The sequence below is a fragment of the Enterobacter sp. 725m/11 genome (genome assembly GCF_011683705.1).
In the GTDB taxonomy this organism is placed as follows: domain Bacteria; phylum Pseudomonadota; class Gammaproteobacteria; order Enterobacterales; family Enterobacteriaceae; genus Enterobacter; species Enterobacter bugandensis.
The window spans coordinates 56,093-110,638 of sequence record NZ_JAAQOK010000008.1 but is presented as its reverse complement, the minus strand read 5'-3'; the positions used below and the strand labels follow the sequence as shown (position 1 = coordinate 110,638).

The 54,546-nt window shown below is 59.0% G+C and carries 49 protein-coding genes (1 of these 49 running past the window's edge); 21 read left to right on the top strand and 28 right to left on the bottom strand.

Annotation, left to right across the window (positions count from 1 at the left end):
- Positions 1 to 193 precede the first annotated feature (193 nt).
- Genes arnB through arnF form a run of 7 tightly spaced genes read left to right on the top strand, consistent with a single transcriptional unit; the run spans position 194 to position 7,560 of the window.
- Positions 194 to 1,333: a UDP-4-amino-4-deoxy-L-arabinose aminotransferase gene (gene arnB, locus HBA26_RS05395; RefSeq protein WP_126345970.1), complete on the top strand. Its 1,140-nt coding sequence runs from the start codon at positions 194 to 196 to the stop codon at positions 1,331 to 1,333.
- Position 1,334: 1 nt separating this feature from the next.
- Entirely contained in the window at positions 1,335 to 2,318 is a 984-nt protein-coding gene (gene arnC, locus HBA26_RS05390) for an undecaprenyl-phosphate 4-deoxy-4-formamido-L-arabinose transferase (RefSeq protein WP_041911876.1), read from the top strand.
- Positions 2,315 to 4,297, top strand: a complete 1,983-nt coding sequence (gene arnA / locus HBA26_RS05385) for a bifunctional UDP-4-amino-4-deoxy-L-arabinose formyltransferase/UDP-glucuronic acid oxidase ArnA (protein WP_126345953.1) — start codon at positions 2,315 to 2,317, stop codon at positions 4,295 to 4,297. Before arnC ends, arnA begins: the two co-directional genes overlap by 4 nt.
- Entirely contained in the window at positions 4,294 to 5,196 is a 903-nt protein-coding gene (gene arnD, locus HBA26_RS05380) for a 4-deoxy-4-formamido-L-arabinose-phosphoundecaprenol deformylase (RefSeq protein WP_045259391.1), read from the top strand. The genes arnA and arnD overlap by 4 nt, the downstream gene beginning before the upstream one ends.
- A complete protein-coding gene (gene arnT / locus HBA26_RS05375; RefSeq protein ID WP_045631454.1) occupies positions 5,193 to 6,848 on the top strand; it encodes a lipid IV(A) 4-amino-4-deoxy-L-arabinosyltransferase in 1,656 nt (551 codons plus the stop codon). Before arnD ends, arnT begins: the two co-directional genes overlap by 4 nt.
- Entirely contained in the window at positions 6,848 to 7,183 is a 336-nt protein-coding gene (arnE, locus tag HBA26_RS05370; RefSeq protein WP_045259389.1) for a 4-amino-4-deoxy-L-arabinose-phosphoundecaprenol flippase subunit ArnE, read from the top strand. Before arnT ends, arnE begins: the two co-directional genes overlap by 1 nt.
- Positions 7,180 to 7,560 (top strand): 4-amino-4-deoxy-L-arabinose-phosphoundecaprenol flippase subunit ArnF, encoded by a 381-nt coding sequence (gene arnF / locus HBA26_RS05365; protein WP_126345952.1) that lies wholly within the window; start codon positions 7,180 to 7,182, stop codon positions 7,558 to 7,560. The genes arnE and arnF overlap by 4 nt, the downstream gene beginning before the upstream one ends.
- On the opposite strand, the gene acpT is transcribed toward arnF, so the two are convergent.
- The 20 genes from acpT to HBA26_RS05265 form a co-directional block, all read right to left on the bottom strand.
- Positions 7,517 to 8,125, bottom strand: coding sequence for a 4'-phosphopantetheinyl transferase AcpT (gene acpT / locus HBA26_RS05360; protein WP_028014714.1), 609 nt, complete (start codon positions 8,123 to 8,125; stop codon positions 7,517 to 7,519). The genes arnF and acpT overlap by 44 nt on opposite strands.
- A gap of 2 nt (positions 8,126 to 8,127) precedes the next feature.
- A complete protein-coding gene (locus tag HBA26_RS05355) occupies positions 8,128 to 9,357 on the bottom strand; it encodes a beta-ketoacyl-ACP synthase (RefSeq protein WP_166720817.1) in 1,230 nt (409 codons plus the stop codon).
- The gene (locus tag HBA26_RS05350) at positions 9,354 to 10,085 is read right to left on the bottom strand and encodes a 3-ketoacyl-ACP reductase FabG2 (RefSeq protein ID WP_100171198.1); all 732 of its coding nucleotides are present in this window, start codon (positions 10,083 to 10,085) and stop codon (positions 9,354 to 9,356) included. The genes HBA26_RS05355 and HBA26_RS05350 overlap by 4 nt, the downstream gene beginning before the upstream one ends.
- Positions 10,082 to 10,555, bottom strand: a complete 474-nt coding sequence (locus tag HBA26_RS05345; RefSeq protein ID WP_045259387.1) for a 3-hydroxy-fatty acyl-ACP dehydratase — start codon at positions 10,553 to 10,555, stop codon at positions 10,082 to 10,084. The genes HBA26_RS05350 and HBA26_RS05345 overlap by 4 nt, the downstream gene beginning before the upstream one ends.
- Positions 10,552 to 11,721 carry a beta-ketoacyl-[acyl-carrier-protein] synthase family protein gene (locus tag HBA26_RS05340; RefSeq protein WP_126345951.1) on the bottom strand — a complete coding sequence of 390 codons (1,170 nt, stop codon included), beginning with the start codon at positions 11,719 to 11,721 and terminating at the stop codon, positions 10,552 to 10,554. The genes HBA26_RS05345 and HBA26_RS05340 overlap by 4 nt, the downstream gene beginning before the upstream one ends.
- Position 11,722: 1 nt before the next feature.
- Positions 11,723 to 12,301: a DUF3261 domain-containing protein gene (locus tag HBA26_RS05335; RefSeq protein WP_028014709.1), complete on the bottom strand. Its 579-nt coding sequence runs from the start codon at positions 12,299 to 12,301 to the stop codon at positions 11,723 to 11,725.
- Positions 12,298 to 14,622, bottom strand: coding sequence for an MMPL family transporter (locus HBA26_RS05330; RefSeq protein WP_126345950.1), 2,325 nt, complete (start codon positions 14,620 to 14,622; stop codon positions 12,298 to 12,300). The genes HBA26_RS05335 and HBA26_RS05330 overlap by 4 nt, the downstream gene beginning before the upstream one ends.
- Positions 14,591 to 15,196, bottom strand: a complete 606-nt coding sequence (locus HBA26_RS05325; RefSeq protein ID WP_126345949.1) for an outer membrane lipoprotein carrier protein LolA — start codon at positions 15,194 to 15,196, stop codon at positions 14,591 to 14,593. The genes HBA26_RS05330 and HBA26_RS05325 overlap by 32 nt, the downstream gene beginning before the upstream one ends.
- Positions 15,193 to 15,615: a thioesterase family protein gene (locus tag HBA26_RS05320; protein WP_028014706.1), complete on the bottom strand. Its 423-nt coding sequence runs from the start codon at positions 15,613 to 15,615 to the stop codon at positions 15,193 to 15,195. The genes HBA26_RS05325 and HBA26_RS05320 overlap by 4 nt, the downstream gene beginning before the upstream one ends.
- Before the next feature lie 3 nt (positions 15,616 to 15,618).
- A complete protein-coding gene (locus HBA26_RS05315) occupies positions 15,619 to 17,310 on the bottom strand; it encodes a glycosyltransferase family 2 protein (RefSeq protein WP_126345948.1) in 1,692 nt (563 codons plus the stop codon).
- On the bottom strand, positions 17,301 to 17,654 hold the full coding sequence (locus tag HBA26_RS05310) for a hydroxymyristoyl-ACP dehydratase (protein WP_028014704.1): 354 nt from the start codon (positions 17,652 to 17,654) through the stop codon (positions 17,301 to 17,303). The genes HBA26_RS05315 and HBA26_RS05310 overlap by 10 nt, the downstream gene beginning before the upstream one ends.
- Positions 17,641 to 19,002, bottom strand: coding sequence for an acyl-CoA synthetase (locus HBA26_RS05305; RefSeq protein WP_059355347.1), 1,362 nt, complete (start codon positions 19,000 to 19,002; stop codon positions 17,641 to 17,643). The genes HBA26_RS05310 and HBA26_RS05305 overlap by 14 nt, the downstream gene beginning before the upstream one ends.
- Entirely contained in the window at positions 18,995 to 19,582 is a 588-nt protein-coding gene (locus tag HBA26_RS05300) for a hypothetical protein (protein ID WP_045259379.1), read from the bottom strand. Before HBA26_RS05300 ends, HBA26_RS05305 begins: the two co-directional genes overlap by 8 nt.
- Before the next feature lie 6 nt (positions 19,583 to 19,588).
- Positions 19,589 to 19,840 carry an acyl carrier protein gene (locus tag HBA26_RS05295; RefSeq protein ID WP_024908875.1) on the bottom strand — a complete coding sequence of 84 codons (252 nt, stop codon included), beginning with the start codon at positions 19,838 to 19,840 and terminating at the stop codon, positions 19,589 to 19,591.
- A 10-nt stretch (positions 19,841 to 19,850) separates the two neighbouring features.
- A complete protein-coding gene (locus tag HBA26_RS05290; RefSeq protein WP_028014701.1) occupies positions 19,851 to 20,108 on the bottom strand; it encodes a phosphopantetheine-binding protein in 258 nt (85 codons plus the stop codon).
- Positions 20,089 to 20,904 carry a lysophospholipid acyltransferase family protein gene (locus HBA26_RS05285; RefSeq protein ID WP_126345947.1) on the bottom strand — a complete coding sequence of 272 codons (816 nt, stop codon included), beginning with the start codon at positions 20,902 to 20,904 and terminating at the stop codon, positions 20,089 to 20,091. Before HBA26_RS05285 ends, HBA26_RS05290 begins: the two co-directional genes overlap by 20 nt.
- The gene (locus HBA26_RS05280) at positions 20,901 to 21,623 is read right to left on the bottom strand and encodes a beta-ketoacyl synthase chain length factor (protein WP_041911891.1); all 723 of its coding nucleotides are present in this window, start codon (positions 21,621 to 21,623) and stop codon (positions 20,901 to 20,903) included. The genes HBA26_RS05285 and HBA26_RS05280 overlap by 4 nt, the downstream gene beginning before the upstream one ends.
- Positions 21,624 to 21,670: 47 nt before the next feature.
- Positions 21,671 to 22,735, bottom strand: a complete 1,065-nt coding sequence (locus HBA26_RS05275) for a class I SAM-dependent methyltransferase (RefSeq protein ID WP_126345946.1) — start codon at positions 22,733 to 22,735, stop codon at positions 21,671 to 21,673.
- Positions 22,736 to 22,803: 68 nt separating this feature from the next.
- The gene (locus tag HBA26_RS05270; protein ID WP_028014697.1) at positions 22,804 to 23,193 is read right to left on the bottom strand and encodes a hypothetical protein; all 390 of its coding nucleotides are present in this window, start codon (positions 23,191 to 23,193) and stop codon (positions 22,804 to 22,806) included.
- Positions 23,194 to 23,514: 321 nt separating this feature from the next.
- Entirely contained in the window at positions 23,515 to 24,564 is a 1,050-nt protein-coding gene (locus tag HBA26_RS05265; protein WP_126345945.1) for an AI-2E family transporter, read from the bottom strand.
- A 145-nt stretch (positions 24,565 to 24,709) separates the two neighbouring features.
- Between HBA26_RS05265 and HBA26_RS05260 the strand changes: the two genes are divergently transcribed.
- Complete coding sequence (locus HBA26_RS05260) at positions 24,710 to 25,927, top strand: MFS transporter (RefSeq protein ID WP_126345944.1); 1,218 nt, start codon at positions 24,710 to 24,712, stop codon at positions 25,925 to 25,927.
- Positions 25,928 to 25,931: 4 nt separating this feature from the next.
- Here the strand turns inward: HBA26_RS05260 and HBA26_RS05255 are convergent, their stop codons facing one another.
- Positions 25,932 to 26,489 carry a DcrB family lipoprotein gene (locus HBA26_RS05255; protein ID WP_028014694.1) on the bottom strand — a complete coding sequence of 186 codons (558 nt, stop codon included), beginning with the start codon at positions 26,487 to 26,489 and terminating at the stop codon, positions 25,932 to 25,934.
- A 72-nt stretch (positions 26,490 to 26,561) separates the two neighbouring features.
- A complete protein-coding gene (locus HBA26_RS05250) occupies positions 26,562 to 27,227 on the bottom strand; it encodes a 7-cyano-7-deazaguanine/7-aminomethyl-7-deazaguanine transporter (RefSeq protein ID WP_028014693.1) in 666 nt (221 codons plus the stop codon).
- A 167-nt stretch (positions 27,228 to 27,394) separates the two neighbouring features.
- On the opposite strand from HBA26_RS05250, the gene tusA reads away from it, so the two are divergent.
- A complete protein-coding gene (gene tusA, locus HBA26_RS05245; RefSeq protein WP_008503071.1) occupies positions 27,395 to 27,637 on the top strand; it encodes a sulfurtransferase TusA in 243 nt (80 codons plus the stop codon).
- Positions 27,638 to 27,701: 64 nt separating this feature from the next.
- Here tusA and yhgN read toward each other — a convergent pair whose 3' ends face one another.
- A complete protein-coding gene (yhgN, locus tag HBA26_RS05240) occupies positions 27,702 to 28,295 on the bottom strand; it encodes an NAAT family transporter YhgN (protein WP_003861574.1) in 594 nt (197 codons plus the stop codon).
- A 177-nt stretch (positions 28,296 to 28,472) separates the two neighbouring features.
- Here yhgN and asd point away from each other — a divergent pair, with 177 nt between their 5' ends.
- The 6 genes from asd to glgP all read left to right on the top strand — a co-directional run bounded on the left by asd (position 28,473) and on the right by glgP (position 39,184).
- The gene (gene asd, locus HBA26_RS05235; protein WP_022649649.1) at positions 28,473 to 29,576 is read left to right on the top strand and encodes an aspartate-semialdehyde dehydrogenase; all 1,104 of its coding nucleotides are present in this window, start codon (positions 28,473 to 28,475) and stop codon (positions 29,574 to 29,576) included.
- A 239-nt stretch (positions 29,577 to 29,815) separates the two neighbouring features.
- Positions 29,816 to 32,002: a 1,4-alpha-glucan branching enzyme gene (glgB, locus tag HBA26_RS05230; RefSeq protein ID WP_045259374.1), complete on the top strand. Its 2,187-nt coding sequence runs from the start codon at positions 29,816 to 29,818 to the stop codon at positions 32,000 to 32,002.
- On the top strand, positions 31,999 to 33,972 hold the full coding sequence (glgX, locus tag HBA26_RS05225; RefSeq protein ID WP_126345943.1) for a glycogen debranching protein GlgX: 1,974 nt from the start codon (positions 31,999 to 32,001) through the stop codon (positions 33,970 to 33,972). The genes glgB and glgX overlap by 4 nt, the downstream gene beginning before the upstream one ends.
- Positions 33,973 to 33,989: 17 nt before the next feature.
- A complete protein-coding gene (gene glgC / locus HBA26_RS05220) occupies positions 33,990 to 35,285 on the top strand; it encodes a glucose-1-phosphate adenylyltransferase (RefSeq protein ID WP_028014690.1) in 1,296 nt (431 codons plus the stop codon).
- Entirely contained in the window at positions 35,285 to 36,718 is a 1,434-nt protein-coding gene (gene glgA, locus HBA26_RS05215) for a glycogen synthase GlgA (protein WP_041911898.1), read from the top strand. The genes glgC and glgA overlap by 1 nt, the downstream gene beginning before the upstream one ends.
- Positions 36,719 to 36,736: 18 nt before the next feature.
- Complete coding sequence (gene glgP / locus HBA26_RS05210) at positions 36,737 to 39,184, top strand: glycogen phosphorylase (protein ID WP_041911899.1); 2,448 nt, start codon at positions 36,737 to 36,739, stop codon at positions 39,182 to 39,184.
- 36 nt (positions 39,185 to 39,220) lie between these two features.
- Here glgP and glpD read toward each other — a convergent pair whose 3' ends face one another.
- Positions 39,221 to 40,729: a glycerol-3-phosphate dehydrogenase gene (gene glpD / locus HBA26_RS05205; RefSeq protein WP_041911900.1), complete on the bottom strand. Its 1,509-nt coding sequence runs from the start codon at positions 40,727 to 40,729 to the stop codon at positions 39,221 to 39,223.
- 188 nt (positions 40,730 to 40,917) lie between these two features.
- On the opposite strand from glpD, the gene glpE reads away from it, so the two are divergent.
- The 3 genes from glpE to HBA26_RS05190 are packed head-to-tail and all read left to right on the top strand — an operon-like array spanning position 40,918 to position 42,903.
- Positions 40,918 to 41,250 (top strand): thiosulfate sulfurtransferase GlpE, encoded by a 333-nt coding sequence (glpE, locus tag HBA26_RS05200; protein WP_028014686.1) that lies wholly within the window; start codon positions 40,918 to 40,920, stop codon positions 41,248 to 41,250.
- Between the two features lie 47 nt (positions 41,251 to 41,297).
- Complete coding sequence (glpG, locus tag HBA26_RS05195) at positions 41,298 to 42,128, top strand: rhomboid family intramembrane serine protease GlpG (protein ID WP_126345942.1); 831 nt, start codon at positions 41,298 to 41,300, stop codon at positions 42,126 to 42,128.
- A gap of 16 nt (positions 42,129 to 42,144) precedes the next feature.
- A complete protein-coding gene (locus tag HBA26_RS05190; protein WP_028014684.1) occupies positions 42,145 to 42,903 on the top strand; it encodes a DeoR/GlpR family transcriptional regulator in 759 nt (252 codons plus the stop codon).
- 61 nt (positions 42,904 to 42,964) lie between these two features.
- Here HBA26_RS05190 and malT read toward each other — a convergent pair whose 3' ends face one another.
- Complete coding sequence (gene malT / locus HBA26_RS05185; RefSeq protein WP_047367202.1) at positions 42,965 to 45,670, bottom strand: HTH-type transcriptional regulator MalT; 2,706 nt, start codon at positions 45,668 to 45,670, stop codon at positions 42,965 to 42,967.
- 585 nt (positions 45,671 to 46,255) lie between these two features.
- On the opposite strand from malT, the gene malP reads away from it, so the two are divergent.
- Complete coding sequence (gene malP, locus HBA26_RS05180) at positions 46,256 to 48,649, top strand: maltodextrin phosphorylase (RefSeq protein WP_028014682.1); 2,394 nt, start codon at positions 46,256 to 46,258, stop codon at positions 48,647 to 48,649.
- Positions 48,650 to 48,658: 9 nt separating this feature from the next.
- The gene (gene malQ, locus HBA26_RS05175) at positions 48,659 to 50,740 is read left to right on the top strand and encodes a 4-alpha-glucanotransferase (RefSeq protein WP_126345941.1); all 2,082 of its coding nucleotides are present in this window, start codon (positions 48,659 to 48,661) and stop codon (positions 50,738 to 50,740) included.
- Positions 50,741 to 50,799: 59 nt separating this feature from the next.
- Here malQ and gntT read toward each other — a convergent pair whose 3' ends face one another.
- From gntT to gntX, 3 genes are all read right to left on the bottom strand, one after another.
- On the bottom strand, positions 50,800 to 52,116 hold the full coding sequence (gene gntT, locus HBA26_RS05170; RefSeq protein WP_028014680.1) for a gluconate transporter: 1,317 nt from the start codon (positions 52,114 to 52,116) through the stop codon (positions 50,800 to 50,802).
- Positions 52,117 to 52,422: 306 nt separating this feature from the next.
- Positions 52,423 to 52,998: a Fe-S biogenesis protein NfuA gene (gene nfuA / locus HBA26_RS05165; protein ID WP_003861601.1), complete on the bottom strand. Its 576-nt coding sequence runs from the start codon at positions 52,996 to 52,998 to the stop codon at positions 52,423 to 52,425.
- A gap of 61 nt (positions 52,999 to 53,059) precedes the next feature.
- Complete coding sequence (gene gntX / locus HBA26_RS05160; RefSeq protein ID WP_069733637.1) at positions 53,060 to 53,743, bottom strand: DNA utilization protein GntX; 684 nt, start codon at positions 53,741 to 53,743, stop codon at positions 53,060 to 53,062.
- A 36-nt stretch (positions 53,744 to 53,779) separates the two neighbouring features.
- Here gntX and bioH point away from each other — a divergent pair, with 36 nt between their 5' ends.
- Positions 53,780 to 54,546, top strand: the 5' portion of a protein-coding gene (gene bioH, locus HBA26_RS05155) for a pimeloyl-ACP methyl ester esterase BioH (protein WP_126345940.1). Its footprint extends 7 nt past the window's final position; only the first 767 of its 774 coding nucleotides appear in the window; it begins with the start codon at positions 53,780 to 53,782; the stop codon falls past the right edge of the window.

Genomic DNA, 54,546 nt, shown 5'->3' with positions numbered 1-54,546 from the left:
TCCGTCGTCGGCAGCGTCAGATGTGTATAAGAGACAGAATTAATATTGATTTAGTCACATCTTAATTACGCATCTTAATTTTTCCCTAAGAAATGAACGATACCTTGATATGAGTTTATGGTTCGTTGAAATAAACGAAAAAGTAATTGGTTAATATCAAGCGCGTGCCATTCTTATTGCAAGGAAATTAATGATGAGTGATTTTTTGCCTTTTTCCCGCCCGTCGATGGGTAGTGAGGAATTAGCGGCGTTGCAGGAGGTTTTAACCTCCGGCTGGATCACCACCGGGCCTAAAAATCAGGAACTTGAAGCGGCATTTTGTCAGCTGACGGGGAACCAGCACGCGATTGCCGTCAGCTCGGCGACGGCGGGCATGCACGTCACGCTGATGGCGCTGGATATTGGTCCGGGCGATGAGGTCATTACCCCCTCCCAAACCTGGGTCTCCACGCTGAATATGATCGTGCTGCTGGGCGCCACGCCGGTCATGATCGATGTGGACAAAGAGACATTGATGGTGACGCCGGAAGCGGTTGAAGCCGCCATTACCCCGCGTACCAAAGCGATTATTCCCGTGCATTACGCCGGCGCGCCGTGTGATATCGACGCCATTCATGCGGTCGGTGAGCGTCACGGTATTCCGGTGATTGAAGACGCGGCCCATGCCGCCGGAACGTACTACAAGAACCGTCACGTGGGCTGGAAAGGCACGGCGATTTTTTCCTTCCACGCCATCAAAAACATGACCTGCGCGGAAGGTGGTTTAGTCGTCACGGATAACGCCCGGCTTGCCGCGCGGATCCGCAGCCTTAAATTCCACGGCCTGGGCGTGGATGCCTATGACCGCCAGACGCACGGCCGCGCGCCGCAGGCCGAAGTGATCTCCCCGGGCTTTAAGTACAACCTCGCAGATATCAACGCCGCGCTGGCGCTGGTACAGCTGGGTAAGCTGAAAGAGGCCAACCTACGCCGCGAGGCAATCGCGCAACGCTACCTGCGCGAGCTTGCCGATACGCCGTTCCAGCCGCTGAGCATTCCGTCATGGCCACACGTTCACGCCTGGCACCTGTTTATTATTCGCGTTGATGAAGCGCGCTGCGGGATCTCACGCGACAACCTGATGGCGGCGCTGAAGGAGCAAGGCATCGGCACCGGCCTTCATTTCCGCGCGGCACACACTCAAAAATACTACCGCGAGCGTTTTCCTGATGTATCGCTTCCGAATTCGGAATGGAACAGCGCGCGTATTTGTTCTCTCCCTCTTTTCCCGGACATGACTCATGACGACACAACCCGCGTCATTACCGCGCTCCATCAGCTTGCAGGACATTGATATGTTCAGCGCACCGCCTGTACAAAAAGTTTCTGTGGTCATCCCAGTTTATAACGAGCAGGAGAGCCTGCCCGAGCTGATCCGCCGCACCACGGCCGCCTGCGATACGCTGGGTAAAGCCTATGAAATTCTGCTGGTGGACGACGGCAGCAGTGATGATTCCGCGCTGATGCTGACCGAAGCCGCCCAGGCCGAAGGCAGCCATATTGTCGCCGTGCTGCTCAACCGTAACTATGGCCAGCACTCCGCCATTATGGCCGGGTTCAGCCACGTTACGGGCGATCTGATTATCACCCTGGACGCGGATCTGCAAAACCCGCCGGAGGAGATCCCGCGCCTGGTGGCGAAAGCCGATGAAGGCTATGACGTGGTCGGCACGGTGCGTCAGAACCGCCAGGACAGCCTGTTCCGCAAGCTGGCGTCACGCACCATCAACCGCCTTATTCAGCGCACAACCGGTAAAGCAATGGGCGATTACGGCTGCATGCTGCGCGCCTACCGCCGCCATATTGTCGACGCCATGCTGCACTGCCATGAGCGCAGCACCTTTATTCCGATCCTCGCCAACACCTTTGCCCGCAAGGCAACGGAAATTCCGGTCCTGCACGCCGAGCGCGAGCACGGGGAATCGAAGTACAGCTTTATGCGTCTCATCAACCTGATGTACGACCTCGTCACCTGCCTGACCACCACGCCGCTGCGCCTGCTGAGCGTGTTCGGCAGCATCATCGCCCTGGCCGGCTTTACGCTGTCCGTCCTGCTGGTGGTGCTGAGGCTGGTCTTTGGCCCGCAGTGGGCGGCGGAAGGGGTCTTCATGCTTTTTGCCGTGCTGTTTATGTTCATCGGCGCCCAGTTCGTCGGAATGGGCCTGCTCGGTGAATACATAGGCCGTATCTATAACGATGTTCGCGCACGTCCGCGCTACTTTATTCAACGTGTTGTCCGTCAGGAACACAAAGCATCTCAAGAGGAAAACCACCCATGAAAGCCGTTGTATTTGCCTATCAAGATATGGGGTGCGCGGGCACGCTGGCCCTGCTGGAAGCGGGCTATGACATTGCTGCAATCTTTACCCATCCGGACGCGGCGGGAGAGAATCACTTCTTCGGCTCCGTGGCGCGTATCGCCGCCGAGCGCGGTATTCCGGTGTATGCTCCGGACGACGTCAACCACCCGCTGTGGGTGGATCGCATCCGCGCGCTCGCACCTGATGTCATCTTCTCGTTCTACTATCGCAACCTGATCTGCGACGAGATCTTAGGCCTGGCCGCAAAAGGGGCGTTTAACCTTCACGGCTCTCTGCTGCCCGCCTACCGTGGCCGCGCGCCGCTGAACTGGGTGCTGGTCAACGGCGAAACGGAAACGGGCGTGACGCTGCACCGCATGGTGCGCCGCGCAGATGCCGGGGCCATCGTCGCCCAGCAGCGCGTGGCAATCGACGCGGATGAAACCGCGCTTGAGCTGCATCATAAACTCTGCACCGCGGCGCAAAGTCTGCTGCGTGACGCGCTGCCAGCCATCCTCAACGGCACCTTCAGGGAGACCGAGCAGGACGAAAGCAAGGCCAGCTGCTTTGGCCGCCGCGCGCCGGAAGATGGTCGCCTGGACTGGAATAAACCCGCCCGCCAGCTGCACAACCTGGTGCGCGCCGTGACCGACCCGTGGCCGGGCGCATACAGCTTTGCGGGCGTAAGCAAATTTATCGTCTGGAAATCCCGCGTGCGTGACGATATCCCGGCCGCTAAGCCGGGCACCGTCGTCTCCGTCTCCCCGCTGATTGTGAGCTGCGGCGAGCAGGCGCTGGAGATTGTCACCGGGCAGACCGACAACGGCCTGTACGTTCAGGGCACGCAGCTGGCGCAGTCTCTGGGTCTGGTAGCCGGGGCGCTGATCACCAGCGCGCCGGTGGTTGCCATCAAGCGCCGCACGCGCGTGCTGATCCTCGGCGTGAACGGCTTTATCGGGAACCACCTGACCGAACGTCTGCTCAAAGACGATAACTACGAGATTTACGGTCTGGATATCGGCTCTGACGCCATCAGCCGTTTCCTCAACAACCCGCGCTTCCACTTTGTGGAAGGGGATATCAGCATTCACTCCGAGTGGATCGAATATCACATTAAAAAATGCGACGTGGTGCTGCCGCTGGTCGCCATCGCCACGCCAATCGAGTACACCCGTAACCCGCTGCGCGTGTTCGAGCTGGATTTCGAAGAGAACCTGAAGATCATCCGCGACTGCGTGAAATACGACAAGCGCATCATCTTCCCGTCCACCTCTGAAGTGTACGGCATGTGTACCGACAAAAACTTCGATGAGGATGCCTCCAGCCTGGTGGTCGGGCCGATCAACAAGCAGCGCTGGATCTACTCTGTCTCCAAGCAGCTGCTGGACCGCGTAATTTGGGCCTACGGCGAGAAAGAGGGTCTGCGCTTTACCCTGTTCCGTCCGTTTAACTGGATGGGTCCGCGTCTGGATAACCTGAACGCGGCGCGAATCGGCAGCTCCCGCGCGATCACTCAGCTGATCCTGAACCTGGTCGAAGGCTCGCCTATCAAGCTGATTGAAGGTGGGAGCCAGAAACGCTGCTTTACGGACATCAGCGACGGTATCGAAGCCCTGTTCCGCATCATTGAGAACAAAGATAACCGCTGCAACGGTGAGATCATTAACATCGGTAACCCGGAAAACGAGGCGAGCATTCGCGAGCTGGCAGAGATGCTGCTGGCCAGCTTTGAGCGCCACCCGCTGCGCGATCGCTTCCCGCCGTTTGCCGGTTTCCGCGAAGTGGAAAGCAGCAGCTACTACGGTAAGGGCTACCAGGACGTCGAGCACCGTAAGCCAAGCATCCGCAACGCGAAGCGCTGCCTGAACTGGACGCCGACGGTGAAGATGGAGCAGACCATTGATGAAACGCTCGACTTCTTCCTGCGCACCGTGGAGCTATCGGAACAGGCCTCATGAAAAAAGTCGGTTTACGCATTGATGTCGACACCTTCAGGGGAACGCGTGACGGCGTGCCCAGACTGCTGGAACTGCTGAGCAGGCACGGCGTGCGTGCCAGCATTTTCTTCAGCGTGGGGCCTGACAACATGGGACGCCATTTATGGCGTCTGGTTAAACCGGCATTTCTGTTCAAAATGCTGCGCTCGCGCGCGGCATCCCTCTACGGCTGGGATATTTTGCTGGCCGGCACCGCCTGGCCCGGCAGACGCATCGGCGCGGGTAATGAAGCGGTTATCCGCGCGGCGGCGCAGCAACACGAGGTCGGCCTGCATGCCTGGGATCATCACGCCTGGCAGGCGTGGGCGGGCGTCTGGGATATCCCGCGCCTGTCCCGTGAGGTCGAGCGTGGAATGCTGGAGCTTGAGGCCATCATCGGTCAGCCCGTGCGCTGCTCCGCCGTGGCGGGATGGCGTGCCGACCAGCGGGTGGTCAAAGCCAAAGAGCATTTCGCGTTTCGCTACAATAGCGACTGTCGTGGAACCGGGCCGTTTTTGCCGCTGTTGGGCGAAAATCGCTACGGTACGGTGCAGATTCCGGTCACGCTTCCTACGTGGGATGAAGTGGTGGGGCGCGAGGTGAAGGCGGAAGCATTTAATCGCTACATTCTGGACCGCATCCATCGTGACGCCGGAACGCCGGTCTATACCATCCATGCCGAAGTGGAAGGGATTGCCTGGCAGCATGATTTCGATGAACTGCTGACGATGGCCGCTCAGGAAGGCATTGCGTTCTGTCCGATGAGCGAGCTGCTGCCGGACGACCTCAGCACTCTGCCCGTGGGTAAAGTCGTCCGTAATGAACTGGCTGGCCGGGAAGGCTGGCTTGGCTATCAACAAACCGTGAGTCCGGTCCCATGAAAACAGCCCGTTATGGCGTAGCGCTTTTCGCACTGTTTATCGTTTATTACTTCATTCCGGTCGATATTCGCCTGCTGTGGCAGCCTGATGAAACGCGCTATGCGGAAATCAGCCGCGAAATGCTGGCATCGGGTGACTGGGTTGTCCCGCATTTCCTCGGGCTGCGCTACTTTGAAAAGCCGATTGCCGGCTACTGGATCAACACTATCGGACAATGGCTGTTCGGGCACACGAACTTTGCCGTACGCGCCGGGTCGATCTTCTCCACCGGGCTCGCGGCGCTGCTGGTGATCTGGATGGCCTGGCGTCTCTGGCGGGATAAGCGTACGGCCATTTTCTCCGGCCTGATCTTCCTGACCCTGTTCCTGGTGTATGGCATCGGCACCTATGCGGTGCTGGACCCCATCGTCACCCTGTGGCTGGTGGCGGCGATGTGCAGCTTCTGGCTCGCCTCACAGGCACGCACCGTGGCCGGAAAAGCGGGCGGCTATGTGCTGCTTGGGCTGGCCTGCGGGATGGGGGTGATGACCAAAGGCTTCCTGGCGCTGGCGGTACCGGTGATCGGCGTGCTGCCGTGGGTGATTGCCCAAAAGCGCTGGAAAGAGGTGCTGATTTTTGGCTGGCTCGCGGTCCTGAGCTGCGTGCTGATTGTTCTGCCGTGGGGGCTGGCCATTGCGCACCGCGAGCCTGATTTCTGGCGCTACTTCTTCTGGGTTGAGCATATTCAGCGTTTTGCCCAGAGCGACGCGCAGCATAAAGCTCCGTTCTGGTATTACCTGCCGTTCCTGCTCGCGGGCAGCCTGCCGTGGCTGGCGCTGCTGCCAGGCGCGCTGCGTCTTGGCTGGAATGACAGACAAAACGCGGGCGGCGGGTTCTACCTGCTGGGGTGGGTGGTGATGCCGCTGCTGTTTTTCAGCATCGCTAAAGGCAAGCTGCCGACCTATATCCTGCCCTGTTTTGCCCCGCTGGCTATCCTGATGGCACGCTATGCCTGCCTCGCGGCGGAAAAAGGGGCCAGAGCGTTGCGCATTAACGGCGGCATTAACCTGGCGTTTGGCGCTATCGGCGTGGTGGCGGCGCTGGCGGTCTCGCCGTGGGGGCTGGCTAAGCATCCGGTCTGGACGTCGGTCGAACTGTATAAAGTCTTCTGCGCGGTGGTGGCGTTCCTCATCTGGGGCGCGGTAGGCTGGTTTACGCTGCGGCAGAGCCAGCGGCGCTGGTGGCTGGCGGCGCTGTGTCCTGCGGGTCTGGCGTTGTTGATTGGTTTTGCCATTCCGAACCTGGTGGTGGATTCCAAACAGCCGCAGTCGCTGGTGGATACCGTGCGCGAGCCGCTTCAGGGCAGCCGCTTTGTGCTGACCAATAACGTTGGCGTGGCCGCGGGCCTGGCGTGGGAGCTGAAGCGCAGTGACATCACGCTGTTTGCTCAGAGCGGCGAGCTGCGCTACGGGCTGGATTATCCCGATGCGAAAGATCGCTTTGTCAGTGAAGACGACTTCGCGCAGTGGCTGGCAACGCATCGTAAGCAGGGAAGCGTGTCGCTGGTGATGCTGCTGTCTAAACGTGACGATATTGCAGAGGCGAATTTACCGCAGCCGGACAATCTCTATATCCAGGGGCGTCTGGCCCTGCTGGAGTATCTGCCGAAGTGATGACCTGGACCTGGCTCATACTGGCAAGCCTGCTGAGCTGCGCGGGACAGCTGTGCCAGAAACAGGCTACCCGTCCGGCGAAAGGCGGACGGCGTGGCGCGCACATCATGCGGTGGCTTGGCCTGGCGATGCTGGCGCTGGGCTGCGGAATGCTGGTCTGGCTGGTGGTGCTGCAGAGCCTGCCCGTCGGCGTAGCTTACCCTATGCTGAGCCTCAATTTTGTCTGGGTGACGCTGGCGGCGAAGGTCTTCTGGCGCGAGCACGTTGCTGTGCACCACTGGCTGGGGGTCGGGTTCATTATCATGGGGATTATCGTGCTGGGAGGAAGCCTGTGAAAGGCGCGTTCTGGGCGTTATGCAGCGTACTGTTAGTCAGCGCCGCACAGCTGTTGCTGCGCGATGCCATGCAGGCTCTGCCGCCGGTCAGCGATTTTCTGATGTTTATCTCCGCGCTGTGGCACGTTTCGTCCGGCACGGGCGCGCTGGTGCTGGGGTTAACGGGATACGTTGCCTCCATGGGCTGCTGGTATCTGGCGCTGCATCGCATGGCGCTCAGCAAAGCGTATGCCTTGCTGAGCCTCAGCTATATCCTGGTGTGGGGCGCGGCAATCCTGCTGCCCGGCTGGGGGGAGCACTTCTCCTGGCATGGGCTGCTGGGCGTCGCGTTGATTATGCTGGGTGTACTGGTGATTTTCCTGCCCCGACGTGAATAATCGACTCGGTGGTCAGGGTGTAAGGGGTCGAGGTACAGACGGCAAGGCTCAGAGAACCGAGCTGCAGCTGGCTGACCGAGTGCGACTGCGCCGTGCTGTCGATGCTGACAATCTGCCAGGCGCTGCCGCCGCGCTGTTTCACAATCGCTTCTTTGCGCGTCCAGATACGCCAGAAGGCAGAAAGCTGTTCCTCGGGCGCTTCACGCTCCAGCTCGTCATGCTCTGTCAGGCTGAAAACGGCGTTGGCCAGCGCCTGCCAGTTCTTGCGGGGGCGAATCACTTCGATATCGCAGCCCACTTCGCCTTCATCGCTCATCAGCAGGGCGATATCATCACCGCTATGGCTCAGGTTGAACCACAGCGGATCCCCCTTCGCAAATGCCGGCTTCCCCTGCTCGCCGTAAATGATGTCGGGGAGCGGGTGAGGGGATAATGTTCTGGCGAGCAGCGTCCGGCCAGCCAGCCAGGAGGCCTGTCGTGCACCCTGAGGTGCCTTATCTGCAAGCGTTGACGCCAGCGGGTCCGCGCAAAGGGTGGAAATTTTTCCCAGTACAAACCGGTACATAGTTACGCCCAGCGTTTAATGATAATCGAGGTATTGATGCCGCCAAACGCGAAGTTATTGCTCTGCAGATACTCGCAGTCAATCTGACGGGCTTCTCCCATAATATAATCTAAAGCCCCGCATTGCTCATCCGGCTGCGTTAAATTGAGCGTCGGGGCAAACCAGCCTTCGCGCATCATCTGCAGGCTCATCCACGTTTCCAGCGCGCCGCAGGCCCCCAGCGTGTGGCCAAAATAGCTCTTCAGCGAGGAAACCGGCACGCTGTCACCGTAGATGGCGGCCGTGGCCTGGCTTTCGGCGATATCGCCGCGGTCGGTGGCGGTACCGTGCGCGGAGATATACCCCATATCCCGGGCGCTTAACCCCGCCATCGCCAGCGACTGCTCCATGCAAATCTGCATGGTGTCACGCTGCGGCTGGGTGATATGGGCCGCGTCACAGTTGGTGGCAAAGCCCACGATCTCACCGTAGATGGTGGCCCCGCGCGCTCTGGCGTGCTCAAGCTCCTCCAGAATCAGGGTGCCTGCGCCTTCCCCAATCACCAGACCATCGCGCTGCGTATCGAACGGCGAGGGGGTGGTTTTGGGTTCGTCGTTGCGCTGGCTGGTGGCAAACAGCGTGTCAAACACCGCCGCTTCAGACGGACAAAGCTCTTCCGCGCCCCCCGCGACCATCACGGTCTGATACCCGTGGCGAATTGCCTCCCAGGCGTAGCCAATCGCCTGGCTGCCGGAGGTACAGGCGCTCGACGTTGGGATCACGCGGCCACGTAGTCCAAAGAACAGGCCGGTATTCACCGCGGTGGTGTGCGGCATCATCTGGACGTAGGTTGTCCCGGTGATGTTATTGGTGTGCTTTTCGGTAAGCATGGTCGCGAATTCGCTGACCGGGCCGGTGCTGCCTGTCGAAGAACCGTAGGCGATGCCGGTTTGCCCGTTGGTAAGCACCGCTTCGCCAATCAGCCCCGCCTGCTCCAGCGCCAGCTCTGTGGCGCGGGTAGACATCAGCGACACGCGGCCCATGGCGCGAATACGCTTGCGGGTATAGTGTTCCGGCAGCGCGAAATCGTCGATCGGCGCGCCCAGCAGGGTGTGCAGGCCATCATAAACCTGCCATTCCGGCATTTTACGCACGGCGTTTTCATACGCCAGCAGTCGGCTGGAAACGGACTGCCAGTTCTCGCCAAAGGCGGTGACGCCGCCCATGCCCGTAATCACCACGCGACGCGTCATAGCATTCCTCCGTTAATCGAAATGACCTGGCGGGTGACGTAGCCCGCGATATCCGACATCAGATAGCTTGCCAGCCCGGCGACCTCCTCTGCCTGGCCCATGCGTTTCATTGGGATGATGGACATCGCTTCCTTCAGCGCGGCCTCCTCCATTTCAATCATGCCGGTATCAATCAGCCCTGGCGCAATGCAGTTCACGGTGATTTTGCGTTTTGCCAGCTCGATCGCCAGCGCTTTGGTGGCGCCGATAATGCCCGCTTTGGCCGCGCTGTAGTTCACCTGGCCGCGGTTGCCCATCACGCCGGAGACGGAGGATAAGGTAATAATGCGCCCGCCCTGACGGGTGCCGATCATGGGCATAATGCAGGGGTGTATGACGTTATAAAAACTGTCGAGATTGGTGTGGATCACGCTGTCCCAGTCGTCTTCACTCAGTGCCGGAAAAGCGCCATCGCGGGTAATTCCGGCGTTGCTGATCACGCCATACCATGCGCCATGGGCATCAATTTCCTGCTCAAGCACTTCACGGCACTGCTCGCGGTTGCCAACGTCAAACGAGAGTAAACGGCCGCTGCCGCCCGCCTGCGTGATGGCGTCCAGCGTCTCCTGCGCGCCTGCGGCATCACGATGGTAATGCACGCCGACGGTGAACCCGTCAGCGGCAAGCTGGCGGGCGATGGCGCGACCAATGCCTTTGCTGGCCCCTGTGACCAGTACGGAACGACTCATGCGTGGGATCCCTGATTAAAAAGCGATGTTAATTCTTCTGCAGTCGGCTGGAAGGTATTGACCCGGCCCGTGGCCAGCGTCTCTTCACCTGCGCAAATCGTGCATTCAAAACTGCCGAAGCGTTCGTCCTGCATCAGCAGCTTAACGGTAATGTCCAGCGTTAAGCCTTTGGCGAAACGCCCGCTGGCGCAGACCAGCTCGCGCGCGCCGAGCACCATGCCCAGCGCGATATGTTCCTGCCCCTGCTGCTGACGATGCCAGCCCGACCAGACGCCAACGGTCTGCGCCATTAGCTCGAGCGCGTACCAGCCCGGCAGGTCGCCATCGGCATTGAGAAACGGCGCCAGCACGCTTTGCCTGTCAACCGCTACGCGGCAGACCGCCATGTCATCCGTCACATTTTCAACGGACCCCAGCAGCATCATGGGCGCATCGTGCGGCAAATAGGCTTCGGGTGATAGATAGCTCATGACGTTCTCCCCAGCAGAATGCTGGCGTTATTGCCGCCAAACGCGAACGAGTTAGACAAAATCACCGGCTTTTTCAGGGCGGTGCGCTGGTGCAGCAGGCCGCACGGCGCCAGCGTCTCGTCCGGAGCGTAGCGGGAAAAATCCTGCGGCGGCAAGGGCAGATCGCGCGTCAGGATAAGCCAGCTCAAAGCCGCTTCGGTAATGCCGGCAGCGCCCAGCGTGTGGCCGGTAAGGTGTTTGGTTGAACTGCACGGCACGCTTTCCCCGAAGAGATCGTGAACCACCTGTGATTCAATCTGATCGTTGAGCGGCGTGGCCGTGCCGTGCAGGTTGATGTAACCGATGTCGTCCGGCTGCATGCCCGCTTCGCTGAGCGCCTGAGTGATAGCCCTTATCGCCCCGTCGCCCTGCGGATGCGGGGCGGAAATATGGTACGCATCGCTGGATTCGCCCGTGCCGAGCAGCGCCACGTCCGCGGGTTCCCGGCTTAATACCATCAACGCCGCCGCTTCACCGATGGTGATCCCCCGGCGGTCCCGACCAAACGGCTCGCAGAGCGTGGGGGAGAAGGATTCAAGACTGTTAAAGCCGTTCACGGGCATCCGGCTCAGGGTGTCTGCTCCGCCGACAATGGCGATATCTACCAGCCCGGCTTCGATCAGGCGTTTGCCGCCGATCATCGCCCGCGCGCTGGAGGAGCAGGCGGTGGAGATCGTATAGGCCGGGCCTTCAAGCTGCAGCCAGTTGGCGAGAAAGCGGGACGGATCGCCCAGCTCCTGCTGCGGATACTGCCAGCGCGTGCTGGTCTCGCCGTCGGTCATGAGACGTACGTGCTCATCGCCTTCATCCAGCCCGGAGGTGCTGGTTCCCAGCACCACGGCCACCCGGTCGCGACCAACGCGGGCGATGGCCTCGTCAACGGTGGGCTGAATCTGCGCCAGCGCGGCCAGCAGCAGCTGGTTGTTGCGGGTGCGGTGTGCAGAGAAGGTGTCCGGGATGAGCGGCAGTTCGCCTTCCACACCGCCCAGTACCGCTTCGGGCATTCCCTGCAGCCAGCCGGTCCGGGCGTGCATGCCCGGCGCCACGCCCGCAGCCAGGTTGGCGGCAATTTCATCAGGCGAGTTGCCCAGCGCGTTAACCATGCCAACAGCGGATATATAAATCATCTCAGTCACCCAGATATTGAATGGTGATGTGGTATTTGAATACGTGTTGCTCGATGCTGATCGGCTCGCGCTTGCCTTTGCGCTGGAGGTAGACAATCTCCGTCACCAGCTTGCCGCTGGCGTTGCGCAGCTCGCGCCGATCGCCATTGTCCGTTAACGTCCAGCCCTTCGGCAACTGCGGCTGCCAGGCGCTAATCGGCCAGTGGCTGAGCATCACGTCGGCCAGCACCTGGCTGGCGGGCGGCAGCTGCGGCACGACGATCGACTGCTCGGTATGAATACCGCTCTCGTCGTACGTTGCCAGGAACAGGCGAATGCCCACGGAAGAGAGGCCGGCCAGCGTGACCTTATGCGCATCCGCGTTGAGCATCACCAGCAGGGACTGCGTTTGCCCGTTAAAGCTGCCGGTCAGCAGCTGCTGGGAGCTTACCGCCGGGCTGATGCCGGGCGGCGGCAGAGTGACTTTGGTGCCAGGCTGAAGCCAGGCCTGAGGCCGCGTCTCTTTGGTATCGGTCGAATGGCTGCAGCCTGCCAGCAGCAGCGCCGCGGCCAGCGCGACGGCGCGATAAACAGCGTTCATTTACGTTTTCTCTCTTTCTTATCCGGCATCGCCAGCGGTGCCAGCAGGAAGGCGGTGAAAATACCGCTCACCAGCACAATACCAAAGCTGCTGATAGCCTGGGTGGCGCTGAAGACGAGCATGCCCAGCGTCAGCAGGGTGGTCATCATGGCCAGGGTAATCGCCAGCATCGAAGTCAGCGGCGTACCGCGCGGGTTGCTGAAGAACAGCGTGTAGTTAATGCCAATGCCGAGCACCAGTACCAGCGCCAGCAGTGAAAACAGATTTACCGGGTGGCCCGTTGCGGCCAGGACCGCCAGGCCGCAACTCAGCGACAGTACGGACGGCACCAGGCTTATCAACCCTTTGCGCCAGCCGAGGCGCAGCATCGCCCCGCAGGCAATCACCGCCAGCGCCGCAAACAGTAGCCCCGTCAGCAGCGTGCGGTAGAGGGCAAACAGGCTGTCAAAGCTGGCCTTGCGGTCCACCCAGACGACGCCGTCATAGCGCGCGGCCAGCTCACCGAGCGCCGCGCTGTTTTTTGCACCGTCCACCGGCACGAGCACGCCGCTTTCCCCCCCCGGCAGGGTCAGCCAGAGCAGACGCCAGCCCTCGCTGGCCGGACTTTCAAGCCACGCGTCCACGCTGACCGGCATGGCGTCCAGATTGGGGGAAACGGCGTTGAGCCCTGCGCTTTTCAGCACGTTCGTCACCGCAGGCGCGGCGTCCCGCAGTAGCGCAAGGTCGCTTTTCTGGCGGGCCAGCGAGTTCAGCGGCAGGGTGCGCCAGCGGGTGAGATCCCCCGCCTTTTGCGCCTCGGCCAGCGCGGGAGTAAAGGCTTCCAGCCGCTCCAGCGTTTGCTGGGGCGAAGCGCCATGTACCACAAACCATTTCTGATCGACGCTTTGGCCGGTCAGGGCGGTAATGGTTTTCTCCTGCGCCAGAATATCTTTCGGCAGCGCCTGCAGTTGGGCGATGTCGTCGTCCACCTTCAGGGTGCTCATTCCCACGGCGGAGAGCAGCGCCAGCGCGACGGGCAGACCAACGGACAGTTTTTTACTGCGTCGCCAGGCGGCCAGCCAGCGCAACATCAGGACCATAAAGGGAACCGGGCGCACCGGCAAACCCCGGCACAGCCACGGATGCCAGAAAATCACCGTCAGGCAGGAGGCGCTCAGCCCCGTCGCGGCAAATACCGCCATCTGGCGGATCCCGGGGAAGGGGGCCAGCATCATAATCAGGTAGGCGGCGACGGTCGTCAGCAGCGCCAGCAGCAGCGCATTGCGCACTTTGGCCAGGCTTTGCCAGGGGGAGTGATCCGCGCCGTGTACCATCCGTTCGGTCAGGTAGTAAAGCGTATAGTCGGCCGAAATACCGATGATGCTCATGCTCATCACCAGCGTCATCAGGTGTAGTTCGCCAAAGAGCAGCAGCGTCACCGCCGTGCCCGCCAGCGCGCCGATGGCAATGGAGAGCACGCTCAGCAGCAGCGGGCGCAGAGAGCGGAACACCGCCACGATCAGCAGAAACACCCCAAGCAGGGTGGCGATGCCCAGCGTTGAGACGTCGCGTTTGGCCTGCTGGCTGGCATAATCGCTGTAGAACACCGTCCCGCGCGAAAGCAGCTGCGCCTGCGGGTAACGCGCTTTCAGCGTCTGTTGCAGCGCATTAAGCGTCGTCACGAGCCGGTGGGTCTGCTGCATATCAAATGACGAGCCCGCCAGTTCGCCGTGCAGCAGATACCAGTAGTTACCCGCTTCATCTTGTGTGACCAGCCAGCCGTCCATCAGCCGCAGCTTCTGGCCGTTTTGCGCCAGGGCAAGCTGCGAGCCGCGCATCAGCATCAGCGGATCGTTTTGCAGCTCTTTGCCGCTGACGCCGGAGAAGGCGGAGTAGAGCTGGGATAAAATCCACTGCGCCTGCGCTTCTCCGCCGTTTTGCAGGCGGGCGCGGGTGGCCGGATCAATCAGCCCGTTGCGGTGCTGCCAGAAGAACTCTCCCCAGGCCTTTTGCCCGGCGGCGTCCATCGGGCCTTTGACCTCGCGGAGCGCGTCGCTGCTGTGCAGTAGTTCAAGCCACTGCTGCGCCACGCGCGGATCGGGTTCTTTGCCGGGGCTGACCAGCCAGACCAGCTGGCGGTCGAGACGCTGCATAAACCCGTCGTTGAGCGCCGGAGGGATCGCCCCCAGCGTCTGCTTCGGCAGCATGGCCAGCACGCTGCTGTTCAGCCGCGCGCCGGGCAGCAGCGACAGCAGCACGCCCAGCATAACCAGACATACCGTGGCCCACAGCAGCGCCGGGCGCAGGGATTTACGGTGCGGCAAAGCGTTGGCGTTCGTCATCGGTCAGGCTGGCGGGCGTCAGTTGGTGGTTTGAAAGGGCGATATCGGTACGGTCGCCCTGCCTGTCGTTCAGGCGGATCGTCTCAAGATAGGTCGCGCCGCCCAGATCGAGGGTGGCGAAAATCTTGTCCAGCGGCGTCGTTTTTGGGGTAAGCACCAGCGACCAGCGGCCCGCGCCCAGGTCTTTAAAATCGATGCGGAAGTTCTCTTCCAGCACCTTGCGGTCGGCCTGGAACAGGGCCCGCAGCAGGTGGTTGAACTGGAACATCTGCGGATTATTGTCGGCGGTGATGGTCTGCGGCGGCTGGCCGTTGATCGCCTGAACCATCCGCTTGTCGTCCAGCAGCAGCGTCATCGGAAACGGCGCTTTTTGATCCCACAGCAGGCCGCTGTCGCGGGCGATCAGCATCTCGCCCTGCGAGCGCAGCGGCTGTGGCATATCTTTTATTGTGCGGACCTGTTCGAAGTGCGCGCGCACCACGGGCTGCTCGGTGAAGCGCTGCTGCAGTTCATCCAGCGTCACGGCGCTGACCAGCGGGCTGACGATCAGCATCAGCAAAGGCAACCATTTCATGGCGTGACTCCCATACGTTCAAACAGTACTGCCGGACTGACAAAGCACATTTCGCGGGTGGCTTCTTCCACCGCCACCTGGATGGTGTATCCGGTGGTGGTGCGTTTGCCGGTTTGCGCATCGAAAATTTGATAGGCAATGCGCAGGCGGTTTTCATACTCTTCAATCTGCGCGCGAACGCGAATGCGCTGCTCAAAGGTCACCGCATCGCGGTATTTCACCCGCGTGTCGACAACGGGCCAGACGTAGCCGGAGGCTTTCATCTGGCGATAGCCATAGTCAAACTGATTGAGCAGCGCCTCGCGGGCGATCTCAAAGTAGCGGAAATAGTTGCCGTGCCAGACCACGCCCATCATATCGACGTCGTGGAACGGAACGGTGATCTCAACTTCAGTCGTAAAGCGGGGATCGGTCAGCACCCTTTACTCCTTCTCTCGGGACTCTGGCAGATGCCAGAAATCGAAAAAATTAAACCAGTCGAGCGGCGACATCAGGGCGTAATGCTCCAGCCGCTGCGCGTAGCGATCGACGGTAGCCTGCAGCGCCTGCTGGCGTTCCCCGCGCGGCAGGATCAGCGGGTCGGCAAACGGCTCGCTGTGCAGGACGAGCTTACCCTGCTGGCGCAGGGCGAAAATCAACACCACCGGACAGCGCAGGATGGAGGCCAGGATAAACGGCCCCTGCGGGAACGGTGCGGGCTGGCCCATGAACGGGCTCCAGATCACCCGCCACTCGCCGCCACGCTGCGGGTTGACGGCGATGCGATCGCCCACGATCGCGACCCATTCTCCGCGCTCAAGCTTCTCTTTGATGGCAATGGCGGTGTCCGGGCCGATGTCGGTGACCGACATCAAATTCACGCCGGCCTGGGGCGCCATTTCGCTCATAATTTGCTTAAAACGCCGGGCGTTCTCGCTGAAGACCAGGGCGTTGATGGTTTTGCTGCCGTCCAGCTGGGCCAGCGCCCGGCAGGCTTCTACGTCGCCAAGATGCGAGGCCAGCAGCAGCTTGCCCTGCGGCGCCGCGATATTAAGCGTTTCGCTCGCGCCGGGAGCAAAGACCACGTCGCGCTTAAACTTCAGCTCGCCGCGCCAGCTGGCGACTTTGTCCAGCATCGCGTTGCCGAAGCGCATGAAATGGAAAAAGCTGTTGAGCCGTTCTGGAACAGGCATGTTCCGCTGCATCAGCACCTGCTTCACGCGTGCAATCCACTGCCGCGAAGCCTGCCGCGCCGGACGCGCGATCAGCCAGTAGACGCCGATAACCGGCCACAGCAGCACGGTAAACGCCCGCCGCCCCAGCAGCTGCCAGACACGCAGCATCAGGCGCATGCCCCACAGGCCTTTAACCTCGTCCTGCTGCGCCCAGTGCTGGCCGCGTCGACGGAAGAGCAGGCCGGGAATGCGGGGCAGCATGCCGAAGAACAGCCGGGTATGCATCAGGGAGATCCGCACGTTATCTTTCAACGCGTCGAAGTGGGACAACCCGTCCTGCGGATAGGTCACGCGGGTGGGCAGAAAGACGCTGGTGTTGCCCTGCCAGTAGAGACGGACCATTACTTCGGTGTCAAAGTCCATCCGTTTACCGAGCGTTTCACGCGCGGCGAGCCGCAGCGTGGGCGAGACCGGGTAGACCCGAAAGCCGCACATACTGTCTTTAAGCTGCAGGGATAAGGTCTCAATCCATACCCAGACGTGGGTGACCCAGCGCCCGTAGAGCCGCGAGCGCGGGATGGAATCATCATAAACAGGCTGGCCGGAAATCAGCGCGTCCGGGTGGCGCTCCGCCAGCGCCAGCATTTTGGGAATATCTTCGATGGCGTGCTGGCCGTCCGCGTCCACCTGCAGGGCGTGGGTATAGCCCGCACGCGCGCACTCCTCCAGCCCCCTGATGACCGCGGCACCTTTGCCGGCGTTTTGCGCCAGACGGACCAGCGTCATCTGCGGCTGCTCCGCCGCCAGCCGCTCAAGCTCCTGGCGGGTGGCGGCGGAGCTGCCGTCATCCACCACCAGGCACGGCAGGCCAAACGGCGAGAGGCGCGACAGCACGCTGGCCATCGTGGCGCCGTGGTTGTAGCACGGGATCAGCACGCAGGGGCGGAAGGTTACTGACATAGACGAATTTTCCCGCTGCTGGCGGTATGGCGTTCAGCCCCGTCATGACGCAGGTAGCTGAAGGTCAGCAGTTTGCGCCCGGCATGCCACTCAAGCACCAGCGTCACCGTGGTTTCCGGCAGCAGAGGCGCCTGGAACTTCACGTTTTGAATGCTGTGAAAGCGGTAGCCCGGTGCCAGTAAGGTCGTTGCGTAGTGCATCACCCAGTCAAGCTGCGCAACGCCGGGCAGCAGCGGCTGTACGGCAAAATGGCCCTGAAACCAGAACAGAGAGGCGTCGAGATGCAACACGATCTCCAGCTTCTCCGGCTGTGCCTGATGGCGCTCGATTTCATGAATTTTCATGAAATAACTCCTCTAACTGCGCATAGACACGCTTGTTCATACTGTTTACCGGCATCTCATCGACAATGCGCCAGTAGCGTGGAACGGCGACCGGCTCAAGCCACGGCAGCAGGGCGCGTCGCCAGGCGAACTCCTGCGCTTTTTTATCCTGCAGATGCCAGCGCTGACGAACCGCCTCATCCAGCACCAGCAGGACGCCAATCCCCTGACGGCCCCCGCGCGTAACCGGCAGCGCAGCCGCCTCGCAAACGCCGTCGAGCTCCAGCAGGCGACGCTCAATCTCGTTAAGCGAGATGCGCTTTTCTTCAATTTTGACCACCCGCCCGCGACGACCGGCGATGCTAAACAGCCCCTCACTGTCGAAGTGGAGGATATCGTCCAGCTGGAGTCCTTCAGCCTCATGGATAAGCGGCGAAGTGACGCGGCAGGCGTCATCTTCCTGATGGAAGTTTACGCCGGGGAAGGGTAGCCACGGCAGGTTATCTTCCACGCGATGGCGCCAGGCGAGGATCCCGGTTTCGGTGCTGCCATAAATTTCGTCCGGCCAGATGTTAAGCCAGCCAACCGTGGTGGAGACGTCACGCCAGGGCAGCATTCCGCCCGCGGAAATCAGCATCCTGACGGGCGGCGCGGCCAGTTCGGTATCCAGGCGCTTCAGGAACGCCGGGCTGCTGATGAACAGGTAATGCCGGTCATGCGGAAGGGCGGCCAGCTGCTCTGCGTAGTAGAGCATCGCGGCATGCAGCGGCAGGCCCATCGCCATCGGCAGTACGATGCGAAATGTCAGGCCATAGAGATGTTGCGGGACGACGGAGGCCACAACGCTACAGCCAGCCAGGCGTTCGCCGAAGCGGTCAGCCAGCAGGCGGGCTTCGCGATCCAGGCTGACGATGTGCTTAACCACCCGGCGCGGCGTTCCCGTGGAGCCGGAGGTGAACAGCTCGACGAAGCGGTTTTCGTTAATCTCCGGCAGGGGGACCCAGCGGGCGATCGTCTGGTGGCGGGAGGCTACCACAATCAGCTGCCCGTCAATATCGAGGGACCGATCGCTCAGGACGCCGCTAAACAGCGGCTGCTGCTCCTCAAGCAGCGAAACGCGGCTATGGCCGGGAATGACCGGCGTTTTACCGGCATGCAGCGAGGCCAGCAGCGCAACGATAAACAGGTAGCTGTTTTCAAAGCACAGCGCCCAGCGCTCGCCTTCCTGCTGACGCAGGGTGTCGACCAGTAACGTCACGTCGTGGCGCAGCTGGCCCAGCGTCCAGGTACGATCGTCGAGCCAGGCGACGGGCGTGTCGTCAGGGCGGGGCGCGTTTAACCACTGGCCCAGCGGAAGGGGGTTATTCATTGTGCATCTCTTTTTTTATCACCCGCTGGCGCACCAGCCACTCTGCCGCCATCAGCGTCCCCATCAGGATGTAAGCCACCATACCGTTCCACAGCGTCCACAGATGCATGTCGCCGTGCAGGACGGTATACAGCGCCATCGCCCCGTTGCCGATGAAAAATCCGCACCAGACGAGGGTCACCCTGCGGGTATAGCGCACGCCCTCCGGCGGCAAATTGGGCTCTCGCAGGCGAGCCAGGCGTTCGACCAGCGGCATCGCTGTCCAGAGCGAACCGCCGAACACGGCGAGCATCACAAGATTAACGACCACAGGGTAAAACAGCAGCCACTGGTGGGTTTTCAGCAGGTAGCTTGCCGCGCAGAGCGCGATCCCCGCCAGCGCCACGCACTGCACCACATACCGCATCGGGCCGGTGTTACGCCGCGCCTGACGCAGCCGCAGCAGCAACAGCAGCGCCATCACGGGCAGCAGCCACGGCAGGCTGTTATGCGTCAGCCCAAATCCAATCAGGAAGGGCCACGCCAGCAGCATCAGCCCCGTCAGAAGTGGGATGACCGGGAACGTCCGTCCACCACGCACGGTGTCTTACTCTTCGCGCAGCAGCTGTTCGACGGCGTCTACCACATCCTGAACGGTACGAACCGATTTGAAGGTTTCCGGCTTGATTTTCTTACCGGTTTTCTTCTGCAGATGGACAATCATGTCCACCGCGTCAATGCTGTCCAGCTCCAGGTCTTCGTAAAGACGGGCTTCGGGCGTAATGTCCTGCGGGTCGATTTCAAAGAGTTTGGTCAGAAGGCCGCAGACTTCCTGATAAATGGTTTCTTGTTCGGTCATAGTTCACATCTCAGGCGCGTTGGGCGTGGATAAAGGACGCCAGGGTGGCGACGGAAAAGAAGTGCTGGCGCATCTCTTCGCTTTCGGCAGAAAGCACCACGCCATACTGGTTTTTCACCGCCAGACCCAGCTCCAGCGCGTCGATAGAGTCGAGACCCAGCCCGTCGCCAAACAGCGCGGCATCGGTATCAATATCCTCTGCGGTAAGCTCGTCCAGATTCAGCGTGGTGATAATGAGATTCTTAATTTCAAGATAAAGCGCTTGCATCATTAATTCCTGACAAAGATTGAAGGCCTGATGTTAATCGATGCTGCAGGTGCCGGTTTAACTGCCTTGCCGCCAGTGCCGGTTCTTGTTGACTTGCATCGTAAAATTCGTCGATGTTCACGCGATCGCGCACATCGACGGTAAAGACAGGTTTTGCGGGCGGTACATCATACCAGCGGCTTTTTTTATCCAGCAGGTGCTCGCTGCAGTGGATGAGTACGATCCGCAGATCGCTGCGGCAGCGCACGGCGATATTTGCCGCGCCGCGCTGGAAGGACATCGCCTCACCTGGGCGGGTACGCGTCCCTTCCGGGAAGATTAACAGCGTGTCGCCCTGGGCCAGACGCTGCTGGCTGGCGGCGAGCAGAGGCTCGGCCTCGCTGTTAATCAGATAATCTGCCGCGCGGATAACGCCGCTGACAAACGGATTGCGCAGCAGCGCGCTTTTCACCAGACAGTCGGTTTCGGGCATTACCGACGCCAGAATCACGTAGTCAATTAACGTAGGGTGGTTAGCCACCACCAGGCAGCCCCGATCGTCGCGCAGGGCATCAAGATTGTGGATGCGATAGTCGAGCACCCCGGTGCCGCGGGCAACGGTTAAGAAGAAGCGGAAGCTGGCCGCGATGCTGCGGCGCGCCAGGCGACGGCGTTTGGCGCGATCGCGCTGGGCAATCAGCAGCAGGTTGAACCAGACCAGCGACAACAGCAGCCCGCCCGCGCCAAACAGCACGAAGCAGAATCCGGTCATGACCAGACGCCATAGCCAGTTGATCCGGGCGGTCAGGCGGTTCATTGGCGCGCCCACTGCCACAGCAAACGTTCGCCGGGCACCACAAACTGCCGTTCCTCGCGGAGATAGCGTTGCAGGAACATCAGGCTTTGCGGCAGGGCGGCTTCCTCGCCCGTGCTGCCGCTGCGGGTTTCGCACTGCCATTCGCTGCCGGCTTCAATCACCAGCGCCACCGCGTACGGCCAGGTAGGCATCTGCGGCGGTAACGCCGGATGGTAAAATTCCGGCAGCGCGCCGTCAAAATCCACCAGCAGGACGCGGGAGTAGCCCGCATGCAGCAGGCTCAGCACTTCACACAGGGCCTGCTGGAAGGTGTCCAGCCCGGCGGAAATGGATGATGAGACAACAGGCTGGCGAGCGGCGATCGTGAGATTGCCCACCGCGGAATTATGCACGGACATGGCGAAGTCGGTAGGCGAGACGGCCTGCCCGGTCGCCAGCGTATGCAGAATACGGTAATTGCGCTCCAGCTCGCCGTGGCGGCTGGAATAGACGACGGCGTCTATGGCGTGGCTTTGCAGCATGGCAAGACCAATATCCACCGCCAGCTTACTGCCTGAGTTAAGGCGGCGCGCGGTCATCATCGGTAACGCGGTCAGGCGGGGTAGAGGAGCCGTTGGGTCGATGGTCGACTGCAGGCGCGACCACGCCTGCCACTCTGCGGCATCGCTTAGTCCTGGCGCTCTTGCCTGCCAGTCAATAATGTTCAGTGAAAATTTCATCTACGCGCGTCCGCGGAATACCGTATTCAAAGGGCAGCCAGGCTGCGCTATTGTTCACGTTTGGTGCAAATTAACAGGGTATGACCTACCCCAAGGTTATCCAGCCGCTGTGCTATGCTGAAGCCCGCCCTTTCCAGGTAGTGATAAAACTTCTCTACGCTGTAAAACCGGCTATTGCCATTCGCCATACAGGTGAAATAGAGCGAGGTGGCATTCAGGCTGAAAGCCGCCGCTTCATATTTCTGGGCATCCCAGAAAAGCTCCATGATGCACAACCGTGCGCCAGGCTTCATGACCTCTGCGACGCGCGTCAGCATGGCGACAATCTGATCCGGAGAGAAACAGTCGAGGAACTGGCTCATCCACCAGACGTCGGCATCTCCCGGTAATGCCGACGGGCTAAGCATATCGACAGCATGGAATCCAATACGATGAGAAAAACCTGCTTTTTCGATGTTTTCCTGCGCCAGCGCTATCTGCTGCGGGAGATCGAGGATCGTCACGGCAACATTGTCGTCATAGCGGCAGCAGCGTAACGACCATTTACCTGTATTTCCGCCCACATCGTACAATTTTGTCGGCGAGCTTGCGAATATATATGGCAACGCAGCGTCAAAAGCGGCGTCGGAATAGTAATGATCGAAGGCAAACCAGCTCTCTTTTGCCGGGGCAGGAAGCTGGGATAAAGCCGGATAGATGGTTGGCCAGTCGCCAAACACGGATAATCCAGTCGGTTTTTCTTTCTGCAGGGCATCGGCCAGATGAAATAACCCCTGGTAACAGACGTCCTGCGTGAAATCCATATTAACGCGGGTCATGGGATCGTGGAGTAAGAAATGGCCCACTTTCGCCAGGAAATAACGACTTTCTTTATAAGTAATTATCCGCCCGCTTAATCCCATGTCTAACAATACGCTGACGGCATAACTGCTCAGGGTACTGTTTTCGGTTATTTCGTCGAGGCTCGCCCCCTTATTACCCTGTTTATCGAGCCAGGCGAGAACGCCCGAGTTACGCAGACAAAGCGCGGTCTGAAATAACATCGGCGCAAAAGCGATGCGTTGCGCTTCGGTAATGGCATCCAGCGCGCTGAGCGTGTCCTTTTCGTACATTGTTGCGTAACCTTTCAGGGTAAGAAATGAGGTTATCGGGCCATGTCCGGCCCGACTTTAGGAAAATATTACAGCGCGGCACCCGCAGAAAGGTTCAGCTGAATATCGTGGTCGAGGTTGTTCACCCAGCGGTTATAATTTTTGTGAATTTTACCGTCTGCCGCTTTCAGGTTCAGGCTGCTTTCGTAATTAATTGAATAACTTGTCGCAGAGTAGGGAATACGCACCTGGACCGAGTGATCGCGTGCCTGCAGACGGCCCTTAATCACGCCCGGGCCCGCTTCCGTCATGATCCAGTCACGCTTCTGGCCTGCTTTCAAAATGGCTGTTTTCACCTGATCGGCAGTATGACCCGCGCTCACGACAGAGTGAACCTGAGCAATAGGGGCGGTACGCGCACAGCCAGCCAGTGCGCCAACGAATACGGCGGCAGTGCACCATTTAACGAGCTTTTTCATCAACAACTCCATATCAATAATAACAATTAAAGGTAGTGTTTTTTACAAATAAGCATCACCAGGCTTAGGGATTAAGTCAGGTGTGTTTTTAATCAATATTAATGTTTACATTACGTCGTCGCTAAGGCGGGGTATAATATCACGCAAAATAATTAATCATTCCGTTTTTTTTAATTTGCTTTAAGGGGGTGTTGCATTTAAGCGAAATCTGGGTGAGTTGATAAAAAAACGGAAGGAATAAGCCTTAACGCAAATAAAAATACCGCGACGGTGAGCGTCGCGGTATTTGACGGTATAAACCCGTTTACACAGACAGATACATTACCCCGGCAACCGGCTTTTCGGCCGCCCCGGCCCAAGCAGGATCGCCAGCTTGCTGCCCCCTTTGGTGGTTTCCATCCAGATTTTACATACGCTGGTCAGCGGGACCGACAGCAGCATGCCGACAGGGCCCAGCAGCCATCCCCAAACCAGCAAGGATAAAAACACCACCAGCGTCGACATGCCCAGCCGGTGCCCCATCATGCGCGGTTCAAGAATGTTGCCCAGCACCATATGCACGACGAGGAACAGCGCTCCGACCAGCATACATTCGTAGAAACCGTTAAACAGAAACGCCTGAATCATCGGCGGCACGGCCGAAAGCACCGCGCCAATATTCGGCACGTAGTTCAGCAGAAACGCCAGCACCCCCCACATCAGCGCGAACTGAACATCCATCAGCATCAGCCCCAGCCAGACAATAATCCCGGTCCAGACGCTCAGCAGCGTTTTCAGCGCCAGATATTTGGAGACGCCCTTTAAGGCGCGGTGTAGGCCGGCAATGTGTATTTGCGGGTTATTTAAAGCAAAGCGCAGCTTATACGGAACATGGCGCACTTCGAACAGCATAAACACCACCGTCATGACCAGCAGCAGTATGCTGGCCATCGCGCCGGAAAGACCGGTCATCAGCGTGGTGGCGTAGGTCATGACCTTCTCGGAATCCATCCTGCGCAGCATCCGCTCTGGTGAAATATGCAGGTTAAGAAAGGGCATCATCTCCTGCAGCGCGACGATTTTACGCGTCAGCTCTTTATTGTACTGCGGCAACATGGTGGAGAATTCGCTCAGCGATGCCGCCAGTACGCCGAAGAGCGCCGTCAGGCCAATCAGCATCACGATAACCACGATGGTGATGGCCACCGGGCGGCTCACGCCCCGGCGTAAAAACCAGGTCACCAGCGGATTGAGGACAATGGCAAAAAAGAGCGCCAGCAGGAGCTGGACGATAATGTCAGCGGCAGCATGTATACCCGCAAGGATAACCACCAGACAGGCGAGTTTTAATAAGATGTGGAGTCCTGCTTTATCAAGCTGGGGAGCTAACATGCGCGTTCCTTAATAAGATGACCCGATAAGTGTAGTGCCTTAGGGCCGCTTCGTCTGGCACCGATAATCTGAAAGTCGGGGCTGATTTTCTTATTGCTCCGTGGTAATAGTGAAACACTGTTGCAAAAAATTCAGGTAGAACCCCATGCCAGAACCTGCCGCCGAACCGGCGCTGAGCGGATTGCGCCTCAATCTGCGCATTGTTTCCGTCGTTATCTTCAACTTTGCCAGCTATTTAACGATCGGCCTGCCGCTGGCGGTTCTGCCGGGCTACGTCCATGACGTGATGGGTTTTAGCGCGTTCTGGGCGGGGCTGGTCATCAGCCTCCAGTATTTCGCCACGCTCCTTAGCCGCCCGCACGCCGGGCGCTACGCCGACCTGTTCGGTCCCAAAAGCATTGTGGTAGTGGGATTGTGCGGCTGTTTCCTCAGTGGTCTGAGCTACCTGCTGGCTGCCGCTACCAGCCACTGGCCGCTGGTCAGCCTGGCGCTGCTTTGCCTGGGCCGCGTCATTCTCGGGATTGGGCAAAGCCTGGCAGGAACCGGCTCGACGCTATGGGGTGTGGGGGTTGTCGGTGCACCACACATTGGCCGGGTTATCTCGTGGAACGGGATCGTCACCTACGGGGCGATGGCGCTCGGCGCGCCGCTTGGCGTGGCCTGTTACGCCTTTGGCGGTCTGTATGGACTGTCGCTGACCATTATAGCGGTCGCGCTTGTGGCGATACTGTTTGCGCTGCCGCGCCCGAAGGTGAAGGCCAGCAAGGGCAAGCCGCTGCCGTTTCGGGCCGTGCTGGGGCGCGTCTGGCCGTACGGCATGGCGCTGGCCCTGGCGACCACCGGCTTCGGCGTCATTGCGACCTTCATTACCCTGTTTTATGACGCCAAAGGCTGGGAGGGCGCGGCCTTTGCGTTAACCCTCTTCAGCGTTGCGTTTGTTGGCGCACGCCTGCTTTTCCCGAACGGTATCAACCGTCTGGGCGGGCTGAACGTGGCGATGATCTGCTTTGCGGTAGAGATTGTCGGGCTGCTGTTAACCGGCATCGCCAGCGCGCCCTGGATGGCGAAAATTGGCGTCTTCCTGGCGGGAGCCGGTTTCTCGCTGGTCTTCCCGGCGCTGGGCGTGGTGGCGGTTAAAGCGGTGCCGCAGCAGAACCAGGGGGCGGCGCTGGCGACCTATACGGTATTTATGGATATGTCTTTAGGCATTACCGGGCCGCTGGCGGGGCTGGTGATGGCCTGGGCGGGGGTACCGGTGATCTATCTTGCCGCGGCGGGTCTGGTGATAATTGCCCTGCTGCTGACGTGGCGGCTAAAAAAATGGCCCCCGGTGCCGGCACCGGAGGCCACGTCATCGTCGTGAAGGGTTACTGGATCACGATGGTGTTAATGATGTTTTCAGCAGCCGTCTGCGCTTTCTGCTGATCTTCCGCTGGCAGGGTGATCTGCAGGGTCAGCAGTTTGTTATCAACCTTGCCCAGCACCACAGAAGACCAGGCGGTCTGGCCTTTTGCGGAGATGATGCTGTCCAGCTGCTGCAGCTTATGGCCTTTCAGCTCGATGGATTTATTGGTCACGACCTGCAGCTGCGGGTCGCGGCCGCGCTGCTGGTCTTCCAGACGTTTGGACAGGACGGCCAGGTCTTCGCTGGTGTCGTCGCCCACAATCACAATGACCGCTTTCTGGCCGGTTGCGTCGGAGTAAACGTGCATGTTATTCGCCTGGGTGCCCAGCTTGCCGCTCTGGTCAGTCATATCGGCTGGCAGAGAGAAACTGAGTTTGCCATCCATCAGATTCACCGGCTGACCGGTCGCGTTGCTTTCTGCGGATGCGCCCTGAGCAGGCGTTTTCGTGTCGCTGTTATCACAGGCTGCAAGACCCACAACCAGCAGGCCAATCCCGACATATTTAACCAGATTGCGCATTGACTTCTTCCTTTCGATAAACGGCCATAGCGGCTCATTCACCCATCTTATCACAACTGATAAAGCGAACCCTTAACCAGCCTGCAATGCCGTGATTTCAGATTTATCTGCCAGCCTTTTCAGCAGCATATTCAGCAGCACGCCGTACATCGGCAGGAAGAAAACAATGCTGATGAGCACCTTGAAGCAGTAGTCCACCAGCGCGATCTCCATCCAGTGCTCGGCCATAAAGGCATCCGGGCTGCGCCAGAAGGCGATGAAGAAGAAGGCCAGCGTATCGCTCACGTTGCCGAACAGCGTGGACGCGGTCGGTGCCATCCACCAGCGGTGATTCTGACGCAGGCGGTTAAACACGTGCACGTCGAGGATCTGCCCCAGCGCGTAGGCCATAAAGCTTGCCGCGGCGATACGGGCGACAAACAGGTTGAAGTGTGTCAGCGCCTCAAAGCCTTGCCAGCTTCCCATGTAAAACAGGGAGGAGATCACGTACGAGATGAACAGCGCCGGAAGCATGACCGCAAAGATAATGCGGCGTGCCAGCGGTGCGCCGAAGATACGCACGGTCAGATCGGTGGCGAGGAAAATAAACGGAAAGCTGAACGCGCCCCAGGTGGTATGAAAACCAAAAATGGAGATCGGGAGCTGCACCAGGTAGTTGCTGGAGGTGATCACCAGCAAATGGAAAAGCGAAAGCCAGAACAACGCTTTTACGCGCTGTGATTCAGAGAACTGCGTCATATTGTGACCTTTTTATACGTTGGGGTGAGGGAACCCAATAAAAACCGCAGCATGATACTGCTTTGGCTGGACATTGCAATGGTTAGTTTTTGCGCAATCGTTAACCTGGTTTGCATTGCCCGCGCCGGGGCGTAAACTACAGCCGTTTTTATCTGACCGAGAAGATCATGACCGACCTGTTTTCCAGCCCAGACCACACCCTTGATGCCCAGGGCCTTCGCTGCCCGGAGCCGGTAATGATGGTACGTAAGACCGTGCGTAACATGCAGACCGGTGAAACGCTGCTAATTATTGCCGACGATCCGGCCACCACGCGCGATATTCCCGGTTTTTGTACCTTTATGGAGCATGAGCTGGTGGCGCAGCAGACCGAGGCGCTGCCGTATCGGTATTTGATTCGTAAGGGGTAGGTGGGCTGTCCTCTGCGGCCTGATGCCCTCACCCCGGCCCTCTCCCACGGGGAGAGGGAGAAAGTCATCCTTTCATCCACGCCCTGATCCCGTCCAGGAACATCTGCGTCGCCATCATTACCAGAATCAGCCCCATCAGACGCTCCAGCGCGTTCACCCCTTTCTCACCCAGCAGGCGCAGGAACAGCGACGACTGCAGCAGGATAATAAACGTTCCGCCCCAGGCAATCAGCAGGGCAATGACCAGATGGCTCATTTGATTCGGATACTGATGCGACAGCAGCATCAGCGTCGCCAGAATGGTTGGCCCCGCGACGAGGGGAATCGCCAGCGGCACGATAAACGGCTCTTCGCCCGCGGGCAGGCCGCTGCTGCTGCCTTCGGCGCTCGGGAAGATCATCTTAATGGCAATCAGGAAGAGAATAATCCCGCCGGAAATGGAGACCGTTTCGGCGCGCAGGTTCAGGAACGCGAGGATTTTTTCACCGGCAAACAGGAAGATAAACATCACCAGCAGGGCAATAAGCAGCTCGCGGATCATGATCGCCCGGCGGCGCTTCGGCTCGGTGTGCTTCAGCACCGACATGAAGATGGGCAGGTTGCCCAGTGGATCCATTATCAGGATCAATAAAACCGCTGCTGAAATGATTTCACTCATGTAAATTATCCCTGAAACTCTCTATGGTTATTATGATAATTAGCTGTATTTCTGATTGCCGGGCAATCATCGATTAATTTCGCTTGCGACTTTGGCAGCATTTTGTAATGTGAAGCATATCCCAGTTCAATACTGGCTTGCACAATCAGCACACACCCTCAGCAGGAAAAAAATGCTATGAAAAACGTTGGTTTCATCGGCTGGCGCGGTATGGTCGGCTCTGTACTCATGCAACGCATGGTTGAAGAGCGCGATTTCGACGCTATCCGCCCGGTCTTCTTCTCCACTTCCCAGCTCGGCCAGGCTGCTCCGTCCTTTGGTGGTACCACAGGCACGTTGCAGGACGCTTACGATCTGGAAGCGCTGAAGGCACTCGACATTATTGTGACCTGCCAGGGCGGCGATTATACCAACGAAATCTATCCAAAGCTGCGTGAAAGCGGCTGGCAGGGCTACTGGATTGACGCGGCCTCTTCACTGCGCATGAAAGACGATGCCATCATTATTCTCGACCCGGTTAACCAGGACGTCATCACCGACGGCCTGAACAACGGCGTGAAAACCTTTGTTGGCGGTAACTGCACCGTCAGCCTGATGCTGATGTCACTCGGCGGCCTGTTCGCGCAGGACCTGGTGGAGTGGGTCTCCGTGGCGACCTACCAGGCCGCGTCCGGCGGCGGCGCGCGCCACATGCGCGAGCTGCTGACCCAGATGGGCCAGCTGCACCAAAGCGTCGCGACCGAGCTGGCAAACCCGGCGTCCGCCATCCTCGACATCGAGCGCAAAGTCACTCAGCTGACCCGCAGCGGCGAGCTGCCGGTGGATAACTTTGGCGTACCGCTGGCCGGCGGTCTGATCCCGTGGATCGACAAACAGCTGGATAACGGCCAGACCCGCGAAGAGTGGAAGGGCCAGGCGGAGACCAACAAAATCCTCGCCACCGCGAATACCATTCCGGTTGACGGTCTGTGCGTGCGTATCGGCGCGCTGCGCTGCCACAGCCAGGCCTTCACCATTAAACTGAAAAAAGATGTGTCTATTCCGACCGTGGAAGAGCTGCTGGCCGCGCACAACCCGTGGGCGAAAGTGGTACCAAACGATCGCGATATCACCATGCGTGAACTGACCCCGGCTGCCGTTACCGGCACGCTGACCACGCCGGTTGGCCGCCTGCGCAAGCTGAACATGGGGCCTGAGTATCTCTCCGCATTCACCGTCGGCGACCAGCTGTTGTGGGGGGCCGCCGAGCCGCTGCGCCGCATGCTGCGCCAGCTGGCGTAATAATTTGTTAAACACGGGGGGTGATTGTCACCCCCTTTTTTTGCGTACTACATGGAGTAAAACGCAGATGTCTTATTTTTTATCAGGAGGAACCACGACGTTGGCTATGCTTTAAGGAAGATTTATTTCTCACCTGAGGGTAGGGCGGAGCAGAGAGGATCAACTGCACCGTTTAGGTCACATTAAAAGTCGTCCCGGAGCGCGTAAAAAGGGCGACATAAAAAAACAGGATGAATACCATGTCCGATCGTATTTCGAGAGACGTGATTAATGCGCTTATTGCGGGTCATTTTGCTGACCCCTTTTCTGTGCTAGGGATGCACCGTACAGAGGCCGGACTGGAAGTTCGGGCGCTGTTGCCGGATGCGACAGAAGTGTGGGTTATCGAACCCAAAACCGGCCGCAAGGTGGGTAATCTGGAATGCCTCGACTCGCGCGGCTTCTTCTCGGGCGTCATGCCCCGCCGTAAAAACCCCTTTCGCTATCAGCTCGCCGTTATCTGGCATGGCCAGCAAAACCTGATTGATGATCCCTACAGCTTTGGGCCGCTCTTAAAAGAGATGGACGCATGGCTGCTGTCCGAAGGGACCCATTTACGCCCTTACGAAACGCTGGGTGCCCACGCGGATACCATGGACGGTATCACCGGCACGCGCTTTGCCGTATGGGCGCCAAACGCCCAGCGCGTTTCCGTCGTTGGGCAGTTCAACTACTGGGACGGTCGCCGCCACCCGATGCGCCTGCGCCGTGAGACGGGCATCTGGGAGCTGTTTATCCCCGGGGCGCATAACGGCCAGCTCTACAAATTTGAGATGATCGACGCGCACGGCAAGCTGCGCATTAAAGCCGACCCGTACGCCTTTGAGGCGCAGATGCGCCCGGATACCGCATCGCTGATCTGCGGCCTGCCGGAGAAGGTCGTCCAGACCGAGGAGCGCAAGCAGGCCAACCGCTTTGATGCGCCGATCTCCGTTTACGAAGTGCATCTCGGCTCCTGGCGCCGCCACACGGACAACAACTTCTGGCTCAGCTACCGGGAGCTCGCCGACCAGTTGGTGCCGTACGCCAAATGGATGGGCTTTACCCACCTCGAACTGCTGCCGGTTAACGAGCACCCGTTCGACGGCAGCTGGGGCTATCAGCCCACCGGGCTGTATGCGCCCACGCGGCGCTTCGGCACGCGCGATGATTTCCGTTATTTCATTGATGCCGCGCACGCCGCCGGGCTGAACGTGATCCTCGACTGGGTGCCGGGCCATTTCCCGTCGGACGATTTTGCGCTGGCAGAGTTCGACGGCACGAAGCTGTACGAGCACAGTGACCCGCGCGAAGGCTATCACCAGGACTGGAACACGCTGATCTACAACTACGGTCGCCGTGAAGTGTCGAATTACCTGGTGGGGAATGCGCTGTACTGGATCGAACGCTTCGGCATTGATGCCCTGCGCGTGGATGCGGTGGCCTCGATGATCTACCGCGACTACAGCCGCAAAGAGGGAGAGTGGATCCCGAACGAGTATGGCGGCCGTGAAAACCTCGAAGCGATTGAATTTCTGCGCAACACCAACCGCATCATCGGCGAGCAGGTGGAAGGCGCCGTGACCATGGCGGAAGAGTCGACGGACTTTGCGGGCGTCTCCCGCCCTCCGTCATCAGGCGGCCTGGGGTTCTGGTACAAGTGGAACCTGGGCTGGATGCACGACACGCTCGACTACATGAAGCTCGACCCGGTTTATCGTCAGTATCACCACGATAAGCTCACCTTCGGGCTGCTCTACAACTACACCGAAAACTTCATGCTGCCGCTGTCGCACGATGAAGTGGTGCACGGCAAAAAATCCATTCTCGACCGCATGCCGGGCGACGCGTGGCAGAAGTTTGCCAACCTGCGCGCCTACTACGGCTGGATGTTTGCCTTCCCGGGCAAAAAGCTGCTGTTTATGGGCAATGAGTTCGCCCAGGGTCGCGAGTGGAACCACGACACCAGCCTCGACTGGCATCTGCTGGAGGGCGGCGACAACTGGCACCACGGCGTACAGCGTCTGGTGCGCGACCTGAACCTGACCTACCGCCACCACAAAGCGCTACACGAGCTGGACTTTGATCCGTACGGCTTTGAGTGGCTGGTGGTGGACGACCACGAGCGCTCGGTGTTTGTCTTTGTGCGTCGCGATAAAGCGGGCAACGAGATTATCGTCGCCAGCAACTTCACGCCGGTGCCGCGCGAACACTACCGCTTCGGCATTAACCAGCCGGGCAAATGGCGCGAGATCCTGAATACCGATTCCATGCATTACCACGGCAGTAACGCCGGTAACGGCGGGCTGGTGCAGAGCGATGCGATTGAAAGCCACGGGCGTCCAAACTCCCTGAGCCTGACGCTGCCGCCGCTTGGCACCATCTGGCTGATGCGGGAGGGAGAATGACGCAGCTTACGGCAGGTAAACCCGAACCGCTCGGCGCGAGTTTTGATGGAAAGGGGGTGAACTTCACGCTCTTTTCTGCTCACGCGGAGCGGGTGGAGCTCTGCGTGTTTGACGGGGAGGGTAACGAGCACCGTTACGATTTACCGTCCCGCACGGGAGACATCTGGCACGGTTACCTGTCCGGCGGGCGTCCGGGAATGCACTACGGTTTCCGCGTACACGGCCCGTGGGAGCCATCTCAGGGGCACTGGTTTAACCCGGCGAAGCTGCTGATTGACCCGTGCGCGCACCGCGTGGACGGCGAGTTTAAAGACGACCCGCTGTTCCACGTCGGCTACGGCGAACCGGACCACCGCGACAGCGCGCCCGTCGCGCCGAAAAGCGCGGTGGTGCACGATCTCTACGACTGGGAAGACGATGCCCCGCCGCGCACGCCGTGGGGTAACACCGTCATCTATGAAGCGCACGTCAAAGGGCTGACCTACCTGCACCCGTCGATCCCTAAAGAGATGCGCGGCACCTACAAAGCGCTGGGGCATCCGACCATGGTCGCTTACCTGAAGCATTTGGGCATCACCGCGCTGGAGCTACTTCCGGTGGCGCATTTCGCCAGTGAGCCGCGTCTTCAGCGTCTTGGGTTAAGCAACTACTGGGGCTACAACCCGCTGGCGATGTTCGCTCTCGACCCGCGCTACGCGGTGCATCCGGAGAAAGCGCGGGACGAGTTTCGCGACGCGGTGAAGGCACTCCACGCCGCGGGCATTGAGGTCATTCTGGACGTGGTGCTGAACCACAGTGCGGAAAGCGATCTTGACGGCCCGACGCTCTCACAGCGCGGAATCGATAACCGTAGCTATTATTGGATCAGGGAAGATGGCGATTACGAGAACTGGACCGGGTGCGGTAACACCCTCAACCTCAGCCATCCGGCCGTTACGCATTACGCGTACGAATGCCTGAAATACTGGGTAGAGACGTTCCACGTGGACGGTTTTCGTTTCGACCTGGCGCCGGTGATGGGGCGCACTCCAGCATTTAGCCAGCAGGCGCCGCTGTTTGAGGCGATAAAAAACTGCCCGGTGCTCTCAACGGTGAAGCTGATTGCGGAACCCTGGGACATTGGTGAAGGCGGTTATCAGGTGGGGAACTTCCCGCCGCTGTTTGCCGAGTGGAACGACCACTACCGCGATGCCATCCGCCGCTTCTGGCTGGCGCGCGATCTGTCGCTGGGCGAGTTCGCCGGACGCTTTGCCGGCTCCAGCGATCTCTTTAAGCGCGACGGAAAACGTCCGTCGGCCACCATCAACCTGGTGACGGCGCATGACGGTTTTACGCTGCGCGACTGCGTTTGTTTCAATCAGAAACACAATGAGGCCAACGGCGAAGAGAATCGCGATGGCACTAACAATAACCATAGCTTCAATCATGGTATAGAAGGGTTAGGCGGAAGTCTGGATGTGATCGAGCGGCGACGCGCCAGCGTTCATGCGCTGCTGACGACGCTTTTGCTGTCTCAGGGCACGCCGATGCTGCTGGCGGGCGACGAGCACGGCCACAGCCAGCACGGCAATAACAACGCCTATTGCCAGGACAATACCTTAACCTGGCTCGACTGGGGGGAGGCGAACAGCGGGTTGACCCATTTCACCGCGGCGCTGATCCACCTTCGCCAGCAGATCCCCGCCCTTACCGCCGACAGCTGGTGGGAAGAGGGCGACGGCAACGTTAGCTGGCTGAATAAAGACGCGCAGCCGTTGAGCGCGCAAGAGTGGCAACACGGCATCACCTGCCTGCAAATCCTGCTTTCGGATAAGTGGCTGGTGACGCTGAACGCGACGGACGACGTCGCAGAGATTGTTTTACCTGACGGGGAGTGGCGAGCTGTTCCCCCCTTTGCCGGAGCGGATAATCCGGTAGTAATGGCTGTCTGGCACGGGCCTGCGCACGGAGTGTGCGTATTCCAAAGATGATAAAAAAGGAGTTAGTCATGGTTAGATTAGAGAAGAACGATCCGTTAATGTTGGCGCGCCAGCTACCATTAAAAACCGTTGCCCTGATACTTGCGGGCGGGCGTGGTACCCGTCTGAAAGATTTGACCATCAAGCGCGCCAAGCCGGCCGTTCACTTTGGTGGTAAGTTCCGCATTATCGACTTTGCGCTCTCAAACTGCCTGAACTCGGGCATTCGCCGCATTGGCGTCATTACGCAGTATCAGTCGCACACCCTGGTGCAGCACATTCAGCGCGGCTGGTCATTCTTCAGCGAAGAGATGAACGAGTTTGTCGATCTGCTCCCGGCGCAGCAGCGCGTACACGGGGAAAACTGGTACCGCGGCACGGCGGATGCGGTGACCCAAAACCTCGACATTATTCGCCGCTACAGCGCGGAATACATCGTGATCCTCGCGGGTGACCACATCTACAAGCAGGATTACTCGCACATGCTGATCGACCACGTCGAAAAAGGGGCGCGCTGCACCGTGGCGTGTCTGCCGGTGCCCGTTGCCGAGGCGACGGCGTTTGGCGTGATGCACGTGGATGCGGACGACAAGATTATCGACTTCGTTGAAAAACCGGCGAACCCGCCAACCATGCCGGGCGATGACACCAAATCGCTCGCCAGCATGGGGATCTATGTCTTTGATGCAGATTATCTTTATGAGCTGCTCGAAGAAGACGACAAAGACGAAAGCTCCAGCCACGACTTCGGTAAAGACATCATCCCGAAAATTACCAAAGCTGGCATGGCCTATGCACATCCCTTCCCATTGTCCTGCGTGCAGTCAGACCCGAATGCGGAGCCTTACTGGCGTGATGTGGGAACCCTGGAAGCGTACTGGAAAGCCAACCTCGATCTGGCGTCCGTGACGCCTGAGCTGGATATGTACGACCAGAACTGGCCGATTCGTACCCACATGGAATCTCTGCCGCCGGCGAAGTTCGTGCAGGACCGCTCCGGCAGCCACGGCATGACCCTGAACTCGCTGGTCTCCGGCGGGTGCATCATCTCCGGTTCGGTGGTGGTGCAGTCCGTGCTGTTCCCGCGCGTGCGTATAAACTCATTCTGTAATATCGATTCGGCGGTTCTGCTGCCGGATGTCTGGGTAGGGCGTTCGTGTCGTCTCCGTCGCTGCGTGATCGACCGCGCCTGCGTCATTCCTGAGGGAATGGTGATTGGTGAAAACGCGGAAGAAGATGCGCGTCGCTTCTACCGTTCTGAAGAGGGGATCGTGTTAGTCACACGGGAAATGTTGCGGAAGCTGCAGATCAAACAGGAGCGATGATGCAGGTTTTACACGTATGTTCTGAGATGTTCCCGTTGTTAAAAACGGGCGGCCTGGCGGATGTTCTTGGTGCATTACCGGCGGCGCAAATCGCCGGTGGAGTCGATACCCGCGTCCTGCTGCCCGCCTTCCCGGATATCCGGCGCGGCATACCTGATGCAAAGGTGGTGACCCGCCGTGAAACGTTTGCCGGACGCATCACCCTGCTGTTTGGGCATTACAACGGCGTAGGGATCTACCTGATCGACGCACCGCATCTGTACGACCGTCCGGGCAGCCCGTATCACGATACCAACCTGTTCGCCTATACCGACAACGTGCTGCGCTTTGCGCTGCTCGGCTGGGTGGGGGCGGAGATGGCCGTCGGGCTGGATCCATTCTGGCGTCCGGATGTGGTCCACGCGCACGACTGGCACGCCGGGCTGACGCCAGCGTATCTGGCGGCAAAAGGGCATCCGGCAAAATCGGTGTTTACGGTGCACAACCTGGCGTATCAGGGCATGTACTATGCGCATCATATGAATGACATCGATCTGCCATGGTCGTTCTATAACATGCACGGGCTGGAGTTCAACGGGCAAATTTCGTTCCTGAAGGCCGGGCTGTACTACGCCGACCACATCACGGCGGTGAGCCCCACCTACGCGCGTGAAATTACCCAGCCGGAGTTTGGCTACGGTCTGGAAGGGCTGCTGCAGCAGCGCCATCGTGAAGGCCGCCTGTCGGGCATTCTGAACGGCGTGGATGAGCAGATCTGGAGCCCTGAAACCGATCTCCTGCTGGCCGCGCGCTATGGCCGCGACTCGGTGGAAGATAAAGCCGAAAACAAACGCCAGCTGCAAATTGCGATGGGGCTGAAGGTCAACGATAAGGTGCCGCTGTTTGCGGTGGTCAGCCGCCTGACCAGCCAGAAAGGGCTGGATCTGGTGCTGGAGGCGCTGCCCGGTTTACTGGAGCAGGGCGGACAGCTGGCGCTGCTCGGCGCGGGCGACCCGGTGCTGCAGGAAGGTTTCCTCGCCGCCGCCGCGGAACATCCGGGGCAGGTGGGCGTGCAGATTGGCTATCACGAAGCGTTCTCGCACCGCATTATGGGCGGCGCGGACGTGATTCTGGTGCCGAGCCGTTTCGAACCCTGCGGCCTGACGCAGCTCTACGGTCTGAAATACGGCACGCTGCCGCTGGTGCGCCGCACGGGCGGGCTGGCGGATACGGTGTCGGATAGCTCTCTGGAAAACCTGGCGGACGGTATCGCCAGCGGGTTTGTCTTTGAAGACAGTAATGCCTGGTCGCTGCTTCGGGCGATTCGGCGTGCGTTCGTCTTGTGGTCCCGTCCATCCCTGTGGCGTTACGTTCAGCGTCAGGCGATGTCCATGGACTTTAGCTGGCACGTTGCGGCGCAGTCGTACCGCGACCTTTATCAACGCTTGATGTAACGAGGCGAAGTTACTGATATGAACGCTCCATTTAGCTACTCTTCCCCCACGCTCAGCGTTGAGGCGTTAAAGCATTCCATCGCCTACAAGCTGATGTTTACCATCGGGAAAGATCCGGTCATCGCCAACAAGCACGAGTGGCTGAACGCCACCCTGTTTGCGGTGCGTGACCGCATGGTCGAACGCTGGCTGCGCTCTAACCGCGCCCAGCTTTCGCAGGAGACGCGGCAGGTTTACTACCTGTCGATGGAATTTTTGATTGGCCGCACCCTCTCCAACGCGCTGCTGTCGCTCGGTATCTACGACGACGTCAAAACTGCGCTGGAAGAGATGGGGCTGGATTTAGAAGAGCTGATTGACGAAGAGAACGACCCGGGGCTGGGTAACGGTGGTCTTGGGCGTCTTGCCGCCTGCTTCCTTGACTCGCTGGCAACGCTGGCGCTGCCGGGGCGCGGCTACGGTATTCGCTACGACTACGGCATGTTCAAGCAGAACATCGTTGACGGCCGCCAGAAAGAGTCCCCGGACTACTGGCTGGAATACGGCAACCCGTGGGAGTTCAAGCGCCACAACACGCGCTACAAGGTGCGCTTTGGCGGACGCATTCAGCAGGAAGGGAAAAAGTCCCGCTGGGTGGAAACCGAAGAGATCCTCGCCGTGGCCTATGATCAGATCATCCCCGGCTATGACACCGATGCGACCAATACGCTGCGCCTGTGGAATGCCCAGGCGAGCAGCGAAATCAACCTCGGTAAATTTAACCAGGGCGACTACTTTGCGGCGGTGGAAGATAAAAACCACTCCGAGAACGTCTCCCGCGTGCTGTATCCGGATGACTCAACCTACTCCGGGCGCGAGCTGCGCCTGCGTCAGGAGTATTTCCTCGTCTCCGCGACGATTCAGGACATCCTCAGCCGCCACCATCAGCTGCACAAAACCTACGCCAACCTGGCGGAGAAAACCGCGATTCACCTTAACGACACCCATCCGGTGCTCTCCATTCCCGAGCTGATGCGCCTGCTGATCGACGAGCACAAGTTCAGCTGGGACGACGCGTTTGAGGTGACGTGCCAGGTGTTCTCCTACACCAACCACACCCTGATGAGCGAAGCGCTGGAGACCTGGCCGGTGGACATGCTCGGCAAAATTCTGCCGCGCCACCTGCAAATCATCTTCGAGATCAACGACTATTTCCTCAAGACGCTGCAGGAGCAGTACCCGAACGATACCGGGCTGCTGAGCCGTGCCTCGATCATTGATGAATCCAACGGTCGTCGCGTGCGCATGGCCTGGCTGGCGGTGGTGATCAGCCACAAGGTTAACGGGGTGTCCGAGCTGCACTCGAACCTGATGGTGCAGTCCCTGTTTGCGGACTTCGCGAAGATCTTCCCGACACGCTTCTGCAACGTCACCAACGGCGTTACGCCGCGCCGCTGGCTGGCGCTGGCCAACCAGCCGCTCTCTGACGTGCTGGATGAGAATATCGGCCGCACCTGGCGCACCGATTTGAGCCAGCTGAGCGAGCTTAAGCAGCATATTGATTTCCCGACGGTGAACAAGGCCGTGCGGGAAGCCAAGCTGCTGAACAAGAAACGTCTGGCGGTCTGGCTGGCGATGCACCTCAACGTGGTCGCAAACCCGAAAGCGCTGTTTGACGTGCAGATCAAGCGCATCCACGAGTACAAGCGTCAGCTGATGAACGTGCTGCACGTAATCACCCACTACAACCGCATTAAGGCCGATCCAACCGCAGAGTGGGTGCCGCGCGTGAAGATCTTCGCCGGTAAGGCGGCTTCCGCCTACTACATGGCGAAGCACATTATTCACCTGATCAACGACGTGGCGAAGGTGGTGAACCAGGATCCGGAGATTGGCGACAAGCTGAAGGTGGTATTCATCCCGAACTACAGCGTCAGCCTGGCGCAGCTGATCATCCCGGCGGCAGATCTCTCCGAGCAGATCTCCACGGCGGGAACGGAAGCGTCCGGCACCAGCAACATGAAGTTTGCCCTCAACGGCGCGCTGACCATCGGCACCCTGGACGGGGCGAACGTCGAGATGCTGGAGCACGTAGGAGAAGAGAATATCTTTATCTTCGGCAATACCACCGAAGAAGTGGAGGCGCTGCGCAGGAAAGGCTACTCCCCGCGTGAGTTCTATGAAGGGGATGAAGAGCTACGTCAGGTCCTGACGCAGATTGCGACCGGTGTGTTCAGCCCCGACGAGCCGGGCCGCTATCGCGATCTGGTGGATTCGCTGATTAACTTTGGCGACCACTATCAGGTGCTGGCGGATTATCGCAGCTACGTGGACTGCCAGGATAAAGTGGACGAGCTGTACCGTCAGCAGGAGAAGTGGACCAGCGCGGCGATGCACAACATCGCCAACATGGGGTATTTCTCGTCTGACAGGACCATCAAGGAGTATGCCGAGAACATCTGGCATATTGATCCGGTGCGGTTGTAAAAACAAAGCCCGGTGGCGCCACCGGGCTTTTTTCATTTACGACGCCAATGATAATTCACGCTTCCCCGCATGCTGCTGCAGCCACTGCGCCACGCGAGACTGCTGCTCGGCGTTAAGCCACATCCCTTCTTTGGTACGACGCCAGATGGCATCTTCAAGGCGGCGAACCCACTCGTGCTCAACCAGGTAGCGCAGCTCGGCCTCGTACAGCTCGTGGCCGAAATGTTCACCCAGATCGGCAAGCGATTTCGCGTCGCCCAGGAACAGCTCGGTATTGCTGCCGTAGGTGCGGGCGTAGTGGCGCGCCATCCCTTCGGTAATGAACGGGAAGCGACGACGCAGCTTCGCGGCGTAATCGTCGCGGTTTCCGCCAATGTCTCCGCCGGGCAGCACTGCCTCTTTGGTCCACGCCGGGCCAATACCTTTGTAGTACGGCGCCAGTTTTTCCAGCGCGTGCTCGGCCAGCTTGCGGTAGGTAGTCAGCTTGCCGCCAAACACCGACAGCAGCGGTGCCTGACCGTCTACGTCGTGGATATCAAGCGTGTAGTCGCGGGTGATGGCCTGCGGTGAGTCAGACTCGTCATCGCACAGCGGACGCACGCCAGAGTAGGTCCAGACCACGTCGTCGCGCGACAGCTGTTTCTTAAAGTGCGCGTTATACACTTTCAACAGGTAGTTGACTTCGCTCTCGTCGATCTCAACGTTCTTCGGATCGCCCTTGTACTCCACGTCGGTGGTGCCGATGATGGAGAATTCGTCCATCCACGGGATCACAAACACGATGCGTTTATCTTCGTTTTGCAGGATATAAGCCTGCTTCTGGGTATGCACGCGCGGCACCACAATGTGGCTGCCTTTGATCAGGCGGATGCCGTACGGGGAAGGCAGGTGCATGCCGTCGTCGAAGAACTGCTTCACCCACGGGCCGGTGGCGTTCACCAGGCCGCGCGCCTTCCAGCTGAACTTCTCGCCGGTATCCACGTCTTCCGCTTCCACAATCCACAGGCCGTTTTCACGACGGGCGGCGGTCGCGCGGGTCCGGGTTTTCACCTCGCCGCCTTTCTTCTCGACCATCTGCGCATTCGCCAGCACCAGACGCGCATCGTCAACCCAGCAGTCTGAATATTCGAAACCGCGCACGATTTCCGGCTTAAGGACCGATTCTGAGCCAAAACGCAAACCGTTCGAACCCGGCAGGCTGGTGCGTTTGCCCAGATGATCGTACATAAACAGGCCGATGCGGATCATCCACGCCGGACGCAGGTGCGGGCGGTGCGGCAGGCGGAAGCGCATCGGGATCGCCAGATGCGGGGCCATTTTCAGCAGCACTTCGCGTTCGGCCAGCGCTTCGCTGACCAGGCGGAATTCGTAGTGTTCCAGGTAGCGCAGGCCACCGTGGATCAGCTTGGAGCTGGCGGACGACGTCGCGCAGGCGAGATCGTTAGCTTCCAGCATCAGCACGGATAAACCGCGTCCTGCGGCATCAACCGCAATACCGGCACCGTTGATGCCACCGCCTATCACAATCAGATCTTTGGTTTCCATAACACCCTCATGCACTTTCGTTAAAGCTCAAAAATGTTCGATATCGCTCATAATAGCAAAGGAACGCGCTTTTGGTAACATCAAAAAAACAATTTAGAGTGATATGGATAACATAATGGCGTTTACCCGCCGCCAGGACGTACACTACGGGGTAAAATCTTGTCGTTGACCACTGTAAAGAGAACACCATGGATCAGTTTGAATGTATTAACGTAGAAGAAGCCCACCAGAAGATGCACCAGGGAAAAGCGGTGCTGGTGGACATCCGCGACCCGCAGAGTTTTGCGATGGGCCACACGCCGGGCGCGTTTCATCTGACCAACGACACGCTGGGCGCGTTTATGCGCGATAACGACTTCGAAACGCCCGTTATGGTCATGTGCTACCACGGCAACAGCAGCAAAGGCGCGGCGCAGTATCTGATTCAGCAAGGCTATGACGCGGTATACAGCGTCGACGGCGGCTTTGATGCCTGGCATCGTCATTTCCCGGCAGAAGTGGAATACGCGTTTGAGCGCTAATCCCGCTATACTGTCCCCTTTTGTGTGGAAATAAGCGACCGCTGCCCATGTTGATGATCACCTCTTTTACCAACCCGCGCGTCGCCCAGGCGTTTGTCGACTATATGGCGACGCAGGGCGTTATTCTGACCATTCAGCAACATACTCAGACCGACGTCTGGCTGGCCGATGAGAGCCAGGCAGGGCGGGTCAACGAGGAGCTGGCGCGTTTCCTTGAGAACCCCGGCGACCCGCGCTATCTGGCGGCCAGCTGGCAATCCGGACAGACCGGCAGCGGACTGCATTACAGCCGCTTTCCCTTCCTTGCCACGATACGCGAGCGCGCGGGCCCGTTTACGCTGCTGCTGATGGCGGCCTGCATTATCGTCTTCATTATTATGAACGTGGTGGGCGACCAGAGCGTGATGATCGCGCTGGCGTGGCCGTATGACCCGTCGCTGGATTTTGACGTCTGGCGCTACTTTACCCACGCGCTGATGCATTTCTCGGTGATGCATATCCTCTTTAACCTGCTGTGGTGGTGGTATCTCGGCGGTATCGTTGAGAAGCGGCTCGGCAGCGGCAAGCTGATTGTCATCACCGTAATCAGCGCCCTGCTGAGCGGCTATGTACAGCATAAATTCAGCGGCCCGTGGTTCGGCGGGCTGTCGGGTGTCGTCTACGCTTTGATGGGCTACGTCTGGCTTCGCGGGGAGCGCGACCCGCAAAGCGGCATCTATTTACAACGCGGATTAATAGCCTTTGCGTTAATATGGCTAATTGCCGGATGGTTTGATCTGTTTGGTATGTCTATCGCCAATGGTGCGCACGTCACCGGCCTCGCCGTCGGTCTTGCAATGGCGCTTGCCGACACGCTCCATGCGCGAAAACGAACATAATTCTCAGGGATAATTGATGAAACAAACACAACGTCATGACGCCATTATCGAACTGGTCAAAAAACAGGGATACGTCAGCACCGAAGAGCTGGTCGAGCAGTTTGCCGTCAGCCCGCAAACCATCCGTCGTGACCTGAACGATCTGGCCGATCAGAACCGTATTTTGCGCCACCACGGCGGCGCGGCGCTGCCTTCCAGCTCGGTCAACACCTCCTGGCACGACCGTAAAGCCACGCAGACGGCAGAAAAAGAGCGCATTGCGCGTAAAGTGGCGAGCCAAATCCCGAACGGTGCGACGCTGTTTATTGACATCGGCACCACGCCAGAAGCGGTTGCTCATGCGCTGCTGGATCACGAGAACCTGCGCGTGGTGACCAACAACCTGAACGTCGCGAACACGTTGATGCAGAAAGATGATTTCCGCATCATCCTCGCGGGCGGCGAACTGCGCAGCCGCGACGGCGGAATTATTGGCGAAGCGACGCTCGACTTTATCTCTCAGTTCCGCCTCGACTTCGGCATCCTGGGGATCAGCGGCATCGACACCGACGGCTCACTGCTGGAGTTTGATTACCACGAGGTGCGCACCAAGCGCGCGATTATTGAGAACTCGCGCCACGTAATGCTGGTGGTGGATCACTCGAAGTTTGGCCGTAACGCGATGGTGAACATGGGCAGCATCAGCATGGTGGATGCGGTCTATACCGACGTGATGCCGCCAGCGGGCGTGATGCAGGTGATTAAGGATAATAATTTGCAGTTAGAGTTGTGTTGAAAAGCCGTTCTCCCTCTCCCTGTGGGAGAGGGCCGGGGTGAGGGCATCAGGCCGCACAAAACTAAACTCCGTACCCCATCATCTTCAACAGCTGCTGCGCATGCTGCACCGCATCCTGACGGTGCGCCACGCCCAGCTTCTGATACAGATTGCGAATGTGCGTTTTGATGGTGGTTGCCGCCACCGCCAGCTCACCGGCAATCTGCTCGTTGCTATAACCTGAATAGATCAGCCCCAGCACCTGCCATTCGCGCTGGGTGAGCGGGCTGGTGCGAATAAGCTCCGGCACTTCCGGGTGGTTCAGCAGACGTTCAACAAAGTTCTCGTCGAAATGCGCAAACTTGTGGCGATGGTGCTGATTAATTTCGCGCAGAATGCGCTGAGCGCGATGCTGATCCAGCTCCGGCAGCGTGTTGAGCTGAATCAGCTGGCGCAGCTGCTGCGCCATCACTTCACCTTCAATCACGAAGTGGCTAATAAACCCGGTGCGGTTCGCCAGCTGCAAGGCTTCCAGCAGCACGCGCTGGGCGTCATTTTTGCGGCCCGCCTGCCAGTAAAGCTGGTTGAGCAGCAGCAGGTTGCGGTTCAGGTCGCTCATCAGACGCAGGCTGCGGGCGTTTTCGTTTAACTCTTCCAGCACAATTTCGGCAGGCTCAAAGTCACCCAGCAGGATCTGCACGCGGGCGATGTTGCGCCACTGGCTTTGCAGGAAGTGGTTATTGGCAAATTCCGGTTTAGGTGTCTGGCGCAGCCAGTTGGCGGCGGATTTTTTGTCCCCCGTCATCTGCCAGTAAATCACCCGAACCTTGTCAGCGTTCGATACCCAGTCGCTGTGGTACTGACCGTTGCCGAGCAGGTTTTCCAGACGGTTAAGGTGATTGCGGGCGTTATCCAGATCGCCGCGCGCCAGCGAGCACTGCACCAGCAGGGCCAGACACTGCAATTGCTGCTGAGGCTGGAAGCCAGAGAGCACGTTCACACCCTGACGGGCGCAGCTTTCTGCTTCATCCAGACGCGACCATGCCCACAGCAGTTGAGCGCGAATACGCAACAGGAACTCGTGCATCGGCAGCTGTTCCAGGTGCTGTTCACGAATCAGCTGGAACGCTTTTTCCTGATTTTCCCAGGCGGCCTGCAGGAACCCCTGTGCGAATAAAATCTCGCTTTGCTGAATCAGGCTCCACAGGGCGTAGTGCCACACATCATGGCGGCGCGCCATCTGCTCGGTTTGCTGCATCAGCGAAAGGGAGCGCGTCAGTTCGCCCTTGCAGTGCAGCACTTCGCCGTGCACCGAGGTAGCCACAATCCGGCTGTAGAAATTCGCCAGCGGCAGTTCATCCAGCGCGACCATCGCCAGCCGTTCCGCTTCATCCGCATCGCCGTCGTTAATCGCGACCTGCGCCCGCAGGGCGTTAAATTCGCCGTGCAGGGTGATATCCATTTCGCTTTCCATCTCCTGCTCGGCGCGCGCCAGCAGGGTATTCACTTCGCTGTAGCGGTGCTGGCTCTGCATCAGCCAGGCCTGGAGCAGCACCAGGCGCGGGTTCTCCAGCAGGCTCTCCCACGGCAAGGCTTTCAACGACTCTTCCAGCAGCGTCAGTTCGCTGTGGTTAAACAGCCCCCACGCGTGGTTAAGCAGGATATCGCGCAGCATGCTGGCGTCACCGGCGGCAAGCGCGTGGTGAATGGCCTCGCTCGGGAAGCCTTGCGCCATCCAGCTTTCGGCGGCGGCGCGGTGGATTTCCGGCAATTCCGTTGCCAGCTCCCACTGGCAGCGCTGGCGCAGGAAGCTGCCAAATAGCGGGTGATAGCTGAACCACTCGCCGGGGTCGTCCATGCGCGTCAGGAACAGGCCCTGACGTTCAATCTCTTCCAGCTGCAGCTGACCGTTCTCACAGCCTGTTACGCGCACAATCAGCGCGTCGTTCATGGAGCGCAGCAGGGAGCTTTTCAGCAGGAAATTGCGGGTGGAGGGATCGACGCTGTTCAGCACCTCATCCACCAGGTAATCCGAAAGATGGCTGGCGTTGATGCCTGCCAGACGGCGCGCGGACTGGTGCGTCGGGCTGTTGTTTTGCCGGGCAGAAAGGGCAATCAGCTGCAGCGCCGTGGCCCAGCCTGCGACATCATCACACAAGCGGCTGCTTTCGGAGGCCTCAATGGGTGAGGTCAGGCGGCAGTCAAAGAACTGTTTCGCTTCCTGGTGGGTAAAGGCCAGCTGCTGGCTGCCCACTTCCAGAAGCTGATCGCGCACGCGCAGGTTGGCAATACCGAGCTGCGGCAGGTTGCGTGACAGCACGACCAGGGTCAGGTTTTCCGGCTGGTGGCGCAGGAAGAAGCGCATCGACTCATGGATAACCGGGTTCGTGATCAGATGATAGTCATCAATCACCACGTACAGCGGGCGATGCCATTCGGCCAGTTCGATAAACAGCTGAGAGAAAAGGGAGGACAGACTGGCGTACTGGCGCTTTTGCACCATTGCCTCGCTGGCGACGCAGTGTCCGTTGGTTGCCTGTTGAATAGCGGCAATCAGATAGCTGGCAAAACGCTCTTGCTGGTTATCGCCCTCGTCGAGGGAGTACCAGCCAAGATCGCTCTTACCTGCGGCCCATTGTGAAATGAGCGTTGTTTTTCCATAACCTGCAGGGCTCGTAACCAGCGCCAGTCGGAAATTATGCGCGCCGGAAAGTTTAGCCAGCAGACGCTCGCGGACCACTGTATGGTCAAGACGAACCGGGCGACTTAATTTTGACGGAATCAACATAGGTTTCACTTCACTGTGGGGAACGAGAGAATTTATTTTTTTTGCGCTTCGTAATTAATAGCTATAAGGTCGGTCAGAAAGAGAACTATTGCAAGTTATGTCTGGCTTTTGTGGCTCTGAATTTGCACTCTGTCACAAAACATTCCGGCCAGTGCTGGAACTTTTTTGAAAAGGCTTTGATGCCGCGTCAATGCTGGCTTGTATGGATGTCACGAGGCTGGGCTGAAACTGGTTTCAGAAAGGTATAATGACGTCGAATTTAATAAACTTCGGGTAAAGTTGAGTGAGATTAATAATCTCCTTAGGCAGGACCCGATTGCTGAAATATTATTCTCCGTAAGCAATCATTTCCGCGTGGATTAATTTCATCCAAAACCGCATTTCATTTCTTTGACATTCTCCCCGGTTACTTTTTTATCTTCCGGGCACACTCCGGCTATGCTCTCAGAGTGGCCTCGATCACACTTTTACGCTCATCCCCGCTACTCCTCCCTGTCTAATCCCCCACGGGAGGAGGAAGAGGTGAAATGAGCCAGGCACACTAGCGCCAACTTGTGTTTTCTTTCTAAAGGATGCCGATCCCCTATGTCACAGCCTACCTTCAACAAAGCTCAATTCCAGGCTGCCCTGACGCGTCAGTGGCAGCGTTTTGGCCTTCATGCTGCAAACGAGATGACGCCTCACCAGTGGTGGCAGGCGGTGAGCGGGGCGCTCGCAGAGCAGTTGGATGCTCAGCCCGTGGCGAAGCCCGTCAAAGGCCAGCGTCACGTTAACTATATCTCGATGGAGTTCCTGATTGGCCGCCTGACCGGCAACAACCTGCTGAACCTCGGCTGGTATCAGGAGGTGGGTGATGTGCTGAAAGAGCACGACATTAACCTGACCGACCTGCTGGAAGAAGAGATCGACCCGGCGCTGGGCAACGGCGGACTGGGGCGTCTGGCGGCCTGTTTCCTTGACTCTATGGCAACGGTCGGCCAGTCGGCGATTGGCTATGGCCTGAACTACCAGTACGGCCTGTTCCGTCAGTCGTTTGCCGACGGCCACCAGATGGAAGCGCCGGACGACTGGCATCGCAATACCTACCCGTGGTTCCGCCACAACGCGCAGCTGGACGTGCAGGTCGGCATCGGCGGGAAAGTGACGAAGCAGGGGCTCTGGGAACCGGCGTTCACTATTACCGGCGAAGCCTGGGACCTGCCGGTGCTCGGCTACCGTAACGGCGTGGCGCAGCCGCTGCGCCTGTGGCAGGCGAAGCACGCGCATCCGTTCAACCTGACCAAATTCAACGACGGCGATTTCCTGCGCGCCGAGCAGCAGGGCATCGACGCCGAGAAGCTGACGAAAGTGCTCTATCCGAACGATAACCACCTGGCGGGTAAAAAGCTGCGTCTGATGCAGCAGTACTTCCAGTGCGCCTGCTCCGTGGCGGACATTCTGCGTCGCCATCACCTGGCGGGCCGCAAGCTGGCGCAGCTGCCGGACTTCGAAGTCATTCAGCTTAACGATACGCACCCGACTATTGCCATCCCGGAACTGCTGCGCGTGCTGATTGACGAGCATCAGCTGAGCTGGGACGACGCCTGGGCCATCACCAGCCGCACCTTCGCCTATACCAACCACACCCTGATGCCGGAAGCGCTGGAGTGCTGGGATGAGAAGCTGGTGAAAACGCTGCTGCCGCGCCATATGCAGATCATCAATAAGATTAACGACCAGTTCAAAACGCTGGTGGAGAAAACCTGGCCGGGCGACAAAGCCGTCTGGGCGAAGCTGGCGGTGGTGCACGACAAACAGGTGCGTATGGCGAACATGTGCGTGGTGAGCGGCTTTGCCGTGAACGGCGTGGCGGCGCTGCACTCCGATCTGGTGGTGAAAGATCTGTTCCCGGAATATCACCAGCTGTGGCCGACCAAGTTCCACAACGTGACCAACGGCATTACGCCGCGTCGCTGGATCAAGCAGTGCAATCCGCTGCTGGCCGGCCTGCTGGACAAGACTCTGAAGAAAGAGTGGGCTAACGATCTGGACCAGCTGATTAACCTGGAAAAATACGCCGACGATGCGAAATTCCGCGAGCAGTACCGCGCGATCAAGCTGGAGAACAAGGTTCGCCTGGCGGAGTTTGTGAAAATGCGTACCGGGATTGAGATCAACCCGAACGCCATTTTCGATATCCAGATCAAACGCCTGCACGAGTACAAGCGTCAGCACCTGAACCTGCTGCATATTCTGGCGCTGTACAAAGAGATCCGCGAGAACCCGCAGGCCGACCGCGTGCCGCGCGTGTTCCTGTTCGGTGCGAAGGCGGCGCCGGGCTACTACCTGGCGAAAAACATTATCCTCGCCATCAATAAAGTGGCGGCGGCGATCAACAGCGATCCGAAGGTGGGCGACAAGCTGAAGGTGGTATTCCTGCCGGATTACTGCGTCTCGGCGGCGGAAATGCTGATCCCGGCGGCGGATATCTCCGAGCAGATCTCGACCGCAGGGAAAGAAGCGTCCGGTACCGGCAACATGAAGCTGGCGCTCAACGGCGCGCTGACCGTCGGCACGCTGGACGGTGCGAACGTCGAAATCGCCGAGAAGGTCGGTGAAGAGAACATCTTTATCTTCGGCCATACTGTTGAAGAAGTGAAAGCCATCAAGGCCAAAGGCTACGACCCGGTGAAATGGCGTAAAAAAGACAAAGTGCTGGATGCGGTGCTGAAGGAGCTGGAAAGCGGCAAATACAGCGATGGCGACAAGCACGCGTTTGACCAGATGCTGCACAGCATGGACAAACACGGCGGCGACCCGTACCTGGTGATGGCGGACTTCACGGCCTACGTTGAAGCGCAGAAACAGGTCGACGTGCTGTACCGCGACCAGGAGGCGTGGACCCGGGCGTGCATTCTGAACACCGCGCGCTGCGGCATGTTCAGCTCTGACCGCTCAATCCGTGATTATCAGGCCCGTATCTGGCAGGCAAAACGCTAAGGAAGCGCGATGGAGAGTAAACGTCTGGACAGTGCCGCGCAGGCGGCGGGAATTAGCCTCAGTTACATCAATGCGCACGGCAAACCGCAGTCTATTGGTGCGGACACCAAAAGACGTTTGCTGGATGCCATGCACAAAACCGACGCGAACGCGTCGGTTGCTCCGGTGCCAAACGTGAAGGTCTTTACCGCAGGCAAAAAGATGCCGCTGGCGGTGGAGGGGCGCGGCGAGTATAGCTGGCTGCTCACCACCGAAGAGGGGCATCAGCATAAAGGCCACGCCACCGGCGGCAAAACGTTAAACCTTCCGGCAAAGCTGCCGGAGGGCTACCACAGCCTGACGCTCACCCAGGACGAACAGCGTTTTCACTGCCGGGTGATCGTCGCGCCAAAACGCTGCTATGAGCCGCAGGCGCTGCTCGAAGGCAAAAAACTGTGGGGCGCCTGCGTGCAGCTCTATACGCTGCGTTCAGACAGCAACTGGGGCATCGGCGATTTTGGCGATCTGAAAAAGATGCTGGCATCTGTTGGTGAGCGCGGCGGCGCGTTTATCGGCCTCAACCCGATCCACGCGCTCTATCCGGCCAACCCGGAAAGCGCCAGCCCGTACAGCCCGTCTTCCCGACGCTGGCTAAACGTGATTTACATCGACGTTAACGCGTTAGACGATTTCAAAAACAGCAAAGAGGCGCAGGCGTGGTGGAAGCTTGAGACCACCCAGCAGCTGCTGAAGCAGGCCCGCGATGCGGACTGGGTAGATTATGCCTCCGTGACCGCGCTGAAAATGGCGGCTCTGCGCCTGGCGTGGAAAGGCTTTGCGAAGCGCGACGATGAGCAGATGGCGGCCTTCCGCCAGTTCGTGATGCAGGAAGGTGAAAGCCTTTACTGGCAGGCGGCATTTGATGCGCTGCACGCGTATCAGGTGAAAGAGGACGAAATGCGCTGGGGCTGGCCGGTCTGGCCGGAAGCGTATCAGACCGTGGATACCCCTGAAGTCAAAGCCTTCTGTAAAAATCATGCCGACGAGGTGGACTTCTACCTGTGGCTGCAGTGGCTGGCGTACAGCCAGTTTGCCGCCTGCTGGCAGGTGAGCCAGGGCTATAAGATGCCGATCGGCCTGTATCGCGATCTGGCCGTGGGCGTGGCGGAAGGCGGCGCGGAAACCTGGTGTGACCGTGAGCTTTACTGCCTGAAAGCATCCGTCGGCGCGCCGCCGGATATTCTCGGCCCGCTCGGTCAGAACTGGGGCCTGCCGCCGATGGATCCGCACGTGATGGCGGCGCGCGCTTACGAGCCGTTTATCGACCTGCTGCGCGCGAACATGCAGAACTGCGGGGCGCTGCGCATCGACCACGTGATGTCCGTGCTGCGCCTGTGGTGGATCCCGTACGGTGAAACGGCGGATCACGGGGCGTACGTGCAGTATCCGGTGGACGATCTGCTGTCGATCCTGGCCCTGGAGAGTAAACGTCATCAGTGCATGGTGATCGGTGAAGATCTCGGTACCGTACCGGTGGAAATTGTCAGCAAGCTCCGCGACAGCGGGGTTTATTCCTACAAAGTGCTCTATTTTGAAAACGACCATGAGAAAACCTTCCGCGCGCCGAAAGCGTACCCTGAACAGTCAATGGCAGTCGCGACGACGCATGATCTTCCTACGCTCAGAGGCTACTGGGAAAGCGGCGATCTGACCCTCGGCAAAACGCTGGGCCTCTATCCAGATGAAGAGGTTCTGCGCGGGCTGTATCAGGACCGCGAGCTGGCGAAGCAGGGGCTGCTGGACGCGCTGCACAAGCATGGCTGTCTGCCCAAGCGTGCCGGACATAAGGCGTCGCTGATGGCAATGACCCCAACACTCAACCGTGGCCTGCAACGCTATATTGCCGACAGCAACAGCGCTTTGCTCGGCCTGCAGCCGGAAGACTGGATTGATATGGCGGAGCCGGTGAACGTTCCGGGCACCAGCTATCAGTACAAGAACTGGCGCCGCAAGCTGTCCACAACGCTTGAGACGATGTTTGCCGATGACGGGGTGAACAGGCTGATTAAAGATTTGGATAAGCGCAGAAGGGCGGTGGGTAAGAAGTCGTAATTTGCCCCTCACCCTAGCCCTCTCCCCAAAGGGGAGAGGGAACCGATCGAGCAGGAGAGTCAGAGAGCCATATTCAACAGCAGACATCCTACCAGGCCGCAGACCGAAATAATGGTTTCCAGCATTGACCAGGACTTGATGGTCTCACCGATGGTCAGGTTGAAGTACTCCTTGAACAGCCAGAAGCCCGGATCGTTTACGTGAGAGAAAATCACGCTGCCGGAGCCTACCGCAATAACCATCAGCTCAGGGCTGACGCCCGTGGTGGCAATCAGCGGCGCAACGATACCGCCCGCTGTAATCGCCGCAACGGTTGCAGAACCCAGCGCGATACGCAGCACGGCAGCAATAGACCACGCCATCAGGATTGGAGAGATATTGGTTTCATGCATCATGGAAGCGATGTATTTGTCCACGCCGCTGTCGACCAGCACCTGCTTGAACGCACCGCCACCGCCGATAATCAGCAGCATCATGGCAATGATTTTGATGGACGAGGTCAGCGTGTCGTTGATCTGATCCATGGAGCGGCCACGGTTCAGGCCGAAGGTGAACATCGCAATCAATACCGCAATCAGCGTTGCCATCACCGGGTCGCCGAGGAACTCGGCAACGGCCAGGAAAGCGTGGCCTTTCGGCAGGATCATCTCCGCCACTGCGCGCATTGCCATCAGGATCACCGGTACCAGCGAGGTCCAGACGCTGACGCCAAAGCCTGGCATCTCTTCTTCAGTGAAGGTTTTGGCGCTGTACAGGCCTTCCGGAATAGGCTTATCAATGCCTTTCAGGAAGCGGGCATACACCGGGCCTGCCAGAATTACGGTCGGGATCGCCAGAATCGTACCGAACAGCAGGGTTTTACCCATATCGGCGTGGAAGATGGTGGCGATGGCGGTTGGACCCGGGTGCGGCGGCAGGAAGCCGTGGGTCACGGACAGCGCAGCAGCCATTGGTACACCCACGAACAGCAGCGGGATGTTGGCCGCGGCGGCGATGGTGAACACCAGCGGCAGCATCAGCACGAAGCCCACTTCATAGAACAGCGCGAAACCGACGGTAAAACCGGTTAACACCACCGCCCACTGGATGTTCTTCTTGCCAAACTTTTCGATAAGCGTGGTGGCAATACGCTGCGCGCCCCCGCAGTCCGCCAGCATTTTGCCGAGCATGGCGCCGAAGCCCATGATCAGCGCCAGGCTGCCGAGCGTGCCGCCGACACCGGCTTTGATAGAGCTGATAACTTTAACCAGCGGCATCCCCTGCATCAGACCGACTGCAAGTGCCACCAGAACCAGAGCGATAAATCCGTTCATTTTGAAGCGGATCATCAAGAGCAGTAATAACACAACACCGATAGCAACGATGACTAATGGCATGATTTACCTGGCCTTTGAATTGTTATGGGTAACGTCATTGTTTCAACGACAAATTCCGGTTGTCCCAACTGGGAACAGAGTGGTTAACGGCACTCATACTGATGCCTGCGAAACAGTTAAGTTTAGTCGGCTGTTATAAGGGTGTTGAGTGCCCACGAGAATGATACGGGTAACATATCGTGGTTGAGAATCACCCGGTGAGGCAAAATTTGAATTATGAGACGCAGGTCAACATATAGAGGGGGAAGGCAAGGGAGTCAGGCCCGGTAAGCGCAGCGCTACCGGGCAATACAGACGGGTACTGAATTAGTAGTAAGAGTGCTCGCCGCGCTGGTGCTCTGTCAGGTCGCGCACGCCTTTCAGTTCCGGGAATTCGTTCAGCAGCTGCTTCTCGATCCCTTCTTTCAGGGTCACGTCGACCATGGAGCAACCGTTACAGCCGCCGCCGAACTGCAGGATCGCCAGGCCGTCTTCCGTGATTTCCATCAGGGAAACGCGACCGCCGTGGCCAGCCAATTGTGGGTTGATCTGGGACTGCAGCAGATACTCAACGCGCTCCATCAGTGGCGCATCGTCAGAGACTTTACGCATTTTGGCGTTTGGCGCTTTCAGGGTCAGCTGAGAACCCAGCTGGTCGGTGACAAAGTCGATTTCCGCATCTTCAAGATACGGCGCGCTCAGTTCATCGACGTAAGCGGTGAGCTGTTCAAATTTAAGGGCAGTGTCAGTTGCTTCCACAGCGTCCGGAGGACAATAAGAGACACCACATTCTGCATTCGGAGTGCCTGGATTGATCACAAACACGCGGATCTGCGTCCCTTCTTCCTGATTTGCCAGCAGTTTGGCAAAGTGCGCTTGTGCAGAATCGGAAATACGGATCATAGCTTTGGCCTAATAGTTGACTAAATTACCTGGGTATAATCATACGCCCATTGAAGAAGGGCTACAAGGTACGGCACAGACACCATACCTGAACCGACGCGGCGCCGCTTTGCAAAAGCAGTCGGGAAAGTTCAGCAACGGTACTGCCTGTGGTGACGACGTCATCCACGATGGCGATATGGAGGCCGTGGACCGGCAATTCAAGACGAAAGGCGTTTTTCAGGTTCCTTTTGCGAAGCCGGGCGTTGAGCTGATGCTGGATGGCGGTGGCATGAACGCGGGTAAGCGCGCTGGCATCGTAGCGACAACCCAGCCACCGGGCGAGCGGGCGGCAGAGCAGGTCGCTTTGATTATAGCCGCGCCGCCAGTGCCGGCGTCGGTATAAGGGGACATTCACCACCATGTCGATTTTCGGCAAAGCGCGGGTTCGTCGCGCCTGTAAAACGGCCAGCAAAAGCAGGCGGGCAAGGGGCTGCGCCAGCGAACTCTGGCCGGAAAACTTCAGGGCGTGAATAAGCCCGCTCAGCGGCGGAACATAATCATCCACGGCCACCAGCGCGCTCCACGGCGGGGATTTTTTCAGGCAGCGGCCGCAGGGCAAATCGCGGTTCGCCGCCGGTAAACCACATTGCGGGCAGGTTGTGATATGCCTTTCCAGCGAACGCGTGCAGACGGAACAGACGCCCCACGCGCTGAGGGCAAGCGGCATTTTGCATAGCCAGCACAAGCCAGGCACTGTTAGCATGTACAACCTCCATGTGAAAAAAGAGAACAGTAACTGATGAAGACGCTGTGGTGGCAGACCGTAGGGACAGGAAATTGCCATCTTGTGCTGCTGCACGGATGGGGCCTGAATGCGGAAGTGTGGCATTGCATAAGCGAGGAACTTGCCTCGCAATTTACGTTACATCTGGTTGATCTGCCGGGCTATGGTCGCAGCCGTGGCTTTGGCGCGATGTCGCTTGATGAAATGGCGCAGCACGTTGTAGACGCCGCGCCGCAATATGCCATCTGGCTGGGCTGGAGTCTGGGCGGGCTGGTGGCAAGCCAGATTGCGCTCTCCTGGCCCGAGCGCGTTAGGGCGCTGGTCACCGTGGCCTCGTCGCCATGCTTTAGCGCAAAAGAGGCGTGGCCCGGCATCAAACCTGACGTTCTGGCGGGCTTCCAGCAGCAGCTGAGCGACGATTTCCAGCGGACCGTCGAGCGATTCCTCGCCTTGCAGACGATGGGCACCGAAACCGCGCGTCAGGATGCCAGAGCGTTAAAGCAGGTGGTGCTCTCACTGCCGATGCCGGACGTTGAGGTGCTTAACGGCGGTCTGGAGATCCTGAAAACGGCCGATCTGCGTGAGCCGCTGGCTGGGCTGAGCATGCCGCACCTGCGCATCTATGGTTATCTCGACGGGCTGGTGCCGCGCAAAGTGGTCCCACTTCTGGATTCCCTCTGGCCGGACAGCGAATCACAGGTCATAGCAAAAGCCGCGCATGCGCCGTTTATCTCTCATCCGACGGAATTTTGTTCAGCGTTGGTTGCGTTAAGTCAACGTTT

Excerpts from the sequence above, each read along its gene's own strand:
- HBA26_RS05355 (WP_166720817.1), bottom strand. The coding sequence starts at position 9,357 with ATGACGCGTCGCGTGGTGATTACGGGCATGGGCGGCGTCACCGCCTTT.
- HBA26_RS05270 (WP_028014697.1), bottom strand. The coding sequence starts at position 23,193 with ATGAAAAAGCTCGTTAAATGGTGCACTGCCGCCGTATTCGTTGGCGCA.
- asd (WP_022649649.1), top strand. The coding sequence starts at position 28,473 with ATGAAAAACGTTGGTTTCATCGGCTGGCGCGGTATGGTCGGCTCTGTA.
- acpT (WP_028014714.1), bottom strand. The coding sequence starts at position 8,125 with ATGTACCGGTTTGTACTGGGAAAAATTTCCACCCTTTGCGCGGACCCG.
- HBA26_RS05285 (WP_126345947.1), bottom strand. The coding sequence starts at position 20,904 with ATGAACCGCCTGACCGCCCGGATCAACTGGCTATGGCGTCTGGTCATG.
- glgP (WP_041911899.1), top strand. The coding sequence starts at position 36,737 with ATGAACGCTCCATTTAGCTACTCTTCCCCCACGCTCAGCGTTGAGGCG.
- arnC (WP_041911876.1), top strand. The coding sequence starts at position 1,335 with ATGTTCAGCGCACCGCCTGTACAAAAAGTTTCTGTGGTCATCCCAGTT.
- HBA26_RS05315 (WP_126345948.1), bottom strand. The coding sequence starts at position 17,310 with ATGTCAGTAACCTTCCGCCCCTGCGTGCTGATCCCGTGCTACAACCAC.
- glgB (WP_045259374.1), top strand. The coding sequence starts at position 29,816 with ATGTCCGATCGTATTTCGAGAGACGTGATTAATGCGCTTATTGCGGGT.
- malQ (WP_126345941.1), top strand. The coding sequence starts at position 48,659 with ATGGAGAGTAAACGTCTGGACAGTGCCGCGCAGGCGGCGGGAATTAGC.
- gntT (WP_028014680.1), bottom strand. The coding sequence starts at position 52,116 with ATGCCATTAGTCATCGTTGCTATCGGTGTTGTGTTATTACTGCTCTTG.
- arnD (WP_045259391.1), top strand. The coding sequence starts at position 4,294 with ATGAAAAAAGTCGGTTTACGCATTGATGTCGACACCTTCAGGGGAACG.
- HBA26_RS05290 (WP_028014701.1), bottom strand. The coding sequence starts at position 20,108 with ATGCAAGCGCTTTATCTTGAAATTAAGAATCTCATTATCACCACGCTG.
- gntX (WP_069733637.1), bottom strand. The coding sequence starts at position 53,743 with ATGCTAACAGTGCCTGGCTTGTGCTGGCTATGCAAAATGCCGCTTGCC.
- arnB (WP_126345970.1), top strand. The coding sequence starts at position 194 with ATGAGTGATTTTTTGCCTTTTTCCCGCCCGTCGATGGGTAGTGAGGAA.
- HBA26_RS05310 (WP_028014704.1), bottom strand. The coding sequence starts at position 17,654 with ATGAAAATTCATGAAATCGAGCGCCATCAGGCACAGCCGGAGAAGCTG.
- arnT (WP_045631454.1), top strand. The coding sequence starts at position 5,193 with ATGAAAACAGCCCGTTATGGCGTAGCGCTTTTCGCACTGTTTATCGTT.
- yhgN (WP_003861574.1), bottom strand. The coding sequence starts at position 28,295 with ATGAGTGAAATCATTTCAGCAGCGGTTTTATTGATCCTGATAATGGAT.
- HBA26_RS05295 (WP_024908875.1), bottom strand. The coding sequence starts at position 19,840 with ATGACCGAACAAGAAACCATTTATCAGGAAGTCTGCGGCCTTCTGACC.
- HBA26_RS05275 (WP_126345946.1), bottom strand. The coding sequence starts at position 22,735 with ATGTACGAAAAGGACACGCTCAGCGCGCTGGATGCCATTACCGAAGCG.
- HBA26_RS05325 (WP_126345949.1), bottom strand. The coding sequence starts at position 15,196 with ATGAAATGGTTGCCTTTGCTGATGCTGATCGTCAGCCCGCTGGTCAGC.
- glgC (WP_028014690.1), top strand. The coding sequence starts at position 33,990 with ATGGTTAGATTAGAGAAGAACGATCCGTTAATGTTGGCGCGCCAGCTA.
- HBA26_RS05190 (WP_028014684.1), top strand. The coding sequence starts at position 42,145 with ATGAAACAAACACAACGTCATGACGCCATTATCGAACTGGTCAAAAAA.
- tusA (WP_008503071.1), top strand. The coding sequence starts at position 27,395 with ATGACCGACCTGTTTTCCAGCCCAGACCACACCCTTGATGCCCAGGGC.
- HBA26_RS05260 (WP_126345944.1), top strand. The coding sequence starts at position 24,710 with ATGCCAGAACCTGCCGCCGAACCGGCGCTGAGCGGATTGCGCCTCAAT.
- malT (WP_047367202.1), bottom strand. The coding sequence starts at position 45,670 with ATGTTGATTCCGTCAAAATTAAGTCGCCCGGTTCGTCTTGACCATACA.
- HBA26_RS05330 (WP_126345950.1), bottom strand. The coding sequence starts at position 14,622 with ATGACGAACGCCAACGCTTTGCCGCACCGTAAATCCCTGCGCCCGGCG.
- arnA (WP_126345953.1), top strand. The coding sequence starts at position 2,315 with ATGAAAGCCGTTGTATTTGCCTATCAAGATATGGGGTGCGCGGGCACG.
- HBA26_RS05305 (WP_059355347.1), bottom strand. The coding sequence starts at position 19,002 with ATGAATAACCCCCTTCCGCTGGGCCAGTGGTTAAACGCGCCCCGCCCT.
- malP (WP_028014682.1), top strand. The coding sequence starts at position 46,256 with ATGTCACAGCCTACCTTCAACAAAGCTCAATTCCAGGCTGCCCTGACG.
- glpD (WP_041911900.1), bottom strand. The coding sequence starts at position 40,729 with ATGGAAACCAAAGATCTGATTGTGATAGGCGGTGGCATCAACGGTGCC.
- HBA26_RS05340 (WP_126345951.1), bottom strand. The coding sequence starts at position 11,721 with ATGATTTATATATCCGCTGTTGGCATGGTTAACGCGCTGGGCAACTCG.
- glpE (WP_028014686.1), top strand. The coding sequence starts at position 40,918 with ATGGATCAGTTTGAATGTATTAACGTAGAAGAAGCCCACCAGAAGATG.
- HBA26_RS05265 (WP_126345945.1), bottom strand. The coding sequence starts at position 24,564 with ATGTTAGCTCCCCAGCTTGATAAAGCAGGACTCCACATCTTATTAAAA.
- HBA26_RS05335 (WP_028014709.1), bottom strand. The coding sequence starts at position 12,301 with ATGAACGCTGTTTATCGCGCCGTCGCGCTGGCCGCGGCGCTGCTGCTG.
- glpG (WP_126345942.1), top strand. The coding sequence starts at position 41,298 with ATGTTGATGATCACCTCTTTTACCAACCCGCGCGTCGCCCAGGCGTTT.
- HBA26_RS05280 (WP_041911891.1), bottom strand. The coding sequence starts at position 21,623 with ATGAAATTTTCACTGAACATTATTGACTGGCAGGCAAGAGCGCCAGGA.
- HBA26_RS05255 (WP_028014694.1), bottom strand. The coding sequence starts at position 26,489 with ATGCGCAATCTGGTTAAATATGTCGGGATTGGCCTGCTGGTTGTGGGT.
- HBA26_RS05250 (WP_028014693.1), bottom strand. The coding sequence starts at position 27,227 with ATGACGCAGTTCTCTGAATCACAGCGCGTAAAAGCGTTGTTCTGGCTT.
- glgX (WP_126345943.1), top strand. The coding sequence starts at position 31,999 with ATGACGCAGCTTACGGCAGGTAAACCCGAACCGCTCGGCGCGAGTTTT.
- glgA (WP_041911898.1), top strand. The coding sequence starts at position 35,285 with ATGCAGGTTTTACACGTATGTTCTGAGATGTTCCCGTTGTTAAAAACG.
- HBA26_RS05345 (WP_045259387.1), bottom strand. The coding sequence starts at position 10,555 with ATGAGCTATCTATCACCCGAAGCCTATTTGCCGCACGATGCGCCCATG.
- HBA26_RS05350 (WP_100171198.1), bottom strand. The coding sequence starts at position 10,085 with ATGAGTCGTTCCGTACTGGTCACAGGGGCCAGCAAAGGCATTGGTCGC.
- nfuA (WP_003861601.1), bottom strand. The coding sequence starts at position 52,998 with ATGATCCGTATTTCCGATTCTGCACAAGCGCACTTTGCCAAACTGCTG.
- arnE (WP_045259389.1), top strand. The coding sequence starts at position 6,848 with ATGACCTGGACCTGGCTCATACTGGCAAGCCTGCTGAGCTGCGCGGGA.